Raw genomic sequence first — 51997 nt, forward strand, 5'->3', positions numbered from 1 at the left:
GGCTCGCCGCCGCCCGGAGCCATCTTCTCGAGGCGCACCTGACAGACGCGACCAGCCTCATCGGCCAGATTCTCCACCGGATTGGTGAGCATCAAAAAGCGCACCCCTTCCTGCTCCGCCTCGTCGATCTCGTAGGCTTCGGCGGGCATCTCGGCGCGGGTGCGGCGATAGATAAGGGTGGTTTCTGCTCCCAGCCTGACCGCCGTGCGGGCGCAGTCAATGGCGGTATTACCACCCCCGATCACCGCAACCTTCTTGCCAGTGGTGAGCCGCTTGGCCAGCATCTGATCCTTGAGGTAATCGACCCCGAGATAACAGCCGGCCAGGGTGCTGCCCGGGTAATCCATCGGCACTGCCTTGGAGGAGCCAACCGCCAGACAGACCGCATCATAGTCGCGGCACAGCGCCGAGAGGGTGATCTGGTGGCCCAGTCGCTGCTTGGTGTGGATCCGCATGCCACTCTGGCACATCAGGTCGATCTCCTGATCGAGGATCGCCTTGGGCAGCCGGTACTCGGGGATGCCGTAGCGCAGCCAGCCACCCGCTTCGGGCATCGCCTCGAACAGGTCGACCTCGAACCCCTCGTAACCCAGATAGTAACCGCAGGTGAGGCCGCCCGGGCCGCTGCCGATAATGGCCACCCGCTTGCCCTTGGCGGGCTTCTTGGCTGGTTGATAGGGGGCAATCTCGGCCAGATCGAGATCGGCGGCATGGCGCTTGAGCTGACGAATGGCCAGCGGCTCATCCACCAGCGCGCGGCGGCACTCCGCTTCACAAAAAGCGGGGCAGACCCGGCCAATGGAGAGGGGCATCGGCAGGGTCTGCTTGATGACGGCCATGGCCGCCTGGTGCTCCCCCATGGCGATGTGATGCAGATAGGATTGAATGTCCACTCCGGCCGGACAGGCGCGCTGGCAGGGGGCTTCGCAATCGGCGTAGTGGTCCGAGAGGATGCGGCCGAGCGCCTGCTGGCGGTGTGCGTGCAGGGCATCGCTTTGGGTCGTGATCACCATCCCTGCCTCGGGGTGCGTCTCGCAGGCGCGCCGGATGCCGAGACCGGCAATCTCGACCACGCAGAGATCGCACGGCGTCTTGGGGGCGCTGGTGTTGTCACCGCACAGGGAGGGGATATCAGTCTGGTGCTGTTTGGCTATCTGGAGCAGGGTCTGGGTCGGGTTAACCGTCAACTGAGCCCCATCGAGGGTGATGGTGATCATGGCGTCATAAACTCGCTTTCAAGGCGCAGAAAATGCTGCATCTGGCGGAGCCAGCAGGGGAAGCGACAGGGCGGCCGCTTGCTATACGCTCACCATAACAAAGATTATTTACAACTTTATTTGATTTTAGACAGCTTATTGTTCAAAAGGGAAAACGATTTCAGGTTGTCTTGTCTACCTCATCGGCACGGCGCATCGTTGAGAACCATTCCTGTTAAAGCAGGCGATTCATTGTCTTATTGTCAGTTTATGCGTCTGGTAGAAGAGAGGCTGCTCTCGCTCGCGGTAGGCGTGATCCGCCAGTAGCACCATTCATGATGCAACTTATTTTGCATAAATGGTGACTCTGATGAAGGCATGCAGAGCAAAGGGGGTGGGTGGCACTCGGCTGGATAGACGGTTGCTGGAGAGGGGGCGGGCATGCGTGAGTGGCGAGCCCGACACAAAGAAAATGGCCACCTTTTCCAAGACGGCCATTCACGGTGTCGGTCGGTGCGCTGTTGGCCCAAAGGATTGGTTGCGGAAGATCAGCCGGATATCAGGGTGGGCAGTCGGGCTTGCCAGATCTGGTGCCAGTGCTGCAGTTCGCTGCGCGGCATCGGGCGGGCGGTAAAAAAGCCCTGACAGATATCGCACCCCAGCTTGGCCAGCAGTTGCCAGGTCTGCACATCTTCCACCCCTTCGGCGACTGATTTCAGCCCCAGCTTGCGTGCCAGCTCGATGCTCGATTCGATAATGGCCAGACGGGAGGGGTCGGCATAGCAGCGATCGACAAACGAGCGATCAAGTTTGAGCTCGGTAAAGGGCAGCAGCGCCAGCTGTTGCATCGAGGAGTAGCCGGTGCCGAAGTCATCGATGGAGAGGCCAAAGCCGTGCATCCGCAGCCGGGTCAGCACCTCCAGTGCCTTGCCGATATCCTCGACAAACGAGCTTTCTGTCACCTCCAGGGTGATCAGCTCGGGATTGACGCCCCAACGCTGGCACTGGTTGATCAGGAAGTGGCAGAGATCTCCCTCGATCAGCGAGGTGGTTGAGAGGTTCATCGACAGATTGAGGGAGAGGCCGGTCTGGCCCCACAGATGGCAATCCTGCAGCGACTTGTTGATGATGACATCGGTCAGCTGATCGATAAGGCCGTTATTTTCCGCCAGCGGGATAAACATGCCGGGGGAGATCAGCCCGTATTCCGGATGCTGCCAGCGGGCCAGCGCCTCCATCCCCACCCACTGGCCGGACGCAAAGCCGACCTTGGGTTGATACCAGGGCAGCAACTGGTCGTTGTCGAGGGCGCGTTTGAGCTCGTCCACCGACAGGACGAGGCCATCGTCCTTGCCCGAGGGAGCCGACTTTGGCGCCCAGGAGTCAATCAGCTGGCGCAGCCGCTGCGGGCTGGAGGGTTTCTCGATGCGACCCAGCACATGGAGGCCATAGGCCGCGCTCATGCGCAGCACGGCCTCCACCACGTCATCTTCCAGCGCGCTGGAGAGGATGATGCCGCCCCGAAAGCCACCCAGCGAGAGGCGGCGCAGCAGCGCCATGCCATCCATGCCGGGCATCCGCAGATCGCAGAACAGGATGTCGACAGTGTGGCTCTGGCACAGCGCCAGGGCTTCGATGCCGTCTGCGGCCTCCAGCAGTTGCTGATAACCGAGCGCCCGGATCTGGTGCATCAGGGTCTTGCGTTGAAACCCGTGATCCTCGACCACCATGATGACCAACTCGTCTGCCGTTCTACTCATCGAGCCACAATCCCATTTCACGTTCAATATTGTTCATCTGTTCTTCCACTCTCTGTGTCAGCAGCGCGAGCTCGCTCAACTGTTTGAGGCGGGCCGCCGATTCCAGTTGCGCCGCCTGCTCGGCCAGGGAGAGCTCCCCGACCATTCTGGCTGCCCCTTTGATGCGGTGGGCGATCTCCACCAGCTCCTGGCTATCATCGGAGGAGAGCGCGCTCATCATAGCGTGGCAATCTTTCCGGTTGGAGGCCAGATACTCCCTTGCCATGCTTTTAGCAATATCTTCATCGCCAAACAGATCTTGCCAGCGACCGATCATGTCGAGATTGATGGCCTGTCGTGCGGGCACTCTCTCTGTTATCGTAGTCGCGGGCAACCACCGCAGCAGCATCTGGCGCAGTGACTCCAGCGAATAGGGTTTGCACAGCATGCCGTTCATGCCGGCTGCCGTCATATTGGCTGCCGCCTCCTCCGAGGTATCGGCGGTGACGCCGATGATGGGGGCCTGCTCCCCTTGTTCTCGCAGGTGGCGGGTCAGGGTGTAGCCATCCATGTGCGGCATGTGGCAGTCGGTGATCAGCAGGGCGAAATCCCGGGTTTGCCAGGCGCGCAATGCCTTCTCGCCATCTTCTACTACCTCGCACTCCACCCCCAGAATCGCCAGCTGACGGGTCAGCAGGGCGCGATTGACCAGATGGTCATCGGCGACCAGTACTCGCCCGCCCAGTTTTTCGATGCTGGCGGCATGGGTGGTCACGGCTCGCCCGGTGATCAGTTCGCGGCAGCTTTCGACCAACAGATCCGGATAGAGGGGGGATTGGCCGAGGCGCCACCAGTTCTCCGAGCCCATGCGCCCCCGCAACGCTTCGCGGGGGGAGAGGATGACCCCCTTGAGAGTGCCGGACTGCAGCAAGGTGTGCCAATCGCTCCCCATGCTGGACTCCAGCGCGGCCTCTTCTGCCAACAGCAGGCCGTCGAGATCGGCGGTGAGCTGGTGGATATCGAAGGGGCTCAACCGGGCGCCGAGCCGCACCATGGTGGCCTGCAAGGCGGCATCGCTACCCAGCCACCACCATTCGCTGCCCGCCAGTGCGGGTGGCTCCCACAGGCCATTGAGCAGCGGGATGCTGAAGCGGAAACAGGCCCCTTCACCGAGCTGGCTCTTGACCGTCAGGGTGCCGCCCATCTTCTTCACCAGCTGATCACAGATGGCCAGCCCCAGACCTGTGCCACCAAAGCGGCGATTGATATCGGATTCCACCTGCTCGAACGGGGTAAAGAGCAGCGTTTGCTTCTCTTCGGCGATGCCGATGCCGGTATCCGTCACCGCGATAACCAGCTGCTGGTCGTGACAGCTGGCCTGGATCGAAATGGCGCCCTGCTCGGTGAACTTCACCGCATTGTTGAGCAGATTGGAGACCACCTGGCCCACTCTGACCGGATCGATATCGGCCAGGTCGGGGAGTTGATCCTCCCACTGGAGCGTGACCTTCAGCCCCTTGCTGTAGGCCAGTGCGGCATGGCCGCGGATCACATCGCACACCACAGGTTGCAGACGGCAGGATTGGGGATTTAGGTGCAGCTGACCCGCCTCGATTTTGGAAAAGTCGAGGATATCGTTGACCAGATAGAGCAGGTGGTTGGCCGAGCTCTCCACATTGCGCAGCAGATAGCGCTGGTCATCATTGAGCTCGCTCATGCGCAGCAGCTCCAGCATGCCGTGCATGCCCGAGATGGGGGTTCTCAGCTCATGGCTCATGGTGGCCAGAAAACGGCTGCGAGCCTGCATCGCCTGCTCGGCCGCGGCACGCGCCTCGCGCAGCTCATGCTCCTGTTGCTTGATGGCGGTGATGTCCTGCACCACGCCGTTGAGCAGGCGATCATGGCCCTGTTGCGCCACAAAGTTGCCGCGGATCTGGATATAGCGCTCCCCCTGAACAGAGGGCACCAGCACCTCCATATCGAGCGGCTCAAGGGTTTGCGCATGTTTGGCCACCTTATCGATAAAGGTTGCCAGAGCCTCATCGTTCAAGCCGAGGATCATGCCGCCAGACTCGGCTGCCATCAACTCTTGGTGGGTCATCCCAAGAATGTCGCTGGCCCCTTGGGACAGATAGAGGAATTTCCCCTTGCCGGCCCCTTGCCAGAGATATTGATAAACCAGACCCGGCATGCTGTCGGTGATGTCCCGCAGCCTGCCCTCCACTTCTCGCACCTTGTTTTCGGCGGCCTTGAGGGCACTGACATCGGTCAATACCGTCAGCACCCCCTGAATCGCGCCGTCTGCTGCGCGATAGGGCAACTTGACGTAGACCACGTGAAGGGGAACATCCCCCTCGCGCTGGGTATAACCCGATCCTTGGAAGATCTCGCCGGTTTCCCAGACCGCACGCTCCTCGCGCAACATCTGTTGCCGCTCGTCCTCGGTCATATAGCCCCAGCGATCACCTTCTTCCCCATCACCGACAAACAGCTCGCGGTATGCCCGGTTGCTGAGGGTCAGGCGATGATCGCGATCCCGCAGCGCCACCATATTGGGCAGGGAGTCGAGCAGGGTCTGGATGAACACCAACTGTTCATTGAGCGTCTTCTCGGCCCGTTGTCGCTGCACGATCTCCCGTTTCAGGGTACGGTTCCAGGCCCAGAACAGGGTAAACAGCAGGGTGGCAGTTGCGCCGCTCATTACGAACCAGAACAGCACTGTTTCGTTATTGATGCCGGTCTGCACGCTCATGGAGAGCCAGCGTCTCTCCACTTTATTGAGCTCCTCCGGCGGTATCGAATAGAGCACCTTGGTAAGGATCCGCTGCAGCATGGGATCTTTGCGCGTGGCCATGGCGACCGGCAGGCGCAAGTCTTTGCCGGCATAGACCACCTGATAGCGTTCGCTCACCCGCTTGTTGATGGATGGCAGGGTGACCATCACGTAGTCGGCATCGCCCGTGTCCAGCAGCTCCAGCAAGCGGTTGTCATTGTTGACCTCTACCGGATGGGCGCCGATGTGGGTCAGTAGATCTTTATCCAGAGAGCCATGCACCATGCCGACCTGTTTCCCTCGCAGCAGTGAGAGATCGGTGATATCGGCACTGCGTTTGGGGGCAATAACGACCCGATCGACAAACAGATAGCCGGGGGTGAACAGCGCAAACTGGCCGCGGTCGTGGTTGGGGGAGATGGCCGGAATAAAATCGATCTGCCGCAGCTTCAGCATATTCTGGGTTTCACCCCAGCTATTGGTGCGAACCAGAGAGAACTTCAGCCCGGAGACTTGCTGCATCAGCGCCATCAGGTCTGCCACATAACCGACCAGCCTGCCCCGGTAATTGAATTCGCTCATGGAGGTCCAGTCCGGAGAGACGCCGTAAGTTAGCTCAGGATGCTGGTTGAGCCACTCCTGCTCCTCAGGGGTAAACTGCACAGACTTCACCGCTCCTGAGTCCGCATGTTGGCTAGTCGTGGTAGCTGCCAGCATATGACGACGATCTTCAACCGGTATCTCGTTGAATGCCTTGCTCACCAGGCTGACCAGTGCCGGGTCGCTCTTGTGCATATTGATGGAGAGAGACGTGCCGCTTACCCATTCCGGGGTGGCAATGGTGAAGCCAGCCTTGGAGTGCTGATCTTTCACCATCACCAGTGACGGCATGTCAGCAAGATAGGCGTCAGCCATGCGCTTTTTGAGCATAAACGCTGCTTCGCTGCGACTCTCTACCTCGGTCACACGGGGAAATCCCAGTTTTTTCAATTCACTGCAAGCATTGACTCCCGTGACACAGATCCAGTGCAAGCCATGAGCATCCTGTCGTGACAACTTCGTTTTGCCATTGTTGAGCAGCACGCCGCGCGGTATGGAGAGCAAAAACGGGAGGGAGAGAATATTGGATCGCCACTGTTCGCTTGGCTGGTCGTTCACCAGCATGTCGATTTCGCCGTAGTCAAGCCCGGTTAGCGCATCCACGTAGGAGGGGTAAACCTTGTAGCGCAGGGTCAACCCGAGCGTTCTGGCAATCTGCTGCGCAATATCGGGGACTGGGCCGGTAAAGCGTTGATCTGCATCCTTATAGCTGTATGGAGGGTCACCCATCATCGGCATGCCGATGACCAGCTCCTGGTGTGATGACAGCCAGGCGCGCTCAGACAGATCAAACTCGTCTTCATTCAGACTGGTAATGGCGTGCGCCGCCACGCCCCAGAGCAGTAGCAGGAGAAACAGGAATAGGCGATCACATTGGCGGAGCATCAGAAGGAATCCAACAGAATTGGGCGCATATTGTAAGTGCATTAAAATGCAGCGGCCAACATCAATTTACTCAATATTGGGTCATGACATGCCGATGTGCGGTTGTGAGTCCGGCTAGTACCGGGATGGCAACCTGATGATAAAGCCTGCGCGGTGATGCGCCTGATTTTTTTGCCAAAGGCCAGTTCAAGGGGGATATTGGAAAAAATCCAACCAGTTTGATATCGGTAAACAACATGGACATGGACATGGACAAATAAAAAGGGCCACCTCTTGCGAGGTGGCCCTTTCCAAACGTTTGGTGGAGCTGGGGGGATTTGAACCCCCGTCCAAAATTACTACATCCTTGGCACTACATGCTTAGTCACTCTTTACATTCGCCAACCCGCTGCGGAGAGACACGCCACGAATTGACTAGCTCGATTGGTTTTAATGCTTCCGCCCCGAGCAGGACTTCCACACGATCCTGTGAAGGATGACCTTCCGATTCCCTAGGACACAGGCAAGCTAGGGTAGAAGGGCTCTATGCAGGTTATTAAGCTGCTAGTGCGTAGTTTTCGTCGTTTGCGACTATTTTTTTGCGGTTTATTAACGAGGCCTACCGCACCTCGGCATGCACCTTGGGTTTCGTGAATCTTGTCGAATCCAGAATCAGCCCCAAGTTGTTAATTGCGATTGTACGCAAAAATGCTGTCATAGCAAGGCGTTGATACCCATTCCCTCTGACAGCCAGTCTGTTTGCCGATTTATTGTACGCAGCTGAGCCTGAAGAGCCAGCTGCGCCGGGGGAAGGTGAACCGGCGTTCTGATGCTGCCAGTCGCAGGTTAGCCGCGATGCTTGTTCTTCATGATGCGGGCTTTTTCCCGATCCCATTCGCGGGCCTTGGTATCTTCGCGCTTGTCGTGCTCTTTCTTGCCCTTCACCAGGCCGATCTCGACCTTGACCCAGCACTGTTTCCAGTAGAGGGCGAGAGGAACTATGGTGTAGCCCTGACGGGCGATCAGGCTTTCGAGCTTGTCGAGTTCACGACGGCTCAGCAGCAGTTTGCGGGTGCGGGTCGGGTCACATACCACATGGCTGGAGGCCGCTTGCAGTGGCAGGAAGCTGGAGCCGAACAGATAGGCCTCGCCATCGCGGAAGATGACATAGGCTTCGCTGATGTTGGCCTTGCCCGCCCGCAGGGATTTGACTTCCCACCCTTGCAGGGACAGACCCGCTTCGATCTTCTCTTCGATGAAGTATTCGTGGCGCGCGGTTCTGTTGAGTGCAATGGTGCTGGACCCGGCTTTGTTTTTACTGTTTTTTTTGCTCATGACGGGCGATTTCCGGCAATGACTAGGAGGCTCGTATTATACGTAGGCAGGGGCGGCTGTAAAACGCGCAGCAGGTCAAGTGGTGGCTTTCTGAGCGGTTTGGCTGAGGTTTTACCTCCACAACCCCCAACATGGTGATAAAATCGCGCCGATTGGATGAGGAAAAGCCATGCCCCGAATTACGCGCAGTGCCCTGGTGATGTTCAGTGCAGAACAGATGTTCAAGTTGGTTAACGATGTGGATGCCTATCCGCAGTTTTTGCCCGGCTGTGTTGGCAGCCGTGTCCACGAGGCGGGCGATGACTACATGATGGCGTCGGTCGATGTGGCCAAGGCGGGGATTGCCAAGACCTTTACCACCCGCAATCAGCTGGATGTGAACCGTCAGATCAGGATGGAGCTGGTGGATGGCCCGTTCCGCAAGCTGGCGGGCTGGTGGACCTTTACCCCGCTCGATGTCGACGCCTGCAAGGTGGAGTTTGATCTCGATTTCGAGTTTACCTCCAAGCTCATCGAGGTGGCCTTTGGTCAGGTATTCCGCGATCTGGTGAGCTCCATGGTCTCCGCCTTCTCCAACCGGGCGAAGGAGGTCTACGGTGTCTGACCAGCTCAATATCGAGGTTGTCTATGCCTTGCCGCAGCAGCAGACGGTGATTGCCCTGCGGGTGGCGCCCGAGACCTGCGTGCAGGCGGCCATCGAGCAGTCCGGCATCGTACAAAAACACCCCGAGATCGATCTGGCGGTCAACAAGTTCGGTATCTACAGCCGCCCGGTGAAAGGGAGCGAGCCGCTGCACGACGGCGATCGTATCGAGATCTACCGCCCGCTCATCGCCGATCCCCGCGAGATGCGCAAAAAGCGGGCCGAGAAGGCCAAAGAGGAGGGGAGAGCCGATAGCGTGACCGGTGGTCGCCCCGATGTGCATCGCAAGCACCGCGAGTAGCGCTCAGGTTTTTCTTGCAGAAAAAAGGCGCCGAGGCGCCTTTTTTTGATCCCGTTAGCCGGTGAGCTTGCCGAGGGGATATCAAGAGAGGGCTGCTTCTGCCACACCCAGTCGGGCACGGGCCCAGGCGGCCAGTAGCTCTACCCCGCTTTGCATCACCCGCTCATCGAAATCGAATTCGTTGTGATGGTGTGGTGCCGCCAGATCGGCCCCCAGAATGAGGTAAGCCGCTTCGCCCCCCTGTTTTTGCACTCGCTCCATCAGAAAACCGGCATCTTCGCTGGCGCCAAAGCGGCGAGTCTGGATGGTGGCGAGCCCCTGCTTGCGGGCCAGCGCCGCCAGCTCGGCTTGCAGCGCCGGGCTGTTGTCGAGGGCAATGGCCTCACCCTGCTTGATGATGCGATAGGTGACACCGTGGGCGAGGGCAGTCCCTTCGACGATGCGCTGTACCTGACTGAACATGTAGTCGTTGAGCGCGCTGTCGGCGCCGCGGGTCTCACCGCGCAGCTCGGCATGATCGGGGATGACGTTGCGGCCGCTGCCAGCGTGAAGCTGGCCGACGTTGATGCGGGTCATGCCGTCGCGGTGGCGGGGAATGCCGAGCATGGCGGTGGTGGCCATGCAGGCGGCTGCCAGCGCATTGCTGCCGGCGTTGGGTTCGAGTCCCGCGTGGGCGGCGGTGCCCATAAAGTGGACGTCGAACTTGGTGGAGCAGAGAAATTCGGTGGGATTGATCACCAGCTCGCCGCTGCCAGCGTGAATACCGATATGGAGCGAGAGCAGGGCATCCACGTCATCGAGTGCGCCACCGGCAGCCAGCGCCTTGCCACCACGACACCCCTCTTCGGCGGGTTGGAAGAAGAGCTTGATGCGACCGCACAGCTGCTCCTTCATCGCCATCAGGCTGCTGGCCAGCCCCATGCCGATGGCGGTGTGGCCATCGTGGGCGCAGGCGTGCATCCACCCCTTGTTGTGGGAGGCAAAACCCTGCTGCTGCGGTTGGTGTTGTTCAGCATCGGACTCTTCCACCTCCACCGCGTCGATATCGAAGCGAAAGGCCAGGGTCGGACCGGGACGGCCGGTATCCAGCTCTCCCATCAGGCCAGTGACATCGCCGATCCGCTCCAGCCAGTCGGGATGGGCTCCCTGACGACGGGCGCGAGCCTTCTCGGCCGCCACATCCACATCACGCCCCATCATCAGATTGCTGGCCAGCAGTTTGTCGCCGAGCACGATGCGATAACCGAGCTCGCTCAGGTGGTGGGCAATCAGGCTGGTGGTGCGAAACTCTTTCCAGGCGGCTTCCGGCAGGCGGTGCAGGTCGCGGCGCCACAGGATCAGGTGCTCAAGGGTCATCTTGGCTTCCTTGGTGATTCGATTTGTCGGCTATTGTGCCTTTTTTCCTAGCTGACCACACGGGGCCCGCAGCTGGTCGGGGGAGCTGTGAGTGCAAGTGGTGGCTGTTCGGGCCGTGAATAGTGGTGAGCGCCCATAAAAAACGCCTCCACAAGGGAGGCGTTGTCGATAGCTGGTTATCAGGCCGCGTGATGGTAAGCGGAGGCTTCAAACAGCTTCTTGTTGGCCACCAGATCGATGGGGTCAAAATCATCGACGTTGATGGTGCGCAGGCGACTTACCTCGGCGCGGCGCAGCAGCTCCGCTTCGCTCTGGGTCAGTACGCCAGCGGCCAGGCCAATGTCGGCCACCTTGTCCAGCGCCATGAAGGGACGCTTGATACCATCGCTCTTGCAGACTTTCTCGAACAGCGGCTCGGCGGCCAGCACGTCATCGAGCGCCTGCTCCAGCAGACCGAAGGGGTTGCCCTCTTCGCGGGTCAGATACTGCCCCTTGGCCAGGCGACTACGGGTCTCGCTCGGGGTTTGCAGCAGACGGGCCACTTGTTGGTCCAGCTTGTCGCATGGACGGTTCAGGTCACGACCCAGCGGCAGCACCACGGCGCGCAGGGCAAGACCAATCCAGCGGTTCGGGAAGTTGCGCAGTAGCTCGTCGATCGCCTCTTGTGCCTTGAACATGGCATCTTGCAGTGCCCAGTGCAGCAGTGGCAGGTCGGCCTGCTGGCGTCCCTCATCCTGATAGCGCTTGAGGGCGCTTGAGGCCAGATAGAGCTGGCTCAGCACGTCGCCAAGACGGGCGGAGACCCGCTCCTTGCGCTTGAGCTCGCCACCCAGGGTGCCCATCGCCATGTCTGACAGGAACGCCAGGTTGGCCGAGAGGCGGGAGAGCTGCTGGTAGTAGCCCTTGGTCTGATCCTTGTAAGGGGCCGCGGCAAAGCGGGCGCCGGTGATACCGAGCCAGAAGCTGCGTACCAGGTTGCTGATGGCAAAGCCGACGTGGCTGAATACCGCCTTGTCGAAATCCTTCAGCGCCTGCTCCTTGTCGGGGTGGCTGGCGGCCAGCATCTCCGGCAGTACATACGGGTGGCAACGGATGGCGCCCTGACCGTAGATGATCATGCTGCGGGTCAGGATGTTGGCCCCTTCTACCGTAACGGCGATGGGGGCACCCTGATAGCCACGGGCCAGATAGTTGTTGGGGCCCATGCAGATGGCTTTGCCGCCGTGGATATCCATGGCATCGATGATGCACTTCTGGGCCCGGTCGGTGAGGTGGTATTTGACGATGGCGGAGATGACCGAGGGCTTCTCGCCAAGGTCGATACCGGTCACGGTCAGGTTGGCTGCGGCGCCCATGATGTAGGCGTTGCCGCCGATGCGGGCCAGCGGCTCTTCAATCCCTTCCATCTTGCCGATGGGCAGCTTGAACTGGCGACGGATGCGGCTGTAGGCACCGCTCGCCAGGGCCAGCATCTTGACGCCGCCAGTGCTGTTGGAGGGCAAGGTTATGCCGCGACCGACCGACAGACACTCGACCAGCATGCGCCAGCCCTGACCGGCCATGGCCGGGCCACCGATGATGAAATCGAGCGGGACGAACACATCCTTGCCCTGGGTCGGGCCGTTCTGGAACGGCACGTTGAGCGGGAAGTGGCGACGGCCGATGCCGACACCCTTGATGTGAGTCGGGATCAGCGCGCAGGTGATGCCGAGCTCTTCCTCTTCACCCAGCAGGTGTTCCGGATCACGCAGTTTGAAGGCGAGACCCAAGACGGTGGCGATAGGGGCGAGCGTGATATAGCGCTTGTTCCAGGTGAGGCGCATACCGAGCACCTCTTTCCCTTCCCACTCGCCCTTGCAGACGATACCGAAGTCGGGGATGGAACCTGCGTCAGAACCCGCTTCCGGGCTGGTCAGGGCGAAGCAGGGGATCTCTTTACCTACCGCCAGGCGGGGCAGGTAGTAATCCTTCTGCGCGTCAGTGCCGTAGTGCTGCAGCAGTTCGCCCGGGCCCAGCGAGTTGGGTACGCCGACGGTGGAGGCGAGCACGGCGCTGGCACCGCACAGTTTTTGCAGGACGCAGGACTGGGCGTAGGCCGAGAACTCCAGACCGCCATATTTCTTCTTGATGATCATGGCGAAGAACTTGTTGTCCTTCAGGTATTGCCACACCTCGGGGGAGAGATCCGCGCGCTCGTGGGTCACTTCCCAGTCGCTCACCATGCGGCACACTTCCTCGACCGGGCCATCCATAAAGGCCTGCTCTTCGGCAGAGAGGGCGCTGACCGGGATGGCGTGCAATTTTTTCCAGTCCGGGTTGCCCGCGAACAGATCGGCTTCCCACCAGGTGGTGCCCGCTTCAATCGCCTCTTTCTCGGTGCGGGACATCTCCGGCATGATCGATTTGTAGATCTTGAACAGCGGCTTGGTTATTTGATTGCGGCGAAATTCCACCAGATTGAGCGGGATGGCGATCACCGCGAACAGCGCCCATACCAGCAAGGGCACATGACCATAGATGGCGCCAAGCACCAGGGCGGCGCCGGTGACCAGGGTGGAGATGAACAGGGATGCCCGGCGATAGGCCAGGGCTCCGATAACCAGGATCACCCCGAGCAGAGTGAGGGTCGTCGTCATTGCGTGCTCCTTGCTTGAAAGATTGCCAACGTGGTGTAACTGATCCAGAGGTCTGACCTGTTGGATATGGCCCCTGTTGTAATTCATACGCACAAAGTTATCAAGCTGTTTACATCTTCATTACCTTCTCTCTGTGATCCGCATAACGCTCACGCGCCGCCAGCGCTGTGGCTCGCAGGGGGGCGACTGTGCGATTCGCTTGTGCGAGAATAGCCGCGATCTACACGCACACTAAAAACAGTGGAAGAGACATCATGTACCAAGAATTGATCCGCAATGAACTGACCGAAGCTGCCAGCGTGCTGCAGGCCTTCCTGGCTGATGAGCAGAACCTGAAAAACATCGAAGCGGCCGCCAAACTGCTGGCCGACTCTTTCAAAGAAGAGGGCAAGGTGCTCTCTTGTGGCAACGGTGGCTCCCACTGTGACGCCATGCACTTCGCCGAAGAGCTGACCGGTCGTTACCGCGAGAACCGCCCGGGTTATGCCGGTATCGCCATCTCCGATCCGAGCCACCTCTCCTGCGTCTCCAACGACTTTGGCTATGACTATGTCTTCTCCCGCTATGTGGAAGCGGTCGGCCGCCGTGGCGACGTGCTGCTCGGCATCTCCACCAGCGGCAACTCCGGCAATATCCTGAAAGCCATCGAGGCTGCCCGCGCCAAAGGGATGAAAGTGATCGCCCTGACCGGCAAGGATGGCGGCAAGATGGCGGGTCTGGCGGATGTCGAGATCCGCGTGCCGCACTTTGGCTATGCCGACCGTATTCAGGAAGTGCACATCAAGGTGATCCACATCCTGATCCAGCTGGTCGAAAAAGAGATGGCCAAGTAATCAGGCTGTCACTACCAGACAAGGGCATCACCGGTTGCATGGTTTGCCATCGGCCGGCTGTTGCCAGTCACAGGGGAAGGGATTGCGCCTTCCCCTGCTGTCTGTCGAACCAGCGTGCTGGTCGAACATGACACAAGCCAAATCATGAAAGGAGTCTGCCGGATATGTGCGAACTGCTCGGCATGAGTGCCAATGTGCCGACCGATATCTGCTTCAGTTTTACCGGGTTGATGCTGCGCGGCGGCAAGACCGGGCCCCACAAGGATGGCTGGGGGATCACCTTCTACGAGGGGAAGGGCTTTCGCACCTTCAAGGATCCCGAGCCCAGCGCCCAATCTCCCATCGCCAGACTGGTACAGGCGCTGCCCATCAAGAGCTGCGCCGTGGTCAGCCACATTCGGCAGGCCAACCGTGGCTGTGTGTCACTGGAAAATACCCACCCCTTTACCCGTGAGCTGTGGGGCCGTTACTGGACCTTCGCTCACAACGGTCAGCTCACCGGCTACAAGAAGCTGCCAACCGGCCGCCACCGGCCGGTGGGAGATACCGACAGCGAGCACGCCTTCTGCTGGCTGCTCGATCGGCTGGAGCAAAAATATCCCAAGCGTCCGGCCAACTTTCCCGCCATGTTTCGCTATCTCGCCACCCTGTGTGATGAGCTCAGAGCATTCGGGGTGTTCAACATGCTGCTCTCTGACGGGGAGTATGTGATGAGCTACTGCAGCAACAACCTGCACTGGCTGACCCGCTGTGCGCCGTTTGGTGAAGCGAGCCTGCTGGATGAGGAGGTGGTGATCGACTTTCAAAGGGAGACCACCCCCAACGATGTGGTGACCCTGATCACCACCCGTCCGCTGACCGGCAATGAGAATTGGGTCAAAATGGCGCCAGGCGAATTCAATCTGTTTCGCATGGGGGAGCGGATGGCGACCAACCAAGTCGCGCTTGAGCAAGATAAAAAAATACCAGGGTAGATACCTACCCTGGTTCTTCGCAGCAGCCATAAAAGGCAAAAGGGATGAGAGGTGTTGCTGAGCATCATCACTCTGACGGTATTGAGTGTTGATCAATTGTTAATTTGTGGCAATCAAGTTGTTGTCTTGAGGGGCGTTTCAGCATCGCTATTTCGATACTGATCACATTTTTTGCCACTCTATTCCCTGAGCCATCCAATCGGGTGCTTCATCACAGCCTGGTCGTGAGCCACGACATCGAAAATTATCTATAGTATGGTCTGTTTGAATACCGTTCTGGAGGAGCCTCGCATGGAGTGGGTGGATCGCAAGGTGTTGCAGCAGCTGGCAGAGGATATCGGTCCGGATATGCTGCCCGTGGTCATCGCAGTCTTTATTGAAGAGGTGGGCGAGCAGCTGAGTCAGCTCAGGCCCCTCTATGAGCAGGGGGAGTGGGAGGCGCTGGCTCGGGTGGCGCACAGCATGAAATCATCCTGTGGCAGCTACGGCGCCATGCCGAGCTATCAGCAGGTGATGGCGCTGGAGATGGCCAGCAAGCAGGCCGATGTGGCCGAGGCAGAGCGCCAGTTGCAACTGCTGGAGGCCTCCTTGCCTCAGGTGCTCGCGTTTCTTGCCGATTATCAGTAACGGCGCCATGCAGGGATGCCGGGGTGCCGTGACCGTTGCCTAACGCTGGTTGAGCAGTTGCTGGATGATCCGGTCCAGCGCCAGTTTCAGCTTCAATCGATCGTGCCGATGGGGCAGCTCAAGCTCGCCCAGCTCGGCTTCGATCACACGCCCTTGCCAGTCCCCCGCATCACTCGCGCCCTGTGGGGCCAGGATGGCATCCAGCCGACCCTGACCGACCCGGGACTCCAGCCAGCGACACTGACTCATCAGATCCAGCTGGCTGGCAGGACCGTTCTCCGCCACCAGATTGCAAACGAAAACCAGCATGGCGCTGCTCTCGTTGATGGCCTGGGCGATCTCGGCCAGCAGCAGTGGCGGCATGATGGAGGTGAGAAAACTGCCCGGCCCAAGAATGATCATGTCCGCCTGCTGCAATGCCAGCACCGCTTCCCGGGTCGCTTGCACTTCCGGCATCAGGCCGAGGGAGAGGGGAGGGGTTGCCAGTTGATCGATGGATACCTCTCCCAGGATCTGGGTACCACACTCCATATGGGCGCAGAGATCGGTGGGAAATTCAGACATGGGTAGCAATTGTGACTCGATTTTGAGCATGTCACTGATCAGCTTGATAGCATCAAGAGGACGGACACAGAGATTATCGAGCGCCAGCAGCATCAGGTTGCCAAGGTTGTGGCCCGCCAGCTCGCCTTTGCCAGCGAAGCGGTACTCGAACAACAGGCTGCCGATGCTGGGATCGGTCACCAGCTGGTTCAGGCAGTTGCGCAGATCGCCCCAGGCGATGCACTCCTGACTCTTGCGCAGGCGTCCGGTCGAGCCGCCATCATCTGTGGTGGTGACGATGCCGGTGAGCCGTTGACCGAGAAACGAGAGGGACGAAAGCACTCGTCCCATGCCGTGGCCACCACCGATGGCAACGACCCGATCGAAGTCATTGATGTTTTTTTGCCACATATGGGCGTCCTGTCATTGGTCTCAGTTGACCGCTATGTTAGCAAGCGAAGCGAGATAATTGTTTGATAAAGGTATGATTTTTGCTTGAGGCTGCCATTCGATAAAACAAGGAGATGGTGTTGAAATTTCTGACCGTTCACTCCCTCGCCCAGAATTCATCGCTGGCGGCCCAAGATATCTGCGCGCAGCTGCGCCACCATGCCGATCAGGCCCCCTCCCTGCTGTTACTCTATTTTACGCAAGCCCATGACGGGGCGATACTGCGCGACGCGCTCAAACGCCAGTTCCCGACGACCCGCCTGCTTGGGTGCAGCTCTTGCGGTGGTGTCATGACCGAGATGGGACACCACGCCCGAGACGGATATGGGCTGGCCGTTGCTGCCCTGTACGATGAGAAAGGGGCATTCGGGGTAGCCGGTGCCAGCGGTGACGGGGTGGATGTGCGGCAGTTGCTGCGCCGAGCCATGAGCGACTGTGGTCGGCCGGGCGAGCTGCCCCAGCTGATCCTGTTTCATGCCAGTCCCGGCAAGGAAGAGGGGCTGCTGGCCGGTATTGAGGCCGAACTCGGTGCCTCGGTGCCGGTGGTCGGTGGGTCCGCGGCAGATAGCAGCGTCAGCGGTGACTGGCAGCTCTGCTGGGATGAGGCGGTGGCTCAGGATGGCATCGGTCTGGCGGTGCTCTATCCCGATTGCCAGCTGGCCTTTCAGTTTCACTCGGGCTATGTGCCTGCCGAGTTCAGTGGCGAGATCACTGCCTGCAACGGGCGGGAGGTACTCACCATCGATCACCAGCCTGCTGCCGAGGTCTATGCCCGCTGGTGCGGGCGCGAGCAGCCCTGGCCGGTAGGCGCGATTTTGCGGGAGACCACGCTCACCCCGCTGGCTCGTCAGGTGGGAGCACTGGATGGCATTCCTTACTACAAACTCTCCCATCCTGAAGCTGTGACCGAACAGGGCGGGCTGCGGCTCTTTACCGATGTGGAGCAAGGGGAGCGTCTGCTGTTGATGTACAGCAGTCAGGAGGGGTTGCTGCAGCGCAGCCTCAATGTCATGCGTGTCGAGCCCGGGTATGGGGTCGACGTGGAATTGCAACCCATCGGCGCTCTCATCATCTTTTGTGCTGGTTGCCGTTTGGCGCTAGGTGATATGTTGTGCCAATTTGTCGAGCAGAGCCAGGCTCGCCTCGGCAAGATCCCCTTTATCACCCCCTTTACCTTCGGCGAGCAGGGGCGGCTGCCCAATGGCGAGCTGGCTCACGGTAACCTGATGGTATCGAGCGTGATTTTTCTGACCCGTTGAGTCGGCAGAACATAACAGAGCAGGCAACAAGATGATTGGCAACAGTGAACTGGAAGCCCTCGGCGACAAATTGCAGACCACGCTGGTCGACCTTATGCGTTGCCGCGAGCGCGAGGCCAAGTATCGCCACGAGTCCCAGACCCTGCTGGTGGGCGTTGCCACCCTCGCCGATGCCAAGACGCTGGAGCAGGTGCTGGAGAGCCTTATCCAGGTGCTCAAACCCTTTATCGGCTTTGAGCACGCGGATGTGGTGGCTTGGGAAGGGGAGCAGGGAAGTACCCACCTCAGTACCGAGCCGATGCTATCAGCCCGCAGCTGGCGCATGACCCCGGCATTTGCCCGCGCCATCGCGGGTGAAACCCTGGTGATATACGATCCCGCCCAGCTGCCCGAGCTGGCGCCGCTGGCGAGCGAGCCGGGCTGGGCCAGCGTGATGCTGACCGGGCTGCAGGCCCCCGGTTTTACCGCTACGCTTATCTGCCGCCACGCCCGGGCGGGCACCTTCGATCTCACCAGCAAGGCCGCCATGGAGCGTTGTCGCCCGCTTATCGCCCAGGCGCTGGTCAACATCACCTATCGGGCCCGTTTGCAGGAGCAGGTCGCGGTAAAAACCGAAGCGCTGCAGGCCAGCGAACGCCGTTTTCGCAGTTTCGCCGCCATGGCTTCTGACTGGTTCTGGGAGACAGATGCCGAGCATCGCCTCAGTTACGCCTCAGAGCCGGGTTATCTGGATGAGATGACCCCGCAGGCGACCCGGCCGACCCTCTATGACTACGTCTGCAACAAGCAGAGCTGCGATGCCCAGAAATACCTGCAGCTTTTGGAGCTGCGCCAGCCGGTGCGAGGGGTGCGGATGCAGGTTGCGCTGCAACACGGCCCCTGCTGGATGGAGGTGAGCGCCGAGCCCTGCTTTGACCATGATGGCCAGTTTATCGGTTATCGTGGCACTGCCCGGGATATCAGCAACCAGATCCGCCGGGAAGAGGAGCTGGCGCGGGCACGGGATGAGGCTGAAGCGGCCAACCGTGCCAAGTCCCAGTTTCTGGCCATGATGACCCACGAGATCCGTTCGCCCATGAATGCGGTGTTGGGGATGCTCGATCTGGTGCAGCATGCCGAGCTGGCGCCGGAGCAACAGAGCCTGCTGCGCCATGCCACCCACTCGGCCAGATTGCTGCAAACCATCATCGACGACGTGCTCGATTTTTCGAAAATCGAGTCGCAAACCCTGGTGTTTCACTGCGAGACCCTGCAACCCGTCCAGCTTTGCCAATCTCTGGTCGAGCCGCTGCAAGCTCGCGCGACCGCCAAGGGGATCGCGCTGGTTTATCGGGTCGATGAGTCGGTTCCCCGGGAGTTGCAGGGGGATCCGATGCGTCTGTCACAGGTGATGGGCAATCTGCTGGACAACGCTCTCAAATTTACCGAGCAGGGGCAGGTGACACTGCACCTGGGTTGGCAGGATGAGAAGCTGCTGATCTCGGTCTCCGACACCGGGATCGGGATCGCTGATGCGGATCAGGCGCTGCTGTTTGAACCCTTCTCCCAGGTCGACAACTCGGCCACCCGGCGTTTTTCCGGTACAGGTCTCGGTCTTGCCATCAGCAAGCGTCTGGTGACGCTTATGGGGGGAGAGATCCACCTGAAGAGCGAGCCGGGCAAGGGAAGCTGTTTCTGGTTCGAACTGCCCGGCATGGCGCTACCCTGCCATAGCCAGCCGCAGCGGGAGGAGGGGGCTTCGGCACTGCTGCCACTGGATGTGCTGGTGGTGGAGGACAGCCCAGTGAATCAGTTGGTGGTGTCGCTGATGCTGCAAAAACTGGTGGGCAAGGTACGGCTGGCAGCCAATGGTCTGGAGGCGCTGGCACAGGTGGATGAGCAGCTCCCGGATCTGATCCTGATGGATATGCGGATGCCCCTGATGGACGGACTGGAAGCCACCCGGCGCTTGCGTGAGTTGGGATGCACCATGCCTATCGTCGCCCTGACAGCCAATGCGATGGCGGAGGACAAGGCGTGCTGTCTGGCGCAGGGGATGGATGACTTTCTCGCCAAGCCCATCACCTTGTCACGGCTGAGAGAGTGTTTGCAGCGTCACTTTGGTCAGCGGTTGCCGACGCGCGGATAAAAAAAATGGTCAACTTTGTGGGTTGACCAGTTCTTCAGCAAATACTGAAGAGAGCACGGGATAAATCGGGTTGTATCAATCTATATGAAAAATCTGTGCCAACTTTTACGGGACTCTTTTGTGTTCAATTTTGGCCGTTTAGCGCAGCGGCTCTCTCTTGTTATGGCGTTCTGCGTTCCTACTCACTCGCAAAATGCGAATTTCACATTTTCATTGTTGGAATAATTGCATTTTGCAACGCTGTTTTTGTCATTGTGAAATCAGGCGATGCAGAAATTTACGGGCCGCTTCGCTGTTTTGTTTGGCAATCAACATCTGCTTTTCATAAATCGGCATCGGCAATATCTCGAGCCAGCGTTGGCAGAGCCAGGCGGCATCTTCAAAGCGCTTGTCCGGATAGAGCTCATCAAGCTCCGGATACTGCTCGAACACTTCCCGCAGGCGATTGACCAGCAGCTTGTCGTTGAAATCTGAGTGGGTGCTCGGCCAGTTGGGCAGCATCTCCACCTTGGCCCGGCGCAGACCCATCTCGTCTGTTTCCATCTCGTGGATACAGAAGCGCTCCAGTCCCAGCACCGTCACCCCCAGCAGGCCATCATTGAGGGTGTAGAAGTCGGTCACCTTGACCCGGGTGCCCACCGGCAGAATGCGGCCGGATTGTCCCGAGGTGGTCGACTCTTCCATCACGATGCCAAAGCCCTGATCGTTGATGAATGACTCCTTGAGCATCTGCAGGTGGCGTGGCTCGAACAGACGCAGAGGAAGCTTGCCGCCCGGCAGTATGTGGGAAGGCAAGGGGAACAGTGCCAAAGGTTGTAGTTTCATGTTCCATCCTCCATTGGGTAGTTGCTGAATATGACAATGCAGCGACTGTGCCAGAGAATGAAAAAAGCCACCGGAGGGTGGCTTTTCGGGCGGTTGAGGGCGCTTAGTTGCGCTGCTCCAGATACATGACAGCCGCTTCCACGCGGCTTTGCGCCTCGAGTTTCTTCAGCAGGCTCTTCACGTGAACCTTGACCGTTCCCTCGGAGATATGGAGTACCGAGGCGACCTGTTTGTTGGAGAGGCCTTTTGCAATTTCGCGCAGGATTTGCATTTCGCGACGCGTTAAGCTTTCCAGCTTCTGCTGCAGGTGATCCAGCTCGTAGATGTTTTCGAGATAGGGGCGCAGCGGTTCGCTCAGGATCTGCTTGCCGGTCATCACGTCGGCCAGCTGGGCCAGCAGCAGATCAGGCTCGGTGTCCTTGAGCAGGTAGCCATCAGCACCCGCCTTGAGCAGGGCTACCACATCCTGACGGGCATCGGAGACGGTGAGGATCACCACCCGGGAGGTGATCTCTTCGGCCCGCAGCGCCTTGAGGGTATCGAGGCCGGAGAGCCCCTTCATATTGAGGTCGAGCAGGATCAGATCCGGCTCGGACTCTTTGGCCAGCGCCACGGCATCTGTGCCGTTGGAGGCTTCACCGGTCACCTCCATGTTCTCTTCCAGAGCCAGCAACTGCACAATCCCTTTGCGCATGAGGGGATGGTCATCTACGACCAGAACTGTGTATTTCATCTCGTCCATCAGGCGTCTCTCGCTAGACTGGTGGGAAAGGTCAGATGCACGCAGGTGCCTTGTGGTTGCTGCTCGTTGATGGTCAGCAGACCGTGCAGTTTGCTGGCGCGCTCGTTCATGATGCTCAACCCGTAATGGTTGATCGCCGAGCTGGCGAGTCCGATCCCGACACCGTCATCTGAAATCTGAACCTCAATGTTACCACTGGCGAGGGTCTCACAGCTAACATCAATCACTTGCGCGTTTGCATGTTTGATGGCATTGAGCACTGCCTCACGGATCAGCTGCAAAATGTGGATATGCTGGCCCGCCTCCAGGTCGTTGTCGGCCAGTCCGTAATGGAACCGGATTTCGGCCTGGGTCTGAGGTTGCAGCTGATCGAGCATCACCCGGATTGCTTCCCCAAGATTGGCATCGCCAATGGTGAGACGGAAGGTACCGAGCAGTTCGCGCAACTGGGTATAGGCATTGCTAAGCCCCTCGTCGATCTGCTGCATCGCCTCCTGCGCCTTTTCATGCTGCCCCTTGGCGTAAGAGCGCTTGAGCAGGGTGGACTGGATCTTGAGATAGGAGAGGGCCTGCGCCAGCGAGTCGTGCAGCTCCCGGGCGATCACCGCCCGCTCCTCCATCAGCAGCAGTCGCTGCTGTTGCAGCAGGGTCTGGTCTTTGTGCAGCACCTGAGCCAGCAGCATGGTGAAGTTCTTGATCAACCGCTCATCGATGGGGTGCTGGCTGATGATGTCGAGGCGGCCGAACTCCTGCTCATCCATCTGCAGATAGAAGCTGGCCACCGCATCGAGATCGCCGGGCCAGCCGGTGCGCCCCGAGATATAGACCGGCATGGCATTGTGCTCGAAGCGGGTCAGCCGGATATGGTCGATATGCTGGTGGGCGGCGGCGCGGTCCAGCAGTTTGATAAGGGTACGGGTGCTGAGCGGGGCAGCGTGCAGCTTCTGGGCGGTCGAGTAGAGAAACGAGAGGGTGTCGTTGGCCTGTTGCAGCTTGGCGGTTTTCTCTTCCACCTTGTTTTCCAGCTCCCGATAGAGTTTGCCCAGCTCGTCGGCCATGGTGACGAAGGCGCGCGACAGCTCCCCCAGCTCGTTTTCGCCGTGGGCGGGCAGCTTAAGATCGAAATCCTGCCGCTGGATCTGGCGGGCACAGTAGACCAGCTGGTTGAGGGGGGCGACCACCTGCTGGCGGGTGAAGCGCACCGTGAACCAGGCGATGGTGATGATAGCCAGCAGGCCGAGCCCCTCTGCCAGTGCCAGCATCCGCACCTTGAATTCCACGTGGTACTGCATCTGATTGACGAAATTGTCGATGGCCGCCACAAACTGCTCGGTGTTATCGGTGTACCGTCTGGGGGTGCGATCCTCGATGTGCTGGCGCATTACCTGCCACTGGCCGAGCACCTCGCCATAGGTGCGACGCAGGGAGGCAGGAGTGATCCAGCGCTGGGTCTCCTGCAGCTCTTCGGCGTGCAGGGTCTCTTCAAACTGGGAGAGGCGCCCCAGCACGCTGTCGCCCCGCTCGATTTCGTAGGCCATCCGGTAGGCCTGCATCCGCAGCGAACCGGAGAGGTTGATCGCCTTGGCATCGGGTACCGAGTAGAAGAGGGTGACCATGGCGACCAGCGCGATCAGGCTGGCCATGAAGAGGATCAACACCATGGCGCGACCAATGGCACTGCTGACCGAATGGACCCTGAACCGTTTTCCCATACTGATGCGCACCTCTGAATAGTGATAAGGACCCCGCAAGATGCGTGGGAGTGTACTCCAACTTGTGTTAGCATCGAAAAACTAGATGAACTCCGAGCGGTTTTGCCTAAGTCCTAGCGATAGGGGGAAACCAGCCGTCAGCCGACGTTCGAGCTGTAAGGGTCAGGAAAGAAATGCCCTGGCCTCCCGTATTTGGAAAGGTGTTTATGTTGCCACTTGAAGATGGTTTTTCCCGTCGTTTTTACTATTTGCGTCTGTCGGTGACCGATGTGTGCAATTTCCGTTGCACCTATTGCCTGCCTGACGGTTATCGTCCCCCCGAAGGTCACAAAGCGGGGCGTCAACCCTTTCTCTCGATTGACGAGATCCGCCGCGTGGTCAGCGGTTTTGCCGCCATGGGCACCCGCAAGGTGCGCATCACGGGGGGCGAGCCCTCCCTGCGCCGCGATTTCACCGAGATCGTCAAGGTGATTGCCACCACCCCGGGCATCGAGAAGGTCGCTATGACCACCAACGGCTATCGCCTCAAGGAGCGGGCTCAGGAGTGGTTTGATGCCGGACTCAATGCGCTGAATGTCAGTGTCGACAGTCTCGACCCGCGCCAGTTTCACCAGATCACCGGTGAGAACAAGCTGGCCGAAGTGATGGAGGGGATCGAAGCAGCACTGGCCGCCGGTTTCAAATCGGTGAAGATCAATGCTGTGCTGCTCAAGGGGCTCAACGACTACCAGCTTGATGCCTTTCTGGGCTGGATCAGGCACAAGCCCATCGAGCTGCGCTTTATCGAGCTGATGCAGACCGGCGAGATGGATACCCTGTTTCGTGACCACCATGTCAGCGGCGAACAGATCAAACAGCGCTTGCTGGAGAGCGGCTGGGTGCAGCAGTTGCGGGGCACGGATGACGGTCCGGCGCAGGTCTTTATGCACCCCGATTCGCAGGGGGGGGTGGGACTCATCATGCCCTACAGCAAGGATTTCTGTGCCGGTTGCAACCGGCTGCGGGTCTCCTCGCTGGGGAAGCTGCATCTGTGCCTGTTTGGTGACAACGGCATCGACCTGCGGGATCTGCTCGGCGCAGATGCACAATCCGATGAGCTGCAACAGCGCATTCGCGCTGCACTGGCGGGCAAGAGTGCTACCCATCGTCTCCATGAGGGCAATGCCGGTATCACCCCTCATCTCGCCTCGATCGGCGGATAACCGCAAAAAATGGCCAACGATTAAATAGCAATCCTCACATGGAGGTATTTTAACCGATACCTCCATTTTTATTGCGCTGCAAGGCTTTGATCTGGCGCAAGAATCCCCCCTGTTTATCTCCCTGGTGGTATATCCCTTACCTTGTCAGGGCCGCAATATACACCCACTCTTATAATTGGTATCAAGAATGCCAATCATGGACTCGCACTGTCCCCTTCTTCACCAGAACAGGAGTCAACATGCCGGATGAGATCGATCTTGCCCGCCGCGGCCTGTTCCGGGGGCGGCTGAGAACCGCCGAACCGCCGGTGCAGTTGCCCTGGTCAGTCAACTGGTCGGCATTTGTCGCCGACTGTACCCGCTGCGGGGACTGTCTGGCGGCCTGTCCGGAGCAGATCCTGGTGAATGGCGAGGGTGGTTTTCCGGTGGTCGATTTCCAGCGTGGCGAATGCACCTTCTGCACCGAGTGCGCCACGGTCTGCAAGGCGCCGCTGTTTCGCCCGACCAGCGAGTCCCCCTGGCACTACAAGGCCCATATCGAAGCCAACTGTCTGGCCAATGGTCAGGTGTTCTGCCAGCGCTGTCAGGACAGCTGTGAGCCCAATGCCATTCGTTTTATTCCGGTGCTGGGGCGTGTGCCTACCCCGACGGTCGAGCCGGATCGCTGTAATGGCTGCGGCGCCTGTGTGCAGGATTGTCCGGTTGGCAGCATCAAGGTCGATGGGCGAGCCGCCCCATCCGGTGTTACGAGCCAGCCCACCCTCAAGCAGGAGTCAGAATGAGTCAGAAGCCGTGTGACACAGAAGCCACAATGGATCAGGAGTTCCATGTATCGAGTCTGGTGGTGCTGACCCAGCCCCCTTTGCGCCATCAGCTCGCCGAGCAGATTGGCGCCCTTGAAGGGGCCGAGATCCACGCCGTCAGTGACGAGGGCAAGCTGGTCGTGACCCTGGAAGGTCCGAGCCAGCGGCCGATCATGGCGGCCATTGATGCGATACAGGCAATGCCGGGTGTGCTCTCTGCCGCCCTGATTTACCACCAGTTCGATGAACTGGGCGGTCACTGAAAAGAGTGATGGGATGCCGGGCGTGCCCTCTGCCGCTGATGGCTGGCTCCCGTTCGACAGATTCGACAACTATTACGCGATAAGCAATGTGAGGATATGCCATGAAGCTGAGTCGACGCGACTTTATGAAGGCCAACGCGGTGGCAGCTGCCGCTGCCGTGGCCGGTGTCAGTGCCCCCACGCTGGCAGCCAATCTCATCACCAGTACCGACAAGACAGCCATCCATTGGGATAAGGCTCCCTGCCGCTTCTGCGGTACCGGCTGCTCCGTGCTGGTGGGCTCTCAGGATGGTCGGGTCGTGGCGACTCAGGGCGACCCCGATGCGCCGGTTAACCGTGGCCTCAACTGCATCAAGGGCTACTTCCTCTCCAAGATCATGTACGGCCAGGATCGCCTCACCCAGCCGATGCTGCGGATGAAGAACGGCCAGTTCGACAAGGATGGCGACTTTGCCCCTATCAGCTGGGATCAGGCGTTCGACATCATGGCCGAGAAGTTCAAGGCGACCCTGAAAGAGAAGGGGCCGACAGCTGTCGGCATGTTCGGCTCCGGCCAGTGGACCGTCTGGGAAGGTTACGCCGCCGCCAAGCTGATGAAGGCCGGTTTCCGCTCCAACAACATCGACCCCAACGCCCGTCACTGCATGGCCTCCGCGGTCGTTGGCTTTATGCGTACCTTCGGTATGGATGAGCCGATGGGCTGCTATGACGATATCGAGCAGGCCGACGCCTTCGTGCTGTGGGGCTCCAACATGGCCGAGATGCACCCCATCCTCTGGTCGCGGATGTCCGATCGTCGTCTCTCCAATCCGGATGTACAGGTGCACGTGCTCTCCACTTTCGAGCACCGCAGCTTCGAACTGGCGGACAACGGCATGGTGTTCACTCCGCAGACCGACCTGGCGATCCTCAACTATGTCGCCAACTACATCATTCAGAACGACAAGGTGAACTGGGACTTCGTCAACAAGCACACCGTGTTCAAGAAGGGGGTCACCGACATCGGTTACGGCCTGCGCCCGACTGATCCGCTGCAGCAGAAAGCGAAGAACCCGGACAGCGGCGATGCCACGCCGATGACCTTCGAAGAGTTTGCCAAGTTCGTGGCGGATTACGATGTGGAGTCGGTCTCCAAGCTCTCCGGCGTCTCCAAAGAGAAGCTGGAAAAGCTGGCCAAGCTCTATGCCGACCCGAGCAAGAAGGTGGTCTCCTACTGGACCATGGGTTTCAACCAGCATACCCGTGGCGTCTGGGCCAACAACCTCTGCTACAACATCCACCTGCTGACCGGCAAGATCTCCGAGCCGGGTAATGGTCCTTTCTCACTGACCGGCCAGCCCTCTGCCTGCGGCACCGCGCGTGAAGTGGGTACCTTTGCCCACCGTCTGCCTGCCGACATGGTGGTGACCGAGCCCAAGCACCGCGCCATCGCCGAGAAGATCTGGAAACTGCCGGAAGGGACCATTCCCGACAAGGTGGGTTTCCACGCCGTGCTGCAGGATCGCATGCTCAAGGACGGCAAGCTCAACGCCTACTGGGTGATGTGCAACAACAACATGCAGGCCGGCCCCAACATGAATACCGATCGCCTGCCTGGTTATCGCGATCCGCGCAACTTCATCGTGGTCTCCGATCCGTACCCGACCGTCACGGCCCAGGCCGCTGACCTCATCCTGCCCACTGCCATGTGGGTGGAGAAAGAGGGGGCCTACGGCAACGCAGAGCGCCGTACCCAGTTCTGGCACCAGCAGGTGAAAGCGCCGGAAGGGGCCAAGTCCGACCTGTGGCAGCTGATGGAGTTCTCCAAGCGCTTCAAGGTGGAAGAGGTGTGGCCAGCTGAGCTGATTGCCAAGATGCCCGAAGTGAAGGGCAAGACCCTGTTCGACGTGCTCTATGCCAACGGTCAGGTCAACCAGTTCCCGAAAGAGCAGAGCAAAGGGCAGCTGAATGACGAGGCCGAGCACTTCGGTTTCTACGTCCAGAAGGGTCTGTTTGAGGAGTACGCCACCTTCGGTCGCGGTCACGGCCACGATCTGGCGCCGTTCGATCAGTACCACGAAGCGCGTGGTCTGCGCTGGCCTGTGGTAGATGGCAAAGAGACCCTGTGGCGCTACCGTGAAGGGTTCGACCCCTATGTGAAAGCGGGTGAGGGGGTGCGCTTCTATGGCAAGCCCGATGGCAAGGCGGTCATCTTCGCCCTGCCGTTCGAGCCCGCCGCCGAGTCGCCCGATAAAGAGTACGATCTGTGGCTCTCCACCGGCCGTGTGCTGGAGCACTGGCACACCGGCACCATGACCCGTCGGGTGCCCGAGCTCTATCGCGCCTTCCCGGATGCGGTGCTCTTCATGCACCCGGATGATGCCAAGGCCCGCGGCGTGCGTCGTGGTGAAGAGGTGATCGTCTCCTCCCGCCGTGGTGAGGTGAAGACCCGGGTCGAGACCCGTGGTCGCAACCGTCCGCCGAAAGGACTGGTCTTCATGCCCTTCTTCGATGCGAGCCAGCTGGTCAACAAGCTGACCCTGGATGCCACCGATCCGCTCTCGAAAGAGACCGATTACAAGAAGTGCGCCGTCAAGGTGATGAAGGCTTAAGGCGGGGGAGTGCGAGATGAGTCGTAGTCGTCGCCAGTTTCTGGCCGACATGGCCAAGGGGGCCTGCGGTGTGGGCCTGCTTGGCGTGGGGCTCGGTGGCGTGGCCCGCCAGCAGGCACAAGCCGTGCCTGCCCAGGCGCTGCGCCCGCCCGCCGCTCTCGATGAAACAGAGTTCCTCAGCGCCTGCGTGCGTTGCGGGCTCTGCGTTGAGGCCTGCCCCTACGACACCCTCAAGCTCGCCCGGCTGTTTGACCCTGTGACCACTGGTACCCCTTATTTCAAGGCGCGTGCCGTGCCCTGCGAGATGTGTGATGACATCCCTTGCGTGGTGGCCTGCCCGAGCGGGGCGCTGGATCAGCAGATGACCGACATCGATCAGGCGCGGATGGGGGTGGCAGTGCTCATCGATCACGAGACCTGTCTCAACTATCTGGGTCTGCGCTGCGATGTCTGCTATCGGGTCTGTCCGCTGATTGACAAGGCGATCACTCTTGAGTTGCAGCATAACCAGCGTACCGGCAAGCACGCCATGTTCCTGCCCACGGTGCACAGCGATGTCTGTACCGGCTGTGGCAAGTGTGAGCATGCCTGCGTGCTGGAGGAAGCGGCCATCAAGGTGGTGCCACGCCAGCTCGCCAAAGGTGAGCTGGGTCATCACTACAGGCTCGGCTGGGAAGAGAAGGCCAAGGCGGGGAACAAGTCGCTCATTGGCGACAGGCTCACCCTGCCCACCCGCAAACCGGAGGGGTTATGAGTCGTTATCCGGGGGAAGATGCTCGCATCAAGCTGGGGTGGTGGCGTTCCCACCGCTTCCTGTTGCTGCGTCGGCTGAGTCAGTTCAGCGTGCTCGGGCTGTTTTTGCTGGGGCCGCTGGCGGGCATCTGGATCCTCAAGGGCAACCTCTCCAGCTCGCTGTTGCTGGAGACGGTGCCGCTGACCGATCCCCTCACGCTGTTGCAGTCGCTGGCGGCGGGTCACTGGCCCATCACCACTCTCTGGCTGGGTGCTGCCATTGTGCTGGCCGGTTACTGGCTGGTCGGGGGGCGGATGTTCTGCTCCTGGGTCTGTCCGGTCAACCTCATCACGGATGCCGCAGCCTGGCTCCGGGGGCGACTTGGATTAAAGGGCAACGGCCAGTTCAGCCGTGCGACCCGCTACTGGTTGCTGGCCATGGTGCTGGTGGTGCCAGCGGTGGTTGGGGTGATGGCGTGGGAGCTGGTCAATCCGGTGTCGCTCGCCATGCGCGGCCTGCTGTTTGGCATGGGGGCTGGCTGGGCCCTGCTTGCAGCGCTGTTCCTGTTCGATCTCTTCGTGGTTGAGCGGGGCTGGTGCGGTCATCTCTGTCCGGTGGGGGCCTTCTATGCCCTGGTCAACCGGGTCGGATTTATCAAGATTTCTGCCAAGGGGCGCGAGCGGTGCAACAACTGCATGGATTGTTATGCGGTCTGCCCGGAGCGTCCCATCCTGCGCGGGCCTGTTCACGGTGCCAAGCGCGGTCACGGGCCCTTGATTGCGGCTCAGGAGTGTACCAACTGTGGTCGCTGCATCGATGTCTGCGCGGAACAAGTTTTTGAAATCACTGTAGGTTTTGCCGTCAAGGCAGAAAAAACGTCGGAGAACAAATAATGAAAAAGCTGATTGGAGCAATGCTGGCCTGCCTGATGGCGGGATCCTTGATGGCAGCGGCCCCCGAGATCACCAACAGTACCGGTGGCCTCAAGTCCGAGCGTGGCGCCACCGATCTGGTGACCGATGCCACCGCCGCGCCCCTGAAAAACTTCCGCAAGGATGGCGCGCCCTACGATCGCCAGTACATGCATCAGCCGCCGCTGATCCCCCATGACATTCGCAACTACGAGGTGGATACCAAGGTCAACAAGTGCCTGGCTTGCCACAGCTTCAAGAATGCCAGTGCCATGAAGGCTCCCAAGATCAGTCCGACTCACTTCGAGACCCGCGACGGCCTGACCCTGGGTGAAGTGTCGCCGCGTCGCTACTTCTGCCTGCAGTGCCATGTGCCGCAAGCGGATGCCAAGCCGCTGGTGGAAAATACCTTTAAACCGGTTGAAGCGCTGAACTGAGGAATCCATAGATGAAATTACCCGGCTTTATCCAGCGTCTGTGGACCACCTTCAAGTCACCGTCGAAGGCGGCTCTCTGGGTCATCCTGCTGATGGGCTTCTTCGGTGGCGTGATTTTCTGGGGTGGCTTCAACACCGCCATGGAAGCATCCAACACCGAGGCCTTCTGCACCAGTTGTCACGAGATGAAGGACAACGTGTTCGAGGAGTACCGCGACACCATCCACTACGCTAACCGCTCCGGCGTGCGGGCCAGCTGCCCGGATTGCCACGTACCGCACGAGTGGACCTACAAGATCATCCGCAAGGTGCAAGCTTCCAAGGAGCTGTGGGGCATGATCACCGGCAAGGTGGATACCCGCGAGAAGTTCGAGTCGCACCGGCGCGAGATGGCGGAGCGGGAGTGGCAACGAATGAAAGAGACCGATTCGCGCGAGTGCCGCAACTGCCACAACTTCGAGTACATGGACTTCTCCCTGCAGGGGCAGCGTGCCGCCAAGATGCACTCTACCAATCTGGCCAGTGGTGAAAGTACCTGCATCGACTGTCACAAGGGGATAGCTCACCAGCTGCCCGACATGACCGGGGTGAAAGGGTTCTGATCCTGCGACGACAGGCCGGGTTTGCCCGGCCTGCGTTTTGTTCATATATGGGACAAGCATCAGATTTGTGTGTCTTTTAAATCCCATATCTCGTGAAACCTTTGATAGAATCAGCCCGCCGTCACACGCTTGAGCAAGTTGGTCACCCCTGTCTGCGTCCGTTTTTGCGCCCTGACAGCTGGCCTCTCATACCCCTTCTCTTCCTGCCTCGTTGACGGCCCATAGCCACAAGGAGCTGCCCGATGGGACAGAAACACAACGCATTTATTCCCCTCAAGATCGCCGTGCTGACGGTCTCCGACAGCCGCACTGCCGCCGATGACAGCTCGGGCGACTATCTGGTCTCGGCCCTTACCGACGCGGGCCATCAGCTGGCCGATCGGGCACTCTGCCCGGACAACCTGTTTCGTATCCGCGCGCGGGTGAGCGAGTGGATCGCCGATGAGGGGGTGCAGGTGGTACTGATTAACGGCGGTACCGGCTTCAATGAACAGAACCGGGTACCGGAAGCGGTCGGTGTGCTGTTCGAGCGCACCGTACAGGGTTTTGGCGAGATGTTCCGTCAACTCTCTTTTGCCGAGATTAAAGGCTCCGCCATGCAGAGCCGTGCGCTGGCGGGACTCGCCAATCGCACCCTGATCTGCTGCCTGCCCGGCTCCACCGGCGCTTGCCAGCTGGGTTGGGAGCAACTGATCCGCGATCAGCTCGATGCCCGCACCAAGCCGTGCAACTTTGTCTCCCACCTCTGAGAGCAAACGATGAACCAGACCGATCCCAAGCAGACCCAGCCCAACCTGACGCATCTGAACCAGAGCGGCGAAGCTCATATGGTGGATGTGACCGACAAGCTGGTGACCGAGCGCGAAGCCCGTGCCGAAGCGTTTGTTGCCATGGCCCCCGAGACGCTGGCGCTGATCCTGAGCGGCCAGCACCACAAGGGGGACGTGTTCGCCACTGCCCGCATCGCAGGCATCATGGCTGCCAAGAAGACCTCCGATCTCATTCCCCTCTGCCATCCGCTGGCCTTGACCAAAGTAGAGGTGGAGATAGTGCCGCTGGCCGAGCAGAATCGGGTACATATCCGCACTCTCTGCAAGCTCTCCGGCAAGACTGGTGTCGAGATGGAGGCACTGACCGCCGCGTCGGTAGCGGCGTTGACCATCTACGACATGTGCAAGGCGGTACAAAAGGACATGGTGATCGAACAGGTGCGGCTGGTAGAGAAAAAGGGCGGCAAGTCCGGCCATTTTCAGCTGGGGTCAAATAGCGGGGAGCAAGCATGATCAAGGTACTGTTTTTTGCGCAAGTAAGAGAGCTGGTGGCCTGCGATGAGCTGAGCCTGCCGTGCGACTACGCCACTGCCGAACAACTGCGCGCGGCGCTCTGTGAACGCGGCGACAAGTGGGCGCTGGCGCTGGAAGCTGGCAAGCTGCTGGTGGCGGTCAACCAGACCCTGGTGCCCCTCGATACCCCCATCAACGATGGCGATGAGGTGGCCTTCTTCCCACCGGTGACCGGAGGTTGATGATGAGCGAGGCAACCATCACAGATCGCATTGTGGTGCAGCGGGAGGACTTCTCGCTGGCGGATGAATATGCCCGCCTCGCCACCCGCCCAGACAGTGGCGCCATCGTCACCTTCGTTGGCAAGGTGCGCGACTTCAATCAGGGGGAGGAGGTGAAGGGGCTTGCCCTCGAGCACTACCCCGGCATGACCGAGAAGGCGCTGGCCGATATCGTGCAGGAGGCCCGCCGCCGCTGGCCGCTGCAGGAGTGTACCCTCATTCATCGTATCGGCGAGTTGTGGCTTGGCGATCAGATCGTGCTGGTGGCGGTGAGCAGTGCCCACCGCGACGCCGCCTTTGACGCCTGTCACTTCATCATGGATTTCTTGAAAACCCGGGCGCCGTTCTGGAAAAAAGAGCTGACTGCCGAGGGTGTGCAACGCTGGGTCGAGGCCAAGGAGAGCGACAACGCCGCCGCTGCCCGCTGGCAAGCCTGACCTGTTCATCACGAGGGGCGCAGGTTCAACGGGAACCACGGCCCCGCCAAGGGGCGCGGATGTGCGGGCCCCATCAGGAGAAAGGGAATGAAACCGCTGTTATCTGTTGTCATCGCCGGTGTCTGCGCCGCCACCTTGCATACCGGTGTCGTGCAGGCCGATGAAGTGAAAGTGGCCGTGGCCGCCAACTTCAAGGGAACCATCGAGCGTATCGGTAAGGAGTTTACCGCCAAGACCGGCCACACCCTGGCCATCTCGTCTGCCGCCACCGGAGTGCTCTACACCCAGATCAGTCACGGCGCACCGTTCGATCTCTTCCTCTCCGCCGATGCGGCGACCCCCGAGAAGCTGGAAAAAGAGGGCAAGGGGAGCGATCGCTTCACCTACGCCATCGGCCAGCTGGGGCTGTGGAAGAAAGGGGGGCCGGCCCCTGACGAGGCGACCCTGCGTAGCTGGAAAGGCAACCTCGCCATCGCCAATGCCCGTACCGCCCCCTATGGTGCTGCCGCCATGGCGACCCTCACCCATCTCAAGATCGATCCCAAGCAGTACCGGTTGCTGACCGGCGCCAACATCGGCCAGACCTGGCAATTTGTCGACACCGGCAATGCCGAACTGGGCTTTGTCGCCTGGGCCAATCTTGTGGAAGCGGGCAAGACTGGCGAAGCCTGGGCAGTGCCTGCGAGCTTCTATCCCCCCATCGAACAGCAGGGGCTGGTATTGAAGAAAGGGAGTGCGGTCGAGGCGCTGGTGGCCTGGCTCAAGGGGCCGGGTCAGGCGCAGATCAAGGCAGCTGGTTATGCCTTGCCCCAATAAGGGATAGGGCTGACGTAATACCCTGAGTGGTAGGCCTTCGGGTCGGCCACTCTTTGCAATAAGGATGGATACCATGCCGTTGGAGGCATTTATCAACCGGGAGGTCGGCAATGAGTGAAGGGGATCTGCTGGCGGTCTGGCTCACCCTGAAGCTTGCGGCCAGTACCACAGCGATTTTGCTGTTGCTGGCTCCGCCGCTGGCCTGGTGGCTGTCGCGCAGTCAGAATCGGCTGCGGCCGCTGGTGGAGGCGCTGGTGGCGCTGCCGCTGGTGCTGCCCCCCACAGTGCTGGGTTTTTATCTGCTACTCGCCTTCTCCCCTGAATATGGCTTCGGCGCCTGGTGGCGCGACACCTTTGGTACCCCTCTTGCCTTCAGCTTTCTCGGCCTGCTGTTTGCCTCCATCCTCTATTCGCTGCCGTTCGTAGTGCAGCCGCTCACCTCCGCCTTCGTCAACATGGGCAACAAGGAATTGGAGGCCGCCGCTACTTTGGGGCTCGGCCCGCTGGAACGCTTCTTCCACATCATCTTGCCGATGACCCTGCCGAGCTTTGTGATGGCGGCGGCCCTCGGCTTTGCCCATACATTGGGGGAGTTTGGCGTGGTGCTGATGATTGGCGGCAATATCCCCGGCGAAACCCAGGTGCTCTCCATCGCCCTGTTTGATCATGTGGAGGCGATGGACTATCAGAACGCCCATATTCTGGCGGGCGGCCTGATGGCCTTCTCGCTGGTGATGCTGGTGCTGGTCTATGGTGTGTTGCAGCGCAGACAGCGGAGAGTGTTTGGATGAACCAGCCCGCCACTATGCCGCCTGTGAACGTGCCGCACCGCCATGCCTTGAACCTCCATGCCCGGCGCGAGTTTGGTCCCTTTACCCTCGATTGCGCACTGACCCTCGAACTGGGGGGGATCCTCGGCCTGTTCGGCCCCTCGGGCTGCGGCAAGAGCACCCTGCTGCGCATCATCGCCGGGCTCGATCGCCGAAGCGGGGATCGCTTGCTGTGGCGCGATCGGGAGTATGCTCAACTGCTGCCCGAAGCGCGCCGGATCGGACTGGTGTTTCAGGACTCGCGCCTCTTCCCCCATCTGACGGTGCTCGGCAATCTGCAACTGGCGGCCCGCAAGGGGCGAGGGCGCTGGCAGCCCGAAGCGCTGGCGGCTCGGCTCGGTTTTGTCGATCTGCTGGGGCAGCCTGCCCATGCCCTCTCTGGCGGCCAGCGCCAGCGGGTGGCGCTGGCCCGGGCGCTGCTGGCTGAGCCTGATCTGCTGCTGCTCGATGAGCCTTTTTCTGCGCTCGATCGGCGCAGCCGCATCCATCAGGCCCATGTGCTCAAGGGGTTGCAGCAGGAGAGCGGCATCCCGATGATCTTCGTCAGCCACGCCATGGAGGAGGTGAGCCTGCTCTGCGATCAACTGGTGTTGCTGGAAAGTGGCAGGGTCGAGGCGCAAGGTCGGCCGAGCGAGATCTTCGCCCGAACCGATCTCTCGCTCGCCAGCCGTGACGATGCCGGGGTGATGCTGAATGCCACATTGGCCCACTATGATGACGACGAGCAGATGGCGACCCTGCAACTCGGTGAGCAGCAACTGCGGGTCACCATGACCCATGTGCCGGATGAGAGCGGCCCTTTGCAGATCAAGGTGGCCGGGCGCGATGTGGTGATTGCCACGGCACCCATCGAGCACTCCAGTCTCTCCAACTGTCTCGTCACCCGTCTGCTGGCGGTGCGCGAGGTGCGCCCCGGCCAGACCCTGTTGCAGTTGGCGCTGGGTGAGCAGATACTGCTGGCCCGGATCACCAGCCGCTCCGCCAGACGGCTGGCGTTGGCGCCGGAGCAGCAGATCTACGCTTATATCAAGGCGGTGAGTCTGGTCAGCGAAGGCTGATTGGGCGCCGTGCTGATAACGTGGCAGGATGGCCACGGGCAACATAACAACAAGAGATGGTTCAGGTGATGAGTCGAGAGGCAATACACTGATGCGCCGCAATCAGGTGATGAAATTCAACGGCCTTGCCCTGCGCAGTGCGGGGGAGGGCCCTTTGCTGTTGCTGCTGCATGGGCTGGGCTCCTCGAGCCTCGACTGGCAGGCGCAGATCGAACGGTTTTCTGAACAGTACCGGGTGGTGGCGCTGGACTTGCGCGGCCACGGTCAGAGCATGCAGGAGGGGCCGTTCGATGTGGCGACCCTGGCAGCCGATGTGGTGAACTGGCTCGATGCACAGCCAGAACCCGCTTGGGTCGTGGGATTGTCGCTGGGGGCCATGGTAGCGCTGGAGCTGGCGCTGCAACTGCCCCACAAGGTGCAGGGGCTGGTGCTGGTCAACGGTTTTAGCGAGTTTCTGCTGGAAACACCCAAAGAGCAGGAGCGTTACGCCCAGCGCCTCAAGTGGCTGCGCTGGTTTGGCATGCGCCCGCTCGCCTGGTGGTTGGGACGCGAGCTCTTCCCAGGCCCGGATCTGGCACAGGTGCGCCATACCTTCCGACTGCGTTTCGTGCGCAATAAAAAGAAAACCTACAAGGCGCTGCTGGAGGCGCTACCGGGCTGGTCGGTACGTGCCCGGCTCGGCGCCATCTGGCAGCCGGTGGCCATCATCTCCACCAGTCACGACTACCTGCCGCTGGCCAAACGGGTAGAGCAGTTTGCCGCCCTGCCCAACGCCACCATCCACACCCCCAACGGCCACCACGCCTGGCCCGCGGAAGATCCTTCCGGATTTAATCATTTGCTTCACCGGATTTTAGAAACCCATTAAACTTGTCGCCCTTTTACCCCGTGTATGTATTGGTTCGATCGCCTTGCCAAAGGCATAAGGCAAGGCAATCGGACCCATTTCTGATCTATTAACAGGTGTTTCCTCATGTCTGAAGTAATGAAAATGGCCATCGATGATGGCTCGACCAACGTCAAGGTGAGCTGGATTGAGAACAAGGTGCTCAAGACCATCATCTCTCCCAACTCCTTTCGCAAGGACTGGAAGAGCGCCGCATTGCGTAAAGACAAGAAGATCTACAACTACGAGATAGGCAACACCAAGTACACCTACGACGCGACCTCCGACAAGTCTTTGGCCACCACTCATGTGGAGTACCAGTATGACGATCTCAACCTGCTCTCCGTGCATCATGCCCTGTTGCAGACTGGTGTGACGCCGTGCGATGTCGCCATTACCGTGACCCTGCCCATCACCGAGTTTTACAACCCGGACGATTGCCAGCGCAACGAAGAGAAGATCGAGAAGAAACGGCGCAACCTGATGCGTCCGATCACCCTTAACAAGGGCGAGCTGTTCAATATCGTCAGTGTCGAAGTGATGCCGGAGAGTCTGCCTGCTGCGCTCTCCCGTCTGATTGGTTCAGGCTGCAACGAGTTCACCAAGACTCTGGTGATCGACTGTGGCGGCACCACTCTGGATATGGGGATCATCGTCGGTGAGTTTGATGATGTCTCCGATGTCTACGGTAACAACGAGATCGGTGTCTCCATGGTGACCGACGCTACCCGCAAGGCGCTGGCCGCAGCAGACAGCGATTCGAGCTATCTGGTGGCCAACGAGTTTATCAAGCGTCGCCACGACATGAGCTTTGTGCGCGATGTGGTCAACGACGAGAGCCAGATCCCCAAGATCCTCGAGAAGATGCAAAACAAGATCGACGAGCTGGGCTCCCAGGTTGCACATGAAGCGAAGAAGTTCGCCAAGAACCCGAATCGTGTCTATCTGGTCGGTGGCGGTGCATCCCTGATTTATGACGCGATCAAGGCGGCCTATCCGACCCTGGGTGACCGTGTCGAGCTGCTGGACGATGCCCAGTCTGCGCTGGCTCGCGAAATCTGCCTCTACACCACGGAAGAGGATGAAGTCTATCGCGAAGCGCCTGTGATGGCCGAGGTTGACGATGAGTAGTCAACTCAAGCGCATGACCTTCTCCATCTATATGGATCCGGGTGCGCTGGAGTCTGATCGCTATGCGGTCGGGGTATTGCAGAACTGGTATCAACGGGCGCGAAAGATCCAGGAGGGTACCGAGGAGTTTGACTTCTCCAAGAGCCGTTTCCACAAGGATATCTACCTCTCCGGTATGTTCATGTACGTGCTGGCGCCCAACCTCTGCAAAGCGATTGCCAATGCGCTGGGGCCGGAGCAGGTGAGCATGACCACCCTGCGTCATGCCTTTGCCAGCTGTGGTTTCAATCTGGGTGAGGTCGCTGGCGAGGCGCACCCTGTTGCGGATGTGATGATCGACGAGATAGTGGCCAGACTGGCTCCACAGCTGGGACAGAGTGATAACACTTCACTGGTGGACGAGATTGTCAACCGGCTCGGCGAGCAGCAACCCAGCGAGATGTGGGATGAACTCAGACAGGGGCTGCCTGCTGCACTGGATCATGACCAGCTGGCCGAAGCCATCGCTGGCAAGCTGCCATCAGCAGGGGCCGAGCAGGATCTGGCTCCCCTTGCCAGCAGTATCCAGCTGCTCTCTCGCCAATTGGAAGAGCAATCCCGGCTGATCCGCGAGCAGCACAGATTGATCCAGCGACTGGCCAGTGCCCCCGCTCGACAGAGTGTTGTCGGCACAGAGGTAGAACCTTTGATAGAGGATCTCTCGAGTCAGGTGGCCAATATGAAAAAGGTCAAAGCCAAGGGGATCTTCTGATCCCCGATACCGTTGTTAAATAGGAATACAAAAGCCGAACCACGGGGTTCGGCTTTTTTGATCCCGTTTGCGTCAAGGATGGGAGCAGACGGGGCAGTCGGGGCGCTTGGGCAGCTTCATCTCGCGGAAGGTGCCGCTCAGGCCGTCGATCATCAGCAGGCGGCCGCTGTAGCTTTTGCCCATGCCTGCCAAGAGCTTGATAGCTTCCAGTGCTTGCAGGCTGCCCACCAATCCCACCACGGGGGCGAGTACACCGGCTTCGACGCAGGTGAGGGCCTGCTCGCCAAACAGGGCGCTGAGGCAGGCGTAGCAGGGTTCATCTTCCTGCCAGGTGAAGCTGCATAGCTGTCCCTCCAGTCGGATTGCGGCGCCACTGACCAGCGGCACCCTGTGCTGGCGTGCCTTTTGATTCAGCAGGTTGCGAATGGCCAGGTTGTCGGTGCAATCGAGCACCAGCTGATGTCGGGGCAGCTGGGTATCGAGCAGCGCCTCATCGGCCACGGCAGCGTGGGTCTCCACCTTGAGCCAGGGATTGAGGGCACGCAGCGATTGCGCTGCTGAGTCCACCTTGTAGTGACCAATGCGCTCATCGTTGTGCAGCACCTGACGCTGCAGGTTGGAGAGCTCCACCTTGTCGAAATCGACCAGGGTGAGTTGGCCAACCCCGGCCACCGCCAGATACTGGCTGGCGGCGCAGCCAAGACCGCCGGCGCCGATCACCAGCACCCTGGCCTGCTTGAGCGCCTCCTGTCCCTCGAAGTCGAAGGATTTGAGGATGATCTGGCGGTTGTAGCGCAGCAGTTCGGCGTCGCTCAGGATCTCGCTCACAGCAGCAATCCCCCGAACGGTTCGACGGTGACCGTCTCGCCCGCGGCGACGCGGCCCCGTTCCCGTTCAAGAACGATGTAGCAGTTGGCTCGCGACAGGGAGCTGAACACGGCGGAGTCCTGCGAGCCGGTGCTGCGCACCTCGAGGCCGTTTGGCCCTTGGCTCAGAATGCCGCGCTGGAAGTCGAGTCGGCCGGGGCTCTTTTTGAGTGGTTCGGCCGCAATGGCCTGTAGCTGGAGCGGGCGCTCGAACTGCTGGCCCGCCAGCTTGGCCAGCGCCGGTTGCACCAGCTGATCGAAGGTGACCATGGCGGAGACGGGGTTGCCCGGCAGGCCGAAGAACCAGGCGCGGGGCAGACGGCCAAAAGCAAACGGCTTGCCCGGCTTGATGGCCAGCTTCCAGAAGCCAATCTCGCCGAGCTCGTCCAGCAGTTGTTTGGTGAAGTCCGCTTCCCCCACCGAGACGCCGCCGGTGGTGATGAGTACATCGGCCTCTTCGTCGGCGCGGATAAAGGCGGCGCGTAGCTGGGCCGGATCGTCGGGGATGATGCCAAGGTCGAGGCAGTCGCAGCCCATGCGCGCCAGCATGGCCCGCACGCCGTAGCGGTTGGAGTCATAGATATCGCCGTGGGCGAGCGGGGTACCAACCGGTTTGAGCTCATCGCCGGTGCTGAAGATGGCCACTTTCAGCGGGCGGCGTACCGGCACGGTAGCCACGCCGAGGGAGGCCAGCAGCGGCATTTCGCGCGGGGTGAGGCGAGTACCGGCTGGCAGCACGCAGGCGCCCTTGCCGGTATCGCTGCCGGCGCGGCGGATATTCTGGCCCGGTTCGGGTTGTGCCAGAAAAGTGATCCGATCGCCGTCGGCCTGCGTTTCTTCCTGCATCACCACTGCATCCGTACCGGCCGGTACCGGGGCGCCTGTCATGATCCGCACGCAATGGCCAGCGGGCCACTCGCCCTGATAGGGCTGACCGGCAAACGCCTTGCCCGCCATGATGAGCGGGGTGCCGCTGGCGAGATCCGCAAGGCGTACGGCATAACCGTCCATGGCGGAGTTGTCGAAGGGGGGCACGGCGAGGGGAGAGGCGATGTCGCTGGCAAGAACCCGGCCAAGGGCCTCTGGCAGGGGCTGCTGCTCGCTGTCGCAGCAGCAGGCGAGTTGTTCCAGCATCCCTTGCAGGGCATCGCTTAAGGGGAGTAGTCCGCTGGTATCAAATCCCATCGTCATGACCTCTTTCTATGATTGAAGGCGGGATTATCACAAAAATCCCCGGGGATGGGCAGGTTATCTCAAGGGAATCTCGGGGTAATCGGCGCTGAAACGGGGTGAGATGGCCATAAAGTATGAGGTGACGCACAAGTTGACTTGAATCTTGGCGGCAATGGCCGTTTACTATGCCGCCATAACAGATGGCCGTCACATCCCGAGTGGCGACCATTACAGCGATACCGTCGGCCCTGTACGCCGCAATAACATAAGGGGTTGCTCCTTGAGCTGCCCTCACAGTCCCTGAGCGTGGGAGAGAAGATAATGACAACCTTAAGTCCGGAAGCCTTGCTGGTCAGGGCTGCCCTCGAAGCCCAGGGACTGGAAACCCCCCTGGTCACCAACGAGCTGAACAGCCAGCAGAAGCGGGAGAAGATCGAAGGTCATATGCGCTCCATCATGGAGACGCTGGGGCTGGATCTGACCGATGACAGTCTGGCCGAGACGCCGCACCGCATCGCCAAGATGTACGTCAACGAGATCTTCTCCGGCCTCGATTATTCCACCTTCCCCAAGGTGACAGTGATCGAGAACAAGATGCAGGTGGACGAGATGATCATGGTGCGGGATATCAGCCTCACCAGCACCTGCGAACACCACTTCGTCACCATCGATGGCATGGCCCATGTGGCCTATATCCCTCGCGGCAAGGTGATTGGTCTGTCGAAGATCAACCGCATCGTGCAGTTCTTCGCCCGTCGTCCCCAGGTGCAGGAGCGGCTGACCCAGCAGATCCTGCTGGCGCTGCAGACCCTGCTCGGCACCAAGGATGTGGCCATCAGCATCAAGGCGACCCACTACTGTGTCAAGGCGCGCGGAGTGATGGACTCCACCTCCTATACCACCACCACCTCCCTCGGCGGGGTGTTCAAGACCCAGCCCGATACCCGGGCCGAGTTTCTGGGCGGCCTGCGCGGATAAGATGGCGGTTATTTTGTAACCGCCACGCTGAATAAACGAGACGCCAGCAGCTATTGCTGGCGTTTTTCATTGGTTCTGGATGAGAGTGGCGGCCTGCAACGGCTTGACCTGCGCGACTTGCCTTATGCAAACGTTATGCATTTTTTCGATTTATTCATCTGAGCGGTATATTTAATCGAGCACGATAAACCTCTCGTTTTCACCTTACAAAAAGTAACCGGACAGACTCTTTCCGAACCATCACAATCCGGTTACTCTAGCGCCCCCTCACGGCTCTCGCTGCCGCTCATGGAATTCAGAGATATTCATCAAGGTTGGATGGTGCGCCACTGAACAGGTGGCCAGATAGTTCATGCCAGGAGGGCGTGAACCGGACGAGTGCTACGAATTTAACGACCACCAGGATATCCCATGAATACCAGTTCCATGACCATAGGCAAAAAACTTACCACCGGCTTTGCCGTGCTCGGTTTGATGGTCGCCTTTATCGGCGGTTTTTCCCTTGTCCAGTTTGGCAACATGAATGATGTTGCCATCCGGTTTACCGACAGTATCTTGCCAGCGGTTAATCGCACCAGCGCGATCGGGGATTCTCTCGGTGAGTTGCGTCGTTATGAGCTGGGTTATTTCGTGGTGGCTGCCGAGCCGCTGAAAAGGGCTGAATATCGGAATATTGCCAGTCAACAGCTTAACGCGATCGCGCAGCAGCTGATTGCCCATGACAAGACGATCTGGCCTGAGGATGTGGCGGAGCGCCGTACCTTCGATACGGTGAAATCTGACTGGGATCGTTACGTCGCCCTGCACCAGCGAGTCAAACAGCTGCAAGACAGCGATCAGCTTGCCGAAGCCCAACGCATCTTCCTTGAGGAGGGAGTTCCCCTTTACACCGCGCTGAGCAAGTCAGTGGCCTCCCTTATCCAGATTAACCATGGTTATGCGTCTGAATCCCGCAGCGACATTGTCGACTCTTATCAATCCGCCAATCTGAGTGTCACCATCGCGCTGGTGCTCGGTCTGATCCTTGTGGTGCTGCTCTCCGTGGTACTGACCCGCCAAATTCGCGATCCGCTGATCATGCTGGCCCGTCAGGCCCAGCGTATTGCAAATGGCGATCTGGGTCAGGGCGAACTGCAGCAGTGGATCCGTGACAGCCGCTTCAACCGTGATGAACTGGGTCAGCTGGGCTCCGCCATCAACCGGATGCAGGGCTCCCTCTCCGATCTGGTGAGCGAGATCGCCGGCTCCGTGAGCCAACTCAGCAGCGCAGTGGAGGAGGTGAGCGCCATCTCCAGCCAGTCTGCCAGCGGCATGGCCATCCAGCAGAACGAAGTCTCCCAGGTGGCGACAGCCATGAACGAGATGCAGTCCACCGTCAACGAAGTGGCCCGCAACACCACGGATGCCATGAGCGCCGCCAAGGATGCCTCCCGCACCTCTGCTGCCGGCAGCGAAGTGGTACGCAGTTCGATTGCCAGCATCGAAGAGGTGTCGGTCAAGATTGAGCAAGCAGGCACAGTGGTGCAGCAGCTGGAGGCCGACAGCGCCAACATCAGCGTGGTGCTGGATGTGATCCGCGATATCGCCGGTCAGACCAACCTGCTAGCCCTTAACGCCGCCATCGAAGCGGCCCGTGCCGGTGAGCAGGGTCGTGGTTTTGCGGTCGTTGCGGATGAAGTGCGCTCCCTGGCCCAGCGTACCCAGGACTCCACCGCCGAGATCAGCAAGATGATCGAGCTACTGCAGAGCCGCGCCGCCGAGGCGGGCAACGCCATGCAGCTGAGTCGTCACCAGATGCAGGAGAGCGTTGGTCTGGCGCGGGATGCCGGTACCAGTATCGAGACCATCAACGGTGCCGTGGTGCGCATCACCGACATGAACACCCTGATCGCCACCGCCACCGAAGAGCAGAATGCGGTGACCGAAGAGCTCAACCGCAGCATTGTCAACATTCACAATGCCGCTGACGAGAATGCCCAGGGCGCTCATCAGATCGCCCAGGCTTGCGTCGAGCTGAGCAAGCTGGCCAACACCCTGCACCATATGACCCAGCGCTTCACCCTCTAAGGGTTGATGCATGGGTAACAGAAGGCCCCGCCAATTGGCGGGGCCTTGTTGTTTCTGGCGTTGTGGAAGGGCTCAGCTCAGGCCGACTATCTCGCCGTTCTCATCGATATCGATATGGCGATAGGCAGGCAGACTACCCAGCCCCGGCATGGTCATGATGGGGCCCGCCAGCGCATAGACGAACCCGGCACCGGCGCAGAGCTTCACCTCGTCGATGGGCACCTCGAAATCGGTCGGCACCCCTTTGAGGGCTGGGTCGTGGCTGATGGAGAGCGGCGTCTTGGCCACGCAGATGGGCAAGTGATCCCACCCTTCGGCGGAGAGCTGGGCCAGCTGCTGGCGGGCTTTGTCGGAGAGCTGCACTCCACGACCGCCGTAGCCGCACTCCACCAGGGTCGCTAGCTTGGCATCGAGGCTCGCCTCGTCGGGGTAGAGCAGTTTCACCTTGCCGGGTTGCTCGCAGGCGGTGACCACGGCGCGGGCCAGCTCGCTGGCACCGGCACCACCCTGGGTGAAGGCGTTGGAGATGGCCGCACCACAGGCACCGGCTTGCTGCGCTTCATGGGCCAGCAGCGCCAGTTCGGCCTCGCTGTCGGTGGGGAAGCGGTTGATGGCGACCACCACCGGCACCCCGTAGCGGCGGGCGTTCCGGATATGCCAGGCGAGGTTGGCGCAGCCCTGCTTGAGGGTCGGCAGATCTTCCCCCTGCAGGCTGGCTGGTAACGGCTGGCCCGGGCGAATATCCAGCAGACCGCTGTTGGCCTTGAGACCGCGCACCGTGGCCACCAGCACCACGCAGGCGGGGGTAATACCGGATTGGCGGCTCTTGATGTTGAAGAACTTCTCCAGCCCCATGTCGGAGCCAAAACCTGCCTCGGTCACCACATAGTTGGTCAGGCCAAGGGCGATACGATCGGCGATCACCGAGGAGTTGCCGTGGGCGATGTTGGCAAAGGGGCCGGCGTGCACCAGCACCGGTGTCTGCTCGGTGGTCTGCATCAGGGTCGGTTGCAGCGCGTCTTTCAGCAGCACCGTCATGGCGCCCGCTACTTCCAGCTGTTCGGCGGTAATGGGCTTGCCGTGGATATCGCGGGCCAGCTGGATGTGGCCGATACGAGCGCGCAGATCCTTGAGATCGCTTGCCAGCGCCAGAATGGCCATCAGCTCGGAGGCGGCGGTGATGACGAAGCGATCGCTGCGCTCTACACCATCGGCTGCGCCGCCCTGACCTATGGTGAGGTGGCGCAGGGCGCGGTCATTCATGTCGAGGGTGCGCGGCCAGAGGATGTTATCGGCATCGATATCGAGCCGTGGCAGGCCGGTTTTGGCGGTGAACTGGTCGCCGAGTTTGCGCTCATGGAACAGGCGGGCATCGAGGGCTGCAGCCGCCAGATTGTGGGCCGCCGTCAGGGCGTGAAAATCGCCGGTGAGGTGGAGGTTCATCTCCTCCATCGGAACCACCTGGGCGTGGCCGCCACCGGCTGCGCCCCCCTTGACCCCGAATACCGGCCCGAGGCTCGGCTGGCGGATAGTGGCGATGCTGGGCTGGCCGATATGGTTGAGCCCCATGGAGAGGCCAAGGGTGGTCACCGTTTTCCCTTCACCGAGCGGGGTAGGGGTGATGGCGCTCACCAGTACCAGCTTGCCGCTCTGTGTGGGCTGAGACGTGAGCAGGTCGAGGCTGAGCTTGCCTTTGTAGTGGCCATGAGGGCTGAGCAGGTGCTGGGGGATGGCGAGGCGTTCTGCCAGCGCGTGGATTGAGAGACGGGGGGACTGGCGGGAGATCTCGATATCGCTTAGCATCAGCACCTCGTTGGCATATCGGGGTAAAATATGCGGCGCAGTCTAGTGGAATATAACGGGTAATCCAATGACGAAAACGATTTTATTTGGTGAGGGTGAGGTTCGTCAGAATCCTGTTCGGCTGGATCTCAACGCACTCTATCATCCCCCCAAGCAGCCGATGACGGCGCTGGGGATTGTCAGCGCGCTGGTGCCGTTGTTCGGTTTCGGCTGGCAGGCGATGACCCAGGACCCCGAAACCCAGCTGCGCCACGAGATCCGCAAACGGGTCAACAAGCACAAGACCGACGAGGCAAACCTCATTTTGATCCTGCAGCTGGCCGCCATGTTTGACTGCCCCGAGATTGAAGTGGCGCTCCCCTATGCCTTCAGTGAGCAGCAGTTGTCGGTTGTCCGCACCCGGCTGCCACGCTGGCAGTTGCACCCCGAGCAGGAGCGTCTGCTAGCCAAGCTCACCCCTGTTGCCGCATCCACCACCGCATCCGGCCAGCGTTAGGTTTCAAGCCGGACTAGCAGGCCGGACAGTCAGGCCCTATCCTCTGCTCTGGCAATCATCACGGCTTATCCCACTGTTGCGGGGCGAGATAGCGCTCCTGCACGAACTCGATAAAGCAGCGCACCTTGGCCGAGACGAAGCGGCGGTGCGGATAGACCGCATAAAGTCCCACATCTCCCTTGTCCCACTCCGGCAGCAGGCTGACCAGCTGTCCTGACCGCAGGGCCTCCCCCACGATAAAGGTGGGCTGCAATATGATGCCCTGATCATCACAAGCGGCGCGGGTTAGCGCCACCCCGTTGTTGGCCCGCAGTGGCCCCTGTGGCCGGATGCTCTGCTGCTCGTTGCCCCGTTTGAAGTGCCACTCCGGCTGGGTCAGGGTGTAGATCAGACAGTCGTGCTGCTTGAGATCCTCGGGTTTTTCCGGTCTGCCCTTGCGTGCCAGATAGGCGGGGCTGGCGCAAAGCTCGACCCGAATGGTGGCCAGCTGGCGCGCCACCAGCGAGGAGTCGCTGAGGTGGCCGATCCGCAGCGCCAGATCGAATCCCTCTTCCACCAGCGCTACCCGTCGGTCACTGTACTCGATATCGAGCTTGAGATCGGGAAAGCGCTGGCGAAACAGCGGCAGGGCGGGGGAGAGGTGCAGATAGCCAAAATCCATCGGCACCGAGAGCTTGAGGGTGCCGTTCGGCTGCTGGTTGTGGTGGGTCAGCTGGCTGTGGGTCTCTTCCAGCTCCGCCAGCAGTGCGAGGGAGCGCTGGTAGTAGAACTGGCCCGCTTCGGTGGGATTGACCTGACGGGTGGTGCGCGACAGCAGCCGTGTGGCGAGGGACTCCTCCAGCTGCTGCATCAGTTTGGAGGCCATGGCGACCGAGATGCCGAGCTGGTTGGCGGCCTTGGTAAAGCTCTGGCACTCCACCACCTTGATAAAGGTACGCATGGCGGCGATCTGGTCCATTTTCCATCCTCAGTAAATAATGAATTTAATAAATCACTGATTATTCATCTTCAGAACGAGGTTAGCATTTTAACCACTGATGTGAACCCCAAGATGAAGGAACGAACGGATGAAAATGACCAAGGCTCTGCTGGCCTCCTGCCTGTTTATGGCTACCCCTCTGATGGCGGCGGATTACGATGTGGATGCGGCGCACACCACAGTGCAGTTCAAGGTGGGTCACCTGGGCTTCTCCGAGCTGGTGGGTCGCTTCAACACCTTCAGCGGCACCTTCAGCATGGATGACGCCAACCCGGCGGCCGCCAAGGCGAGCTTCGAAGTGGATGCCGCCAGCGTCGATTCCAATCACGAGGCCCGCGACAAACACCTGCGCAGCCCTGACTTCCTCGACGTGAAGCAGTATCCCAAGATGACTTTCGTCAGCTCCGCTTACGAGGGCACCAAGGATAAAGGCGTGCTGAAAGGGACCCTGACCCTGCACGGCGTCTCCAAGGAAGTGGCCTTCGATCTGGTCAAAATTGGCGAAGGCAAGGATCCCTGGGGCGGCTACCGCAGCGGTTTCAATGCCTCCACCACCATCAAGCGCAGTGACTTTGGCGTGAGCTACATGCTGCCCGGCATCCAGGACGAGATGAACATCAACCTGTTTGTCGAAGGCGTGCGCAAGTAATGGGCGCGGAACTTCTGCTGCAAACCCTGGCGGCTCCTCTGGGAGCCGCTTTGCTATCGTGGCGCTGGCCGCGATTGGGGTATCTGTGGGGCGCACTTGCGCTCTGGTTGGTGGGATCCTGGCTCGGCGGCCTCTATGGCATGCCGGAAAAGGCGTGGCAGTGGCTGCCGCTAACCCTACTGGTCCCCGCCATTACGGCTCAGGTGAACGATCTGCGTGGCTCGCTGCTGCTCTTTGCCGTGTTCAGTGCGCTGGTGTGGTGGCAGGGATTGGCCTCGGTAATGGCGAGCGAACCCGGGATCTGGCTGGCACTGCTGCCTGCCATCCTCTGGTTTGGCTGGAGCATCCATCGCGGTGACAGCAACGAGGGGCTGGGGTTTGCACTCGGCTTTATCTGGCTGGCGCTGGTGATCGGCATCGACGGCAGCCTGCTGATTGCCCAGCTGGCCGGTGCGCTGGCTGCTTTCGTCGGTTTTCGCGTCCTGCTTACCATTTTTGTTGGTATCAAGGTGGTGCCTGCCGGTCTGGCGCTGGCCCTCGCCTTGGTCCAGATGCTCGCCTGGCAATATGTGGAGGTGCCGCTGGCGGTGTTGCTACCGGTCTGGCTGTTGCCGCTGCTGGAGTGGTTTTTGCGTGACAAGTCCTTGCCTGTGCGCTGGGGGGGGATACTCCTGCTCGCCGCTTCGGGAACCGGACTCAGCCTCTGGACGGTGTGGCCAGAAGCTTCGTTGTACTGATTTTTGCATGAAAAACAGTCGATTACGGTCATTTTTGCTTACCCGCTCATACTCTTGACAGATAATGATTGAGCCCCCTATGTGTTTCAGATAAAAAGGATTTTCATTTTATTTGGACACACACAGAACCCGGCCGCGCCGGGTTCTGTTTGCCTGCTTTGCGGCATATAAGGAGGCCACAGTTGCGCAGTCAAGGATCTGAGCATCTGTTTTTTCGCCATTTCACCGGACAGGGACGTATCGACGGTCTCTGCATTCTGCTGGTCACTCACCTGCTTCCCGATCGCCCCCGTTTTATCGACGCTCTCGGTCAGATTGGACGGATTGGCGCCATTTTACCCAAACCGAAATCGGTACACGGCCCGACCCTGGAGTGGGTATCACAACACTATCCGGTGCTGCCCCTCAACCGGCGCTGGACCAATGAACCCGACAGCCTCATCCAGCAGATTGCACCGCTGGTGGCCCCCCACGAGCGGTTGCTGATCCTCGATATCGGCGGTTACTTTGCCAAAACTCAGGTGATCTTGAGCGAGTACTTCGGCCCCCGTTTCCTCGGGGTGGTGGAGATGACCGAAAACGGCCATCAGCGCTATGAGCAGGAGGTGCTGGCGACCCCTGTGGTGTCGGTGGCTCGCAGCCCCCTCAAGCAGGCCGAGGATATCCAGATTGGTCTGAGCGTGGTCTACTCCGCGGAGTCGCTGGCTCGTAATCTCAACCGTACTTTCAACGTCTGCGAAGCCGTGCTGTTTGGCTATGGCAAGGTGGGGCGCAGCATCGCCCGCGACCTGCGTTGTCGCAACCTCCATCTCGGGCTGGTGGAAACCGATGTGCTGCGACAGGTCGAAGCGCTCTCTCACGGTTTTCGCTTGATCACCAAGGCTGAAGCCTTGAGCCGTGCCGAGCTGGTGATCTGCTCTACCGGCAACGGCTCGCTGGACTTGGTGGATCTGCAGGCGCTGCGCCCCGGCACCATGGTCGCCTCGGTCACCTCGGCCGACGACGAGTTTGCCTTCTCGCTGGCCCAGTTGCCGTGGCCGAGCGAAGAGGTGTGCCCCCATGTGCTGGCCCTCAACCGGCCGGATGGTACCCAGATCTACCTGCTCAACCGGGGCGAGGCGGTCAACTTCGTCCATGGCGCCGTGATTGGTGAATATGTCTATCTGGTGCTGGCGGAGATCATGGAAGGGATCCGGATGCTGGCGGCAGGCCCTCTTGCACCCGGCCTGTTCGAGCTGCCAGAATCGGCGATGCGTACCATTGCCCGCCATTGGCTGGCCGATTTTCATGGGGTTGATCAGCACTGATTTGACCAAACCGGGAGCGGCCATTGGACGGCAGTACGCCACTTCCCGCCATTGTCGCTTTTTTATGGAGTCACTCATGACCGAGTCTGAAACCCTGATCAGCAAACCCCGCATCGAAATCCGCTACTGTACCCTCTGTCGCTGGATGCTGCGCGCCGCCTGGCTGGCGCAGGAGCTGCTATCCACCTTCGACAGCGATCTGGGGGAGGTGGCGCTGGTGCCGGCCAGCAAGGGGGAGTTCCGCATTCTGGTGAGCGGGGTGCAGGTGTGGGATCGGGTGGTCGATGACGGCTTCCCCGAGGCCAAGGAGATCAAGCAGCGGGTGCGTGACGTCATCGCCCCTGAGCGGGATCTCGGCCACTCGGATCGCAAGGCGGCCGAGTAACGCCAGATGGGCCGAGCGCCTCGAAAAGGTGCTGAGCATGAGAGCGAAAGGAGAGGGAGGCCATGGCCTCTCTCTCCTTTTTTGCCTTTGGCTATTTGCCTGGCGCCTGCAGGGCTATGAGCGCGGCTCGGCCAGATGGCTGCCGATATAGCGGGCACGCTTGTGGGACTTGATGCGGCTCACATCGACCCACACCAGCCCGTCGATGCAGTGGTTGAAGTCGGGGTCGATGCCAAAATCCATAAACTGGACGCCGCCCGGCTCGCACAGTTCGGAATACTGCTTGTAGAGGGTAGGGATGGCGCAGCCCAAATTGTCGAGGCGGGCCTTGAGTGCTTTGAGATCGGCGCCGTAATCCAACCCCTCGAACAGAGGTTGCGTCTCGGGGTAGGGACGGCGGGAGGGGGCCAGCGCCAGTTCGGGGGCAAAGTGCTGGCGGTAGAAGCTCACCAGCAGATCCTTGGCCGCCGGCGGCAGGCTGCCGGAGAGCGACACCGGGCCAAACAGGTAGCGGTAGCGGGGATAGCGGGCCAGATAGGCACCGATGCCGAACCAGAGATAATCGAGCCCCCGCTTGCCCCAGTAGGCGGGCTGGATAAAGCTGCGGCCAAGCTCGATGGCCTGCTCCAGCCGGGGCAGCAGCTTCTCCTCGAAGCCGAACAGGGTGTGGCTGTAGAGGCCATCCTTCCCCTTGCTGGCCAGCAGCTCGGCCACTGGGGCGAACCGGTAGGCGCCGATAATGTCGAGCCGGGCCGGATCCCAGAGGATCAGGTGGTGATAGTCGTTGTCAAAGCCATCGAGATCCCGCCGCTTGCCAGACCCTTCCCCCACTGCGCGAAAGGCGATCTCCCGCAGCCGCCCCAGCTCGCGCAGGATCACCGAGTGGCTCAGTTCGTGGCGGCGGTAGAGGTAGATCCCCTGACCATCCGGGGTGGTGCCGAGCTGTTCGCAGCTTTCGATGGCCTGTTTGAGCTGGCGGCGATCCTCCGGCAGGGCGATGGGGGCCTCGGTCTGCAGGCGCCCCGCCTTGCCACGGCCAATCCGGTAGAGGTGGTTGCGCACCAGCCGCGCCGCCGTCTTGGCGGGCAGCTCCTGAAAACTGCCGAGTGGAATGCGTGCCCCTATGGTCACCGGCAGGGTCTGCCCCTGCTGGCGAAACAGCTGGCGTACCAGCAACAGAGCGGAGGCGGGCTTGTTGAGCCAGGACGCGAGATAGAACCAGAGGCTGTTGCGCCCTCCCAGATGGATGGGCACCAGCGGGGTGCGGGTGCGCTGGGCCAGTTTGATAAAGCCTGCCTGCCAGGGGCCATCTTTCACCCCCTTGAGGCCAAGCCGCGAGACTTCACCTGCGGGGAAGATCACCAGCGCCCCTTCATGGGCGAGGTGTTCATTCATAGCGAGGATGGCCTGTCGATCGGTCTTGCCCTCCATATTGTCTACCGGCAATAGCAGAGGGCGCAGCGGCGCGAGCTGGGCCAGCAGCTGGTTGGCGACGATCTTCACATCGGGTCGGATGCGGCCGAGCAGTTGCAGCAGCGCCAGTCCGTCCAGCGAGCCGATGGGGTGGTTGGCGACAAGAATGACCCGGCCGCTGGCGGGAATATGCTCGAGTTGCGCCTCGCTGACCCGATAGTCGAAATCGAGTTGGGTCAGCGCCTGCTCGACAAAGTCGAGGCCGCGCAGGTGCGGATAGCGGGCGGCAAAGTCGGCAAAGGCCTGCTCGTTGAGCAGCCAGCCCAGCAGCCGCTTTAACAGCGGGGTGAGCAGGGGGTAGCCAAGCAGGCGGGGGAAGTGCTGGGTCAGCAGGGTATCGATAGTGAACATCTAGAGGGCTCCGGCGATCCGTTGCTCCCAGCATGATGTGGCACTGTTCCCGCGACATGTCAGCGGGATGACAGTTTGATGGCAGCGGCAGCCAGTAGCTCCTGAGAGACTCTCCCCGATTTCCCTTTCCTGATGGGTGATTGCCAGATAGCAAGGGGGGAGCCGGTTAACCGGCTCCCCCC

General features: G+C 60.3%; 47 protein-coding genes, 1 other RNA gene and 1 riboswitch. Of the genes, 32 read left to right on the forward strand and 16 right to left on the reverse strand.

Annotation, left to right across the window (positions count from 1 at the left end):
• The 5 genes from AB5Z05_RS18435 to smpB form a co-directional block, all read right to left on the reverse strand.
• On the reverse strand, positions 1 to 1217 hold a 1217-nt coding region (locus AB5Z05_RS18435), incomplete at its 3' end, for an FAD-dependent oxidoreductase (protein ID WP_368152634.1).
• 527 nt (positions 1218 to 1744) lie between these two features.
• Positions 1745 to 2956 carry an EAL domain-containing protein gene (locus tag AB5Z05_RS18440; protein WP_005353540.1) on the reverse strand — a complete coding sequence of 404 codons (1212 nt, stop codon included), beginning with the start codon at positions 2954 to 2956 and terminating at the stop codon, positions 1745 to 1747.
• The gene (locus AB5Z05_RS18445; protein WP_368152636.1) at positions 2949 to 7193 is read right to left on the reverse strand and encodes a transporter substrate-binding domain-containing protein; all 4245 of its coding nucleotides are present in this window, start codon (positions 7191 to 7193) and stop codon (positions 2949 to 2951) included. The genes AB5Z05_RS18440 and AB5Z05_RS18445 overlap by 8 nt, the downstream gene beginning before the upstream one ends.
• A gap of 299 nt (positions 7194 to 7492) precedes the next feature.
• Positions 7493 to 7852: a transfer-messenger RNA gene (gene ssrA, locus AB5Z05_RS18450) on the reverse strand.
• Positions 7853 to 8018: 166 nt separating this feature from the next.
• Complete coding sequence (smpB, locus tag AB5Z05_RS18455) at positions 8019 to 8507, reverse strand: SsrA-binding protein SmpB (RefSeq protein WP_005334498.1); 489 nt, start codon at positions 8505 to 8507, stop codon at positions 8019 to 8021.
• A 169-nt stretch (positions 8508 to 8676) separates the two neighbouring features.
• Here smpB and AB5Z05_RS18460 point away from each other — a divergent pair, with 169 nt between their 5' ends.
• Together AB5Z05_RS18460 and AB5Z05_RS18465 are read left to right on the forward strand one after the other, a co-directional pair.
• Positions 8677 to 9111 (forward strand): SRPBCC family protein, encoded by a 435-nt coding sequence (locus AB5Z05_RS18460; RefSeq protein ID WP_005334496.1) that lies wholly within the window; start codon positions 8677 to 8679, stop codon positions 9109 to 9111.
• Positions 9104 to 9451, forward strand: coding sequence for an RnfH family protein (locus AB5Z05_RS18465; protein ID WP_019446547.1), 348 nt, complete (start codon positions 9104 to 9106; stop codon positions 9449 to 9451). Before AB5Z05_RS18460 ends, AB5Z05_RS18465 begins: the two co-directional genes overlap by 8 nt.
• An 81-nt stretch (positions 9452 to 9532) precedes the next feature.
• Here the strand turns inward: AB5Z05_RS18465 and AB5Z05_RS18470 are convergent, their stop codons facing one another.
• Together AB5Z05_RS18470 and fadE are read right to left on the reverse strand one after the other, a co-directional pair.
• Positions 9533 to 10807, reverse strand: a complete 1275-nt coding sequence (locus AB5Z05_RS18470) for an amidohydrolase (RefSeq protein ID WP_368152639.1) — start codon at positions 10805 to 10807, stop codon at positions 9533 to 9535.
• A gap of 179 nt (positions 10808 to 10986) precedes the next feature.
• On the reverse strand, positions 10987 to 13443 hold the full coding sequence (gene fadE / locus AB5Z05_RS18475) for an acyl-CoA dehydrogenase FadE (RefSeq protein ID WP_368152642.1): 2457 nt from the start codon (positions 13441 to 13443) through the stop codon (positions 10987 to 10989).
• 254 nt (positions 13444 to 13697) lie between these two features.
• On the opposite strand from fadE, the gene lpcA reads away from it, so the two are divergent.
• The 3 genes from lpcA (at position 13698) to AB5Z05_RS18490 (ending at position 15877) form a co-directional block, all read left to right on the forward strand.
• On the forward strand, positions 13698 to 14276 hold the full coding sequence (lpcA, locus tag AB5Z05_RS18480; protein ID WP_005334485.1) for a D-sedoheptulose 7-phosphate isomerase: 579 nt from the start codon (positions 13698 to 13700) through the stop codon (positions 14274 to 14276).
• Positions 14277 to 14440: 164 nt separating this feature from the next.
• Complete coding sequence (locus AB5Z05_RS18485; protein ID WP_368152645.1) at positions 14441 to 15250, forward strand: class II glutamine amidotransferase; 810 nt, start codon at positions 14441 to 14443, stop codon at positions 15248 to 15250.
• Positions 15251 to 15541: 291 nt separating this feature from the next.
• Positions 15542 to 15877: an Hpt domain-containing protein gene (locus AB5Z05_RS18490; protein WP_005353511.1), complete on the forward strand. Its 336-nt coding sequence runs from the start codon at positions 15542 to 15544 to the stop codon at positions 15875 to 15877.
• Positions 15878 to 15916: 39 nt separating this feature from the next.
• On the opposite strand, the gene yvcK is transcribed toward AB5Z05_RS18490, so the two are convergent.
• Positions 15917 to 16831: a uridine diphosphate-N-acetylglucosamine-binding protein YvcK gene (gene yvcK, locus AB5Z05_RS18495; RefSeq protein WP_019446542.1), complete on the reverse strand. Its 915-nt coding sequence runs from the start codon at positions 16829 to 16831 to the stop codon at positions 15917 to 15919.
• 113 nt (positions 16832 to 16944) lie between these two features.
• On the opposite strand from yvcK, the gene AB5Z05_RS18500 reads away from it, so the two are divergent.
• Together AB5Z05_RS18500 and AB5Z05_RS18505 are read left to right on the forward strand one after the other, a co-directional pair.
• The gene (locus AB5Z05_RS18500; RefSeq protein WP_368152648.1) at positions 16945 to 18129 is read left to right on the forward strand and encodes an FIST signal transduction protein; all 1185 of its coding nucleotides are present in this window, start codon (positions 16945 to 16947) and stop codon (positions 18127 to 18129) included.
• A gap of 31 nt (positions 18130 to 18160) precedes the next feature.
• A complete protein-coding gene (locus tag AB5Z05_RS18505) occupies positions 18161 to 20257 on the forward strand; it encodes a PAS domain-containing hybrid sensor histidine kinase/response regulator (RefSeq protein ID WP_162519651.1) in 2097 nt (698 codons plus the stop codon).
• Between the two features lie 249 nt (positions 20258 to 20506).
• On the opposite strand, the gene AB5Z05_RS18510 is transcribed toward AB5Z05_RS18505, so the two are convergent.
• From AB5Z05_RS18510 to narQ, 3 genes are all read right to left on the reverse strand, one after another.
• Positions 20507 to 21082, reverse strand: coding sequence for an LON peptidase substrate-binding domain-containing protein (locus tag AB5Z05_RS18510; protein WP_005334473.1), 576 nt, complete (start codon positions 21080 to 21082; stop codon positions 20507 to 20509).
• A gap of 103 nt (positions 21083 to 21185) precedes the next feature.
• Entirely contained in the window at positions 21186 to 21824 is a 639-nt protein-coding gene (gene narL, locus AB5Z05_RS18515; protein WP_005334471.1) for a two-component system response regulator NarL, read from the reverse strand.
• The gene (gene narQ / locus AB5Z05_RS18520) at positions 21824 to 23536 is read right to left on the reverse strand and encodes a nitrate/nitrite two-component system sensor histidine kinase NarQ (protein ID WP_139460373.1); all 1713 of its coding nucleotides are present in this window, start codon (positions 23534 to 23536) and stop codon (positions 21824 to 21826) included. The genes narL and narQ overlap by 1 nt, the downstream gene beginning before the upstream one ends.
• Positions 23537 to 23614: 78 nt before the next feature.
• Positions 23615 to 23755: riboswitch (molybdenum cofactor riboswitch) on the forward strand.
• On the opposite strand from narQ, the gene moaA reads away from it, so the two are divergent.
• The 18 genes from moaA to AB5Z05_RS18610 all read left to right on the forward strand — a co-directional run bounded on the left by moaA (position 23743) and on the right by AB5Z05_RS18610 (position 38551).
• A complete protein-coding gene (gene moaA, locus AB5Z05_RS18525; protein ID WP_041202018.1) occupies positions 23743 to 24738 on the forward strand; it encodes a GTP 3',8-cyclase MoaA in 996 nt (331 codons plus the stop codon). (Overlaps the previous riboswitch by 13 nt.)
• A 239-nt stretch (positions 24739 to 24977) precedes the next feature.
• Positions 24978 to 25520, forward strand: coding sequence for a ferredoxin-type protein NapF (napF, locus tag AB5Z05_RS18530; protein WP_368152653.1), 543 nt, complete (start codon positions 24978 to 24980; stop codon positions 25518 to 25520).
• Positions 25521 to 25549: 29 nt separating this feature from the next.
• Positions 25550 to 25804, forward strand: a complete 255-nt coding sequence (locus AB5Z05_RS18535; protein WP_031227438.1) for a chaperone NapD — start codon at positions 25550 to 25552, stop codon at positions 25802 to 25804.
• A gap of 101 nt (positions 25805 to 25905) precedes the next feature.
• Positions 25906 to 28395 (forward strand): nitrate reductase catalytic subunit NapA, encoded by a 2490-nt coding sequence (gene napA, locus AB5Z05_RS18540; protein ID WP_368152656.1) that lies wholly within the window; start codon positions 25906 to 25908, stop codon positions 28393 to 28395.
• Between the two features lie 16 nt (positions 28396 to 28411).
• Positions 28412 to 29149 (forward strand): ferredoxin-type protein NapG, encoded by a 738-nt coding sequence (gene napG, locus AB5Z05_RS18545; RefSeq protein ID WP_058059905.1) that lies wholly within the window; start codon positions 28412 to 28414, stop codon positions 29147 to 29149.
• Positions 29146 to 30021, forward strand: a complete 876-nt coding sequence (gene napH, locus AB5Z05_RS18550) for a quinol dehydrogenase ferredoxin subunit NapH (protein WP_182963533.1) — start codon at positions 29146 to 29148, stop codon at positions 30019 to 30021. Before napG ends, napH begins: the two co-directional genes overlap by 4 nt.
• Entirely contained in the window at positions 30021 to 30476 is a 456-nt protein-coding gene (locus AB5Z05_RS18555) for a nitrate reductase cytochrome c-type subunit (RefSeq protein ID WP_005334452.1), read from the forward strand. Before napH ends, AB5Z05_RS18555 begins: the two co-directional genes overlap by 1 nt.
• 11 nt (positions 30477 to 30487) lie before the next feature.
• Positions 30488 to 31078, forward strand: coding sequence for a cytochrome c3 family protein (locus AB5Z05_RS18560; protein ID WP_005353459.1), 591 nt, complete (start codon positions 30488 to 30490; stop codon positions 31076 to 31078).
• A gap of 242 nt (positions 31079 to 31320) precedes the next feature.
• A complete protein-coding gene (moaB, locus tag AB5Z05_RS18565; RefSeq protein WP_005344126.1) occupies positions 31321 to 31827 on the forward strand; it encodes a molybdenum cofactor biosynthesis protein B in 507 nt (168 codons plus the stop codon).
• Positions 31828 to 31836: 9 nt separating this feature from the next.
• Positions 31837 to 32361 (forward strand): cyclic pyranopterin monophosphate synthase MoaC, encoded by a 525-nt coding sequence (gene moaC / locus AB5Z05_RS18570; RefSeq protein WP_021229351.1) that lies wholly within the window; start codon positions 31837 to 31839, stop codon positions 32359 to 32361.
• Positions 32358 to 32603: a molybdopterin synthase sulfur carrier subunit gene (gene moaD / locus AB5Z05_RS18575; RefSeq protein ID WP_005353453.1), complete on the forward strand. Its 246-nt coding sequence runs from the start codon at positions 32358 to 32360 to the stop codon at positions 32601 to 32603. Before moaC ends, moaD begins: the two co-directional genes overlap by 4 nt.
• 2 nt (positions 32604 to 32605) lie before the next feature.
• Positions 32606 to 33079: a molybdopterin synthase catalytic subunit MoaE gene (gene moaE / locus AB5Z05_RS18580; protein WP_042020353.1), complete on the forward strand. Its 474-nt coding sequence runs from the start codon at positions 32606 to 32608 to the stop codon at positions 33077 to 33079.
• Between the two features lie 87 nt (positions 33080 to 33166).
• Positions 33167 to 33895, forward strand: a complete 729-nt coding sequence (gene modA / locus AB5Z05_RS18585; RefSeq protein WP_368152661.1) for a molybdate ABC transporter substrate-binding protein — start codon at positions 33167 to 33169, stop codon at positions 33893 to 33895.
• Between the two features lie 110 nt (positions 33896 to 34005).
• Positions 34006 to 34686 carry a molybdate ABC transporter permease subunit gene (gene modB / locus AB5Z05_RS18590; protein ID WP_139746750.1) on the forward strand — a complete coding sequence of 227 codons (681 nt, stop codon included), beginning with the start codon at positions 34006 to 34008 and terminating at the stop codon, positions 34684 to 34686.
• On the forward strand, positions 34683 to 35783 hold the full coding sequence (gene modC, locus AB5Z05_RS18595; RefSeq protein WP_368152664.1) for a molybdenum ABC transporter ATP-binding protein: 1101 nt from the start codon (positions 34683 to 34685) through the stop codon (positions 35781 to 35783). Before modB ends, modC begins: the two co-directional genes overlap by 4 nt.
• A gap of 91 nt (positions 35784 to 35874) precedes the next feature.
• Positions 35875 to 36651 carry an alpha/beta fold hydrolase gene (locus tag AB5Z05_RS18600; RefSeq protein WP_180349376.1) on the forward strand — a complete coding sequence of 259 codons (777 nt, stop codon included), beginning with the start codon at positions 35875 to 35877 and terminating at the stop codon, positions 36649 to 36651.
• Between the two features lie 105 nt (positions 36652 to 36756).
• Positions 36757 to 37800: a plasmid segregation protein ParM domain-containing protein gene (gene parM, locus AB5Z05_RS18605; RefSeq protein ID WP_181497170.1), complete on the forward strand. Its 1044-nt coding sequence runs from the start codon at positions 36757 to 36759 to the stop codon at positions 37798 to 37800.
• Positions 37793 to 38551 (forward strand): hypothetical protein, encoded by a 759-nt coding sequence (locus AB5Z05_RS18610; RefSeq protein WP_236321984.1) that lies wholly within the window; start codon positions 37793 to 37795, stop codon positions 38549 to 38551. Before parM ends, AB5Z05_RS18610 begins: the two co-directional genes overlap by 8 nt.
• A gap of 72 nt (positions 38552 to 38623) precedes the next feature.
• On the opposite strand, the gene moeB is transcribed toward AB5Z05_RS18610, so the two are convergent.
• Positions 38624 to 39379 (reverse strand): molybdopterin-synthase adenylyltransferase MoeB, encoded by a 756-nt coding sequence (gene moeB / locus AB5Z05_RS18615; protein WP_236321983.1) that lies wholly within the window; start codon positions 39377 to 39379, stop codon positions 38624 to 38626.
• On the reverse strand, positions 39376 to 40602 hold the full coding sequence (gene moeA / locus AB5Z05_RS18620; protein ID WP_368152684.1) for a molybdopterin molybdotransferase MoeA: 1227 nt from the start codon (positions 40600 to 40602) through the stop codon (positions 39376 to 39378). Before moeA ends, moeB begins: the two co-directional genes overlap by 4 nt.
• A gap of 309 nt (positions 40603 to 40911) precedes the next feature.
• On the opposite strand from moeA, the gene folE reads away from it, so the two are divergent.
• The gene (folE, locus tag AB5Z05_RS18625; protein WP_005334419.1) at positions 40912 to 41568 is read left to right on the forward strand and encodes a GTP cyclohydrolase I FolE; all 657 of its coding nucleotides are present in this window, start codon (positions 40912 to 40914) and stop codon (positions 41566 to 41568) included.
• A gap of 411 nt (positions 41569 to 41979) precedes the next feature.
• Positions 41980 to 43635 (forward strand): methyl-accepting chemotaxis protein, encoded by a 1656-nt coding sequence (locus tag AB5Z05_RS18630; RefSeq protein WP_368152668.1) that lies wholly within the window; start codon positions 41980 to 41982, stop codon positions 43633 to 43635.
• A 72-nt stretch (positions 43636 to 43707) separates the two neighbouring features.
• On the opposite strand, the gene AB5Z05_RS18635 is transcribed toward AB5Z05_RS18630, so the two are convergent.
• On the reverse strand, positions 43708 to 45438 hold the full coding sequence (locus AB5Z05_RS18635) for a formate--tetrahydrofolate ligase (RefSeq protein WP_323935890.1): 1731 nt from the start codon (positions 45436 to 45438) through the stop codon (positions 43708 to 43710).
• A gap of 67 nt (positions 45439 to 45505) precedes the next feature.
• Here AB5Z05_RS18635 and AB5Z05_RS18640 point away from each other — a divergent pair, with 67 nt between their 5' ends.
• Positions 45506 to 45934 (forward strand): hypothetical protein, encoded by a 429-nt coding sequence (locus tag AB5Z05_RS18640; RefSeq protein WP_120415743.1) that lies wholly within the window; start codon positions 45506 to 45508, stop codon positions 45932 to 45934.
• Between the two features lie 58 nt (positions 45935 to 45992).
• On the opposite strand, the gene AB5Z05_RS18645 is transcribed toward AB5Z05_RS18640, so the two are convergent.
• A complete protein-coding gene (locus AB5Z05_RS18645; RefSeq protein WP_042054624.1) occupies positions 45993 to 46892 on the reverse strand; it encodes a LysR family transcriptional regulator in 900 nt (299 codons plus the stop codon).
• A gap of 109 nt (positions 46893 to 47001) precedes the next feature.
• Between AB5Z05_RS18645 and AB5Z05_RS18650 the strand changes: the two genes are divergently transcribed.
• The 4 genes from AB5Z05_RS18650 (at position 47002) to AB5Z05_RS18665 (ending at position 49991) form a co-directional block, all read left to right on the forward strand.
• Positions 47002 to 47562, forward strand: coding sequence for a YceI family protein (locus tag AB5Z05_RS18650; RefSeq protein ID WP_368152673.1), 561 nt, complete (start codon positions 47002 to 47004; stop codon positions 47560 to 47562).
• Positions 47562 to 48299, forward strand: coding sequence for a hypothetical protein (locus tag AB5Z05_RS18655; RefSeq protein WP_368152676.1), 738 nt, complete (start codon positions 47562 to 47564; stop codon positions 48297 to 48299). The genes AB5Z05_RS18650 and AB5Z05_RS18655 overlap by 1 nt, the downstream gene beginning before the upstream one ends.
• 182 nt (positions 48300 to 48481) lie before the next feature.
• Positions 48482 to 49606 (forward strand): adenosylhomocysteinase, encoded by a 1125-nt coding sequence (locus AB5Z05_RS18660; RefSeq protein ID WP_368152679.1) that lies wholly within the window; start codon positions 48482 to 48484, stop codon positions 49604 to 49606.
• 76 nt (positions 49607 to 49682) lie between these two features.
• On the forward strand, positions 49683 to 49991 hold the full coding sequence (locus AB5Z05_RS18665) for a SelT/SelW/SelH family protein (protein ID WP_043821170.1): 309 nt from the start codon (positions 49683 to 49685) through the stop codon (positions 49989 to 49991).
• 114 nt (positions 49992 to 50105) lie between these two features.
• On the opposite strand, the gene AB5Z05_RS18670 is transcribed toward AB5Z05_RS18665, so the two are convergent.
• Entirely contained in the window at positions 50106 to 51815 is a 1710-nt protein-coding gene (locus AB5Z05_RS18670; protein ID WP_368152681.1) for a lysophospholipid acyltransferase family protein, read from the reverse strand.
• Between the last annotated feature and the right edge of the window lie 182 nt (positions 51816 to 51997).

Source organism: Aeromonas sp. R2-4 (assembly GCF_040908365.1).
GTDB classification, from domain to species: domain Bacteria; phylum Pseudomonadota; class Gammaproteobacteria; order Enterobacterales; family Aeromonadaceae; genus Aeromonas; species Aeromonas veronii.

Excerpts from the sequence above, each read along its gene's own strand:
- AB5Z05_RS18440 (WP_005353540.1), bottom strand. The coding sequence starts at position 2,956 with ATGAGTAGAACGGCAGACGAGTTGGTCATCATGGTGGTCGAGGATCAC.
- AB5Z05_RS18445 (WP_368152636.1), bottom strand. The coding sequence starts at position 7,193 with ATGCTCCGCCAATGTGATCGCCTATTCCTGTTTCTCCTGCTACTGCTC.
- smpB (WP_005334498.1), bottom strand. The coding sequence starts at position 8,507 with ATGAGCAAAAAAAACAGTAAAAACAAAGCCGGGTCCAGCACCATTGCA.
- AB5Z05_RS18460 (WP_005334496.1), top strand. The coding sequence starts at position 8,677 with ATGCCCCGAATTACGCGCAGTGCCCTGGTGATGTTCAGTGCAGAACAG.
- AB5Z05_RS18470 (WP_368152639.1), bottom strand. The coding sequence starts at position 10,807 with ATGACCCTTGAGCACCTGATCCTGTGGCGCCGCGACCTGCACCGCCTG.
- fadE (WP_368152642.1), bottom strand. The coding sequence starts at position 13,443 with ATGACGACGACCCTCACTCTGCTCGGGGTGATCCTGGTTATCGGAGCC.
- lpcA (WP_005334485.1), top strand. The coding sequence starts at position 13,698 with ATGTACCAAGAATTGATCCGCAATGAACTGACCGAAGCTGCCAGCGTG.
- AB5Z05_RS18485 (WP_368152645.1), top strand. The coding sequence starts at position 14,441 with ATGTGCGAACTGCTCGGCATGAGTGCCAATGTGCCGACCGATATCTGC.
- AB5Z05_RS18490 (WP_005353511.1), top strand. The coding sequence starts at position 15,542 with ATGGAGTGGGTGGATCGCAAGGTGTTGCAGCAGCTGGCAGAGGATATC.
- yvcK (WP_019446542.1), bottom strand. The coding sequence starts at position 16,831 with ATGTGGCAAAAAAACATCAATGACTTCGATCGGGTCGTTGCCATCGGT.
- AB5Z05_RS18500 (WP_368152648.1), top strand. The coding sequence starts at position 16,945 with ATGGTGTTGAAATTTCTGACCGTTCACTCCCTCGCCCAGAATTCATCG.
- AB5Z05_RS18505 (WP_162519651.1), top strand. The coding sequence starts at position 18,161 with ATGATTGGCAACAGTGAACTGGAAGCCCTCGGCGACAAATTGCAGACC.
- AB5Z05_RS18510 (WP_005334473.1), bottom strand. The coding sequence starts at position 21,082 with ATGAAACTACAACCTTTGGCACTGTTCCCCTTGCCTTCCCACATACTG.
- narL (WP_005334471.1), bottom strand. The coding sequence starts at position 21,824 with ATGGACGAGATGAAATACACAGTTCTGGTCGTAGATGACCATCCCCTC.
- narQ (WP_139460373.1), bottom strand. The coding sequence starts at position 23,536 with ATGGGAAAACGGTTCAGGGTCCATTCGGTCAGCAGTGCCATTGGTCGC.
- moaA (WP_041202018.1), top strand. The coding sequence starts at position 23,743 with ATGTTGCCACTTGAAGATGGTTTTTCCCGTCGTTTTTACTATTTGCGT.
- napF (WP_368152653.1), top strand. The coding sequence starts at position 24,978 with ATGCCGGATGAGATCGATCTTGCCCGCCGCGGCCTGTTCCGGGGGCGG.
- AB5Z05_RS18535 (WP_031227438.1), top strand. The coding sequence starts at position 25,550 with ATGGATCAGGAGTTCCATGTATCGAGTCTGGTGGTGCTGACCCAGCCC.
- napA (WP_368152656.1), top strand. The coding sequence starts at position 25,906 with ATGAAGCTGAGTCGACGCGACTTTATGAAGGCCAACGCGGTGGCAGCT.
- napG (WP_058059905.1), top strand. The coding sequence starts at position 28,412 with ATGAGTCGTAGTCGTCGCCAGTTTCTGGCCGACATGGCCAAGGGGGCC.
- napH (WP_182963533.1), top strand. The coding sequence starts at position 29,146 with ATGAGTCGTTATCCGGGGGAAGATGCTCGCATCAAGCTGGGGTGGTGG.
- AB5Z05_RS18555 (WP_005334452.1), top strand. The coding sequence starts at position 30,021 with ATGAAAAAGCTGATTGGAGCAATGCTGGCCTGCCTGATGGCGGGATCC.
- AB5Z05_RS18560 (WP_005353459.1), top strand. The coding sequence starts at position 30,488 with ATGAAATTACCCGGCTTTATCCAGCGTCTGTGGACCACCTTCAAGTCA.
- moaB (WP_005344126.1), top strand. The coding sequence starts at position 31,321 with ATGGGACAGAAACACAACGCATTTATTCCCCTCAAGATCGCCGTGCTG.
- moaC (WP_021229351.1), top strand. The coding sequence starts at position 31,837 with ATGAACCAGACCGATCCCAAGCAGACCCAGCCCAACCTGACGCATCTG.
- moaD (WP_005353453.1), top strand. The coding sequence starts at position 32,358 with ATGATCAAGGTACTGTTTTTTGCGCAAGTAAGAGAGCTGGTGGCCTGC.
- moaE (WP_042020353.1), top strand. The coding sequence starts at position 32,606 with ATGAGCGAGGCAACCATCACAGATCGCATTGTGGTGCAGCGGGAGGAC.
- modA (WP_368152661.1), top strand. The coding sequence starts at position 33,167 with ATGAAACCGCTGTTATCTGTTGTCATCGCCGGTGTCTGCGCCGCCACC.
- modB (WP_139746750.1), top strand. The coding sequence starts at position 34,006 with ATGAGTGAAGGGGATCTGCTGGCGGTCTGGCTCACCCTGAAGCTTGCG.
- modC (WP_368152664.1), top strand. The coding sequence starts at position 34,683 with ATGAACCAGCCCGCCACTATGCCGCCTGTGAACGTGCCGCACCGCCAT.
- AB5Z05_RS18600 (WP_180349376.1), top strand. The coding sequence starts at position 35,875 with ATGCGCCGCAATCAGGTGATGAAATTCAACGGCCTTGCCCTGCGCAGT.
- parM (WP_181497170.1), top strand. The coding sequence starts at position 36,757 with ATGTCTGAAGTAATGAAAATGGCCATCGATGATGGCTCGACCAACGTC.
- AB5Z05_RS18610 (WP_236321984.1), top strand. The coding sequence starts at position 37,793 with ATGAGTAGTCAACTCAAGCGCATGACCTTCTCCATCTATATGGATCCG.
- moeA (WP_368152684.1), bottom strand. The coding sequence starts at position 40,602 with ATGGGATTTGATACCAGCGGACTACTCCCCTTAAGCGATGCCCTGCAA.
- folE (WP_005334419.1), top strand. The coding sequence starts at position 40,912 with ATGACAACCTTAAGTCCGGAAGCCTTGCTGGTCAGGGCTGCCCTCGAA.
- AB5Z05_RS18630 (WP_368152668.1), top strand. The coding sequence starts at position 41,980 with ATGAATACCAGTTCCATGACCATAGGCAAAAAACTTACCACCGGCTTT.
- AB5Z05_RS18635 (WP_323935890.1), bottom strand. The coding sequence starts at position 45,438 with ATGCTAAGCGATATCGAGATCTCCCGCCAGTCCCCCCGTCTCTCAATC.
- AB5Z05_RS18640 (WP_120415743.1), top strand. The coding sequence starts at position 45,506 with ATGACGAAAACGATTTTATTTGGTGAGGGTGAGGTTCGTCAGAATCCT.
- AB5Z05_RS18645 (WP_042054624.1), bottom strand. The coding sequence starts at position 46,892 with ATGGACCAGATCGCCGCCATGCGTACCTTTATCAAGGTGGTGGAGTGC.
- AB5Z05_RS18650 (WP_368152673.1), top strand. The coding sequence starts at position 47,002 with ATGAAAATGACCAAGGCTCTGCTGGCCTCCTGCCTGTTTATGGCTACC.
- AB5Z05_RS18655 (WP_368152676.1), top strand. The coding sequence starts at position 47,562 with ATGGGCGCGGAACTTCTGCTGCAAACCCTGGCGGCTCCTCTGGGAGCC.
- AB5Z05_RS18665 (WP_043821170.1), top strand. The coding sequence starts at position 49,683 with ATGACCGAGTCTGAAACCCTGATCAGCAAACCCCGCATCGAAATCCGC.
- AB5Z05_RS18670 (WP_368152681.1), bottom strand. The coding sequence starts at position 51,815 with ATGTTCACTATCGATACCCTGCTGACCCAGCACTTCCCCCGCCTGCTT.